The following is a 56,899-nucleotide window of genomic DNA, read 5'->3' on the forward strand; positions in this document are numbered from 1 at the left end:
GAGCAGCTGGCCGTCATGCTCTACCGCTACGCCGGCTCCCCCGCCACGGAGGGCAGCCTGACCGGCTTTGCCGACGCTTCCTCCGTGTCCGCCTGGGCGCAGGACGCTATGGAGTGGGCGGTGGCCGAGGGTATCCTCACCGGCAAGAACGGCTCGGCTCTGGATCCCCAGGGCACTGCCAGCCGCGCCGAGGTAGCCACCATGCTCATGCGCTTTACTCAGAGCGAAAAGAACTAATCTGCATTCTTCCTTTCCTTTTCTTTCTTTTGGGGCAGCCGCTGGAAGTTCCGGCGGCTGCCCCCGTTTTTTGCCTGAAATACATGTGCTCTTGCATTGCAGCGAAAAAATGAATAAAATGAAAGAAAAAGGAGAGGGGGGAAACCATGATCCGTATAACCATGCTGGAGGACGACCCGGTACAGGCGGAGACCCTTTGTCGGTTCCTACACACCTATGAAGCGGACCACGCCGATGTAAATTTCTCCATTCGCCAGTATGAGCGGGGATTTCGGCTACTGGAGGAGTACGACTGTAGCGCGGATATATTGATGCTGGATATCCAGGTGCCCGATATGCTGGGTATGGAAGTAGCCCGACGGGTGCGGCAGATGGATCAGCGGGTGCTTATCGTGTTTGTGACCAGCTTCAGCCGGTATGCCATCGAGGGTTACTCTGTTCATGCCTTTGATTACATGCTCAAGCCCCTCTCCTATGCGCCGTTCTGCGCCAAACTGGATCGGATTGTACGTGTGGTGGCCCACAATGGGACCGGGCCATCCATTCTGCTCAAGACCAAGCAGGGACAGCTGCGCCTGTCCACGGCAGACATTCTCTATGCCGAGGTGGTGGATCACGACGTCTCCATCCATACGGGACGGGACGGAGTGCTCCGGCAATGGGGGTCCCTGGCAAAGCTGGAGGCCCAGTTGGATCCGGAGCAATTTGTGCGCTGTAACTCCTGCTATCTGGTCAATTTGCAGCATGTCACCGAGATCCGGGGAGATCATGCGGTGGTGGAAGGCCAGGAGCTGTCCATCAGCAAGCCCCGGCGGAAAGCCTTTCTGCAGGCCTTTGCCCAGTATAAGGGAGGGAGCCGGTAATGGGATATCTGGTGGTATTGTACTGGTGTGTGCGAACACCAATGCTGTACCTGCAGGCCTATGTTGGCATGTGTGTGTTTGCCGCCGGGGCGCACCGGCGGGCCGGATGGCTCCCCATCCTGCTGCTGGGAGCGGCAGGGTTTCTGCTGACCTGGGGACTGGACAGTTTGATGGGAGTTTACAGGCTCGCTTTGTTGGGGGTCTTCTTGCTGCTGGCGGCGGCGGCCTGGGCGGGCTGGCGGGTATCACTATGGGATGCACTGCTGCTGGCAGGCAACGGATATCTGGCCCAACACATGGGCGGCAGCCTCAAGTCTCTGGTACGGATGATCCCGGCGGTGGATGCCTGGACCTGGGACAATCTGGGGCTGGTGGTAGTGGATGTGGCGTGCTACGGCGGGATGTATCTGGTGCTTTACCTCCTCTTCCGGCCGGACACCGGCCGCGCAGCTCAGCTGGATGACCGCGACAAGGTGTCCTTCTTCCTGCTGACGATTCTGCTTTGCCTGGGCATGTCCCAACTGACCAAAAGTGGGGGAGCGGCGGCCCGCTTTTCCGACGATCTATATGCCATCGGCAGCGGTTCTCTGCTGCTGTTTCTCCAATTTGGTTTGGCCAAGCGCAATGTATTGGCCCATGATGTGGAGGCCATGCGGGAAATTGTGCACCAGCAGCGGGTGCAATATGAGAGCAGCCGGGATAACATTGCGCTGGTCAACGAGAAGTACCATGACCTAAAGCAGATGCTGCGTGCGTTACAGGGCGGCGCGGTGAGCCAGCAGGCTTTGGAAGACCTGGACCGAAGGATCTCCGATTATGACGCGCCGGTACGCACCGGAAACGACATTCTGGATGTGCTGCTCACCGAAAAGCGTATGTTGTGCAAGAAGCAGGGCATCCGCATTACGACCCTGGCTCACGGGGCGGACCTGGCCTTTGTAGAGGATATGGATCTCTATGCGCTGCTCAGCAACGCCCTTACCAACGCCATCGAGGCGGTGAGCCAGCTTCCCCAGGGGGAGGAGCGTTTTATCCACCTGAACTTGACCCGCGAGGGAAATTCGGCGGTCATCCACATCGAAAATCCCTTTTCCGGTTCGCTGGAATGGCGAGACGGTTTGCCCCAGACCCATAAGGACCGTCGTTACCATGGCTTTGGCATGCGCAGCATGGAGCGCATCGCCGAGCAGTATGACGGGGCCCTTTCCGTGACCCAGCGGAACGGATGCTTTTTACTGGACATTTTGTTGTGTGCTCCTGTATCTGGAAGAATTCGATGCCAAACCGGCAATTTGCGCGGTCCCGATTGAAACGGGACCGCGCTTTTTGTTATCTTTGTATACAACAGCGGCGATTACCGCCGTGCAATACAAGAAAAGGGGGAACACCAATGAAAGGACTTGGAAAGAAGCTGGTTGCGTTGGTTTGCACCTGCAGCCTGCTGAGCTCCATTGCCCTTGCCGCAGCTCCGCAGACTGACAGCGACGCTGCTCAGGACCAGGCTTCGGCCGTGAGTGTCTCTGTTGCGCAGGAGACCGGCAGCGTTATGGAGAAGATCAATGACGACTGGAAGTACGCAGAAGATGTAGAGGATGCCTCTGCAGAGGAGTACGACGACGCGTCCTGGCAGGACGTCCAGCTGCCCCACACCTGGAACGCCGAGGACGGCGCTGACGGCGGCAGCTATCGCCGGGGTACCAGCTGGTACCGCAAGAGCCTGGAGTGGAAAGAGGAGTATGCCGGCAAGCAGCTGTTTTTGAGCTTCCTCGGCTCTTCCATGGAGACCGATGTGTATGTCAACGGCGTCCACGCCGGTAACCACAAGGGCGGTTATACCGCGTTCCGTTTTGACATCACTGATCTGGTGGAGGAGGGCGAGCCCATCCAGATCGCGGTGAAGGTCAACAACGAGCGTCAGGATGACATCCTGCCCCTGGGCGGCGACTTCACCGTGTTCGGCGGTATCTACCGGGATGTGTATCTCATCGCCTGTGAGCCGGTGCATCTGGACATGATGGACTACGGTTCCAGCGGCGTTTACCTCACTCCTACGGTGGAGGAGGACGGCACCGGCACCCTGTCCATCCGGGCCAAGCTGGTCAATGAGGAGGACAGCCAGAAGGACGTCACGGTCAGCGTGACCCTGAGCGAGCCCGACGGCTTTACCGGGATTGATGCCATTGAGACCACTCGTTTTGATCCCGAGGAAATGGGCGACGGCTCTGAGGTGGGTACCACTTCTTCTCAGATCACCCTCTCCCCCAACGGTTCCGGCGAGTGGACTGGCTCCATCAAGGTGGAAGATCTGCACCTGTGGAACGGTGTGGAGGACCCCTTCCGCTATGTGGCCGAGCTGACCGTGCAGGTGGATGGCCAGACCATGGATACCTGCACCCAGTACATCGGCTTCCGCACCTTCGAGGTGGACCCGGATAAGGGCTTTATCCTCAACGGCGAGCCCTATGCTCTGCGGGGCGTCAGCCGCCACCAGGATGGCTACGATGTGACCGGCGAGACCTATCTGGGCAGCGCCCTCACCCCCGCCGAGCACGAGCGGGACATGGGCCTGATCTACGAGATGGGTGCCAACTACATCCGCCTGGCCCACTATCCTCAGGATCCCTATTTCTATGAGCTGTGCGACCGCTACGGCATGGTTGTCTGGGCTGAGATTCCCATGGTGGGCGGCGTCACCGAGAGTGAGGCCTTCCAGGAGAATGCCGAGCAGCAGCTCATTGAGCTGATCCGTCAGCAGTACAACCACCCCTCCATCTGCTTCTGGGGCGTGGCCAACGAGATCAGCAGCACCGACTTCGTGGTGGATATGATCAGCGATCTCAATGACCTGGCGCATCAGGAAGACCCCACCCGCCTGACCACCTATGCCGCCGAGCGTAACGGTGTAGGTACCTGGGATACCGACCTGATCTGCTGGAACATCTATCCTGACTGGTACTATGAGGGTACCGTGGAAGGCATGATGAGCGAGCGCCGTGGTGAACTCTCCGGAAACAAGCCGGTGGGTATCTCCGAGTACGGCGCCGGCGCTAACATTAACCAGCATGAGGATCCCCCGCAGTTTTCCATCGGTCAGTCCCGTGGTCAGTGGCACCCCGAGGAATACCAGAGCGTCTGGCATGAGGATGCCCTGCGCGAGATCAAGCAGCTGGATTACCTCTGGGCCACCGCTGTGTGGAACATGTTTGACTTCGGTTCCGACGGCCGTGATGAGGGCGGCCAGAAGGGCGTCAACGACAAGGGCCTGGTGACCATTGACCGCCAGACCAAAAAGGATGCTTTCTACCTCTATAAAGCCAACTGGAACAACTGGGATCCCTTTGTGCACATCAATGCCAGCCGCCTCAACCCCCGTGAGGATGCGGTCATCACTGTCCGTGCTTACTCCAACTGCGACGAGGTCAGCCTGGAGGTCAACGGCCAGTCCTATGGCACCGTTAAGAACGACGGGCTGGGCGTGTTTGAGTGGCCTGATGTGCCCCTGCAGCTGGGCGAGAACACGGTAAAGACCGTGGGCTACAAAGATGGGGATCCGGTGAGCGAGGATACCGTCACCTGGACCCGTCAGGAGGGCTCCACCGCCCGTCTGGCCAGCTCCTCCGACCAGGTCGTAGTGGATAACCCCAACTACACCATCACCCTGCTGGATACCGTGACTGCCGACGAGCTGAACACCATCCTCAGCGGTGTCAACGGCACCACCTGGGGCCTGTATGAGGCCAATCAGACCACCCCTGTGACCGGTTCTACCGAAGTGACCATGGATATGGTCATCAAGGCGGTCTCCCAGAACGGCGAAGACAACCAGGTTTATCGCTTTGCTTCTTCCAACCTGGCAGCCTATAAGGATGTGACAGCCTCCACGCAGCTGGCCGACTACCCCGCCTCCAACGCGGTGGATCTGGACGGCACTACCTTCTGGTCTGCTGACCGCGGCACCAAAGCGGAGTTTGTGGTGGATCTGGGCGAGGTTTACCATCTGAACAACATCACCGTGGAGTGGTACAACACCGGCTCCAATGCCCGTACCTATCGTTACACCGTGGAGGTCAGCGATAACGGAGAGGACTACACCGTAGTGGTTGACCGCAGCAAGAATGACCAGGTGGTGGATACCGACAGCCGTCGCCTGCGCATCAAGGACGAGATGGACCAGGTCACCGGCCGGTATGTGAAGATCAACATCTCCGGCGGTCCCAGCTGGAGCGAGTGCGCCGAGATCAGCGAGATCGTGCTCAATGGCTGGCGCATGAGCTCGGATACCTACCAGATCAATGAGCAGGACCACACCATCCTGGTGCCCCGTCCCCAGCCCGGCGTGGAGCTCACCTGGACCGAGTTTGCCCAGAACCTGAAGGTAGAGGGCACCCACCGCAGCGCAGTGGAGCACAACACCTCGGCCTATTTCGTACTGGACGGCGACCAGTGGATGGTCACCGATTCCGATGGCAACGAGACGCTGTACACCGTCCGCTTTACCGATGAAGTTTTCCAGCCTGCTACTGGAGTAAAGCTGGATGAAGAAAGCGTCTATCTGTACAACAACTACGGACCTTCCAGCGTACAGCTCACCGCCACCGTGGAGCCTGCCGAGGCCAGCCAGCATGTTACCTGGACCAGCTCCGATCCCAGTGTAGCCACGGTCAGCGACACCGGCCTGGTCACTGTGGTGGGCGAGGGCATGACCACCATCACCGCCACCACTGCCGATGGCAACTTCACTGCTGACTGCCTGGTGCAGGTGGGTGTCTACAACACCGGCGACAACTCCGGCGAGAGCGGCAGCTCTACCGGCGGAAGTACCACCGAGCCCGAGCAGCCCGGCGAGACCACTGAGCCTGAGCAGCCCGGTGAGACCACCGAGCCCGAGACGCCCGCCTTCTCCGACGTGCCCGCCACCCACTGGGCCAGCGAGGCTGTGGACTACGTGGTGAGCGAGGGCCTGTTCAACGGCACCTCCGACACCACCTTCTCCCCCGACGCCTCCATGACCCGCGCCATGTTCTTCACCGTCCTGGCCCGCCTGGACGGGGTGGATACCACCGGCGGGGCCACCTGGTATGAGAAGGCCATGACCTGGGCGGTGGCCGAGGGCATCACCGACGGCACCAACCCCGAGGCCACCATCACCCGGGAGCAGCTGGCCGTCATGCTCTACCGCTACGCCGGCTCCCCCGCTACTGAGGGCAGCCTGACCGGCTTTGCCGATGCCTCCTCCGTGTCCGCCTGGGCGCAGGACGCCATGGAGTGGGCGGTGGCCGAGGGCATCCTCACCGGCAAGGACGGCTCCGCTCTGGATCCCCAGGGCACCGCCAGCCGCGCCGAGGTAGCCACCATGCTCATGCGCTTTGTGCAGAGCGCAGAATAATTAATTGTGCGTTTCTTTCCTTCCTTTTCCTTTTTTCCAAAGCGGTCGCCGGAATCTCCGGCGGCCGCTTCTTTTGTCCTTTGAGAGAAGGTTTTGAAAACGCGCCGAGTCCATGGTATACTGTGAACAATGCGGTCGGACAAGGAGGAAACGAGCATGGACGTAAAGCAGGAGGAAGCTCTGCGCTGGCTGAATGAGAACCTTAATTATATTGACTCAGTCACCATCGTGGACAACACTGGGCGTATCATCGCCAAGCAGCGCTTCAATCCGCGCTATACAGATGAAGAGAACCGGGCCCACAACCAGTGGGCGCTGGGGAAAAACCTGCTGGAGCTCTTTCCTTCCCTTCGTCCGGAGGATAGTACACTGCTGCGGGTGTTGAACACCGGGCGGATCGTCTATCTGGAGAACCAGGAGGCATGGAACCTGCAGGGACGGAAAACGGTGTGCAACAATCTGAACTTCCCCATTATTTTTCGAGGACAGATTGTGGGAGCGGTAGAGATCTCCCGGGATATTACCCACATTGAAAACCGCGTGCGCCCTGTACCGGCGGTAAACACGGATCCGCGGCCTAAAAATCAGGCGGCCCGCTATACTCTGGAGGATATCGTTACACAGAATCAGGAAATGCTCCGGCTAAAGCAGACGGTGGGCATGGTAGCCAACAGCTCATCCTCTGTGTTGGTGTGCGGAGAGACGGGGACGGGCAAAGAGCTGGTGGTCTCCGCTCTGCACAATGCCGGCTGGCGCAAGAGCAAACCCTTTGTAGCGGTCAACTGTGCAGCGCTGCCGGAAAGCATTTTGGAGGGCCTGCTCTTTGGCTCCCGTAAAGGTGCGTTTACCGGAGCGGAGAACCGCAAGGGACTGTTTCAGGAGGCGGACGGCGGTACGCTCTATCTGGATGAGATCAACTCCATGCCGCTCAATCTGCAGGCCAAGCTGCTGCGGGTGCTTCAGGAAAAGCAGGTGATGCCCCTGGGCAGCGCCCAGCCTATCGCGGTGGATGTACGGATTGTGGCTTCCTCCAACCGCACGGTAGAGGCACTGCTGGAGCGGGAGGAGCTGCGGCCCGATCTGCTGTACCGGCTCAATACCGTGACGTTGAATGTTCCACCCCTCAACCGCCGCCCGGACGATATTCCGCTGTTGATCGATTATTTCCTGCAAAAATACAGCCGTATTTTGGGACGCCCCGTTCCATGCATGGAAAACAATGCTTTGCTCTTTCTGAGCAATTGCCGCTGGCAGGGCAACGTACGGGAGCTGGAACACGCGATTGAGGCGGCTCTGAATGTCCTGGGAGAGGATGACACAATCTCGTTGGAACATCTGCCTGCCTATCTTACGATGCGGGAACCGCCTGAAGTCCACCGCAGCGAACAGCCGACCGGGTTGTCTTTGACGGAGTCTCTGGAACGATATGAGAAAAAACTCATCGTCCAGGCGATGACCACATGTCATGGACGGATTGTGGATGCTGCCGCCCTGCTGAAGATTCCCCGGACGACCCTGCAGTATAAGCTGGAAAAGTATCACATATCCAAGAAATAACGAATATCCGTCTTTATAGACGGATATTCGTCTTTTTTTGCCAATATGCAACGAAAAATCGTCTTTTTTACCCAAAGGAAACAGTAACCATTCTTCTCCTGAGGGACTTTTTTGATTTAGTATCCCAAATTATCTGCAAAAAACAGATAAATATAAATAAAATGGAGGCAAAAATTTGGCATGCGGTTTGCAAATAATGAGAGATGTCACGGACCTGTTGTGCGAAGAGAGGAAGGTGGTAGCAAGAGCGGGGAGGAACCCATGTCACAGATTTACGGAGAATGGAGAGTGTGAAGGAGGATTCTCATGGAAGAAATCGTAAACTATGGTTGGCTGTCACTGATCCCGGCTATTGTAGCCGTGGTGCTGGCATTTGCTACCCGCAACGTAGTGATGTCGCTGGCCATCAGCCTGTTCCTGGGTATTATGATCCAGGTAGGCGGCAATCCCTGGCTGTCCCTGCAGGACCTGTTCAGTGAGTATTTGTTTGTGGATCTGGCCACGGACAACAATCCTCAGACCATTGTAATGATGATTTCGGTGGGCGGCTTTGTGGCGCTGATTGAAAAATCGGGCGGCGCACGGGCGTTTGCAAAGGCAGTAGCCAACAGCGTCAATAGCAAAGTCAAGGCTCAGTTGGCTGCCTGGGTAGGCGGTCTGGTCATCTTTTTCTCCGATTCGGGCAACAGCCTCATTCTGGGGCCCATGTTCCGCCCCATTTTTGACCGGCTGAAGGTTTCCAGAGCCAAACTCTCTTACATCCTGGACTCCACCTCTTCCCCGGTGTGTATCCTTATTCCTATTACCGGGTGGGGCGTCTATGTTATGAGTATTATCGCCACAGAATATGAGGCGCTGGGCATCAACGGTTCGGACATGGAGACCTTTATGGCCGCCATTCCGTATCAGTTCTATGCGATTCTGGCCCTCTGCCTCATCCCCATTGTGGCGTTTGGAAAGCACGACTTTGCGTTTATGGCCAAGGCTGAAGAGCAGGCTCGGCTGGGCCTGCCTCAAAAGGTGGCCGGCGAGGAGACCATCCTGGTTTCCGAGGACCGGAACGTCTCTCCCTGGAACATGATCCTCCCCCTCATCGTGCTGCTTGGTACCATCCTGATCATGTTCCTGAGCTGGGGCTTCCCCTTCCAGAACATCCCCGGTTCCAAGATCCGTATCGCCCTTACCTCCGGCTACCTGCTGGCCTCCATCGTATGCATGATCATGATCGTAGCCCAGAAGCTCATGAGCTTCAAGGAGACCTTTGATGTATTCATCGGCGGCATGCAGAAGATGACCTCTGTGCTGGTGGTAGTAGTTCTGGCCTGGGGCGTTGGCTCTGTGTGCAAGGATCTGGGTACGTCTCAGTTTATCGTAGATTCCACTCTGGGCGTCATCACCCCCCATGTGGTTCCCGCGCTGCTGTTTGCGGTAGGCGTGGTCATTTCCTTTGCTACCGGTACGTCCTGGGGGTCCATGGCCATTCTGCTGCCCATCGGTATCAATATGGCGGTAGGCTTTGAGGTCTCCATCCCCATGACGGTAGGTGCGATCCTGTCCGGCTGCCTGTTCGGCGACCACTGTTCCCCCATTTCGGACACCACGGTCATGTCTGCCATGGCGGCGGGCAGCGACCTGTTGGAGCACACCCGTACCCAGCTGCCCTATGCCGGCATTGCCGCACTGGCCAGCCTTGTGGGCTATCTGATCCTGGGCTTTACCGGCGCCAATATCTGGATTATGCTGCCTGTGGCCCTGGTGCTGTTGGTGGTGTTCTATCTGCTGTCCTGCAAGTTCTGGGGCGTAAAAAGCACGGAAGCAGAACAGTGACTGGTATGAGATACATCTGAAAAAGAGGAGCGCGATGAAGCTATGACGGAATTGGAACGGGATGCGTACGCCGGTCGGGATATGGTGATACTGGACCGCCACACGGCGGATACCATTGCGGAAGATGAGTTGTCTTTTCCCATGCAGTTGGAGAACCACCGGGCGCACGTGATCATGCTGGCCGAGCAGGGTATCCTGACCCGGGCCGAGGCAGGAAAATTGCTGGCAGCTCTGAAAAAACTTCAGGAGGCTGGACCGGAAACGGTAGGCCGGAGGCCGGGACTGACCGACCTGTTTTCCAACCTGGAGGAGTGGATCATTGAAGAGATCGGGCTGGAAGTGGGAGGCAAGCTTCACACCGGCCGCTCCCGCAATGATATGAACCTGACCATTGAGCGCATGTATACCCGCAAGACGCTGCTGGATATGTGCGAGGCGGTGAGCTTCCTGATGGATACGCTGCTCCGGCAGGCCAGGCTCCACAAGCAGACCGTCATTCCGGGGTATACCCATCACTCCCAGCATGCCCAGCCGGTTACCCTGGGGCACTTCTATCTGTGCGCCTTTGAAAATTTTGAACGGGATATGGAGCGGCTGTTGGCCGCTTATGATCACACCAATCTCAGCCCCATGGGAGGCGCAGCCATTGCCACCACCGGTTTTCCCATCAACCGGGAGCGGGTGGCCCGCCTGCTGGGCTTTGATGGACTGCTGGTCAACTCCATGAACGCTACCTCCAGCCTGGATTTTGCGTATGAGTCGGCTTGTGCCATGTGTATCTTCATCCAAAACGTAGGACGTATGGCGGAGAGCTTGCTGCTGTGGAACATGGGAGAGGTGGGTATTTCCCGACTGGACCTGAAGTATTGTTCCTACAGCACCATCATGCCTCAAAAGCGCAATCCGGTGGCACTGGAGACGCTGCGCTATTCCGGTGAGTGGAGCTATGGGGCGTTGAGCACGATGTTTAATACGATGAAGGCCTATACACCCGGCAATGGACGGGAACCGGGCTTTGTGGTCAGCCTTTATATGGAGATTGCCCAGCGGGTCATTGACAGCGCTTATCTGCTGGAAGGCATCGTGCGCACCCTGGAGGTGGACCAGCAGCGGGCGCTGGAGGTCACCCGGGCGGGCTTCTCCACTATGACTGAGCTGGCCGATGAAATGGTGCGCAGTCTGGGACTGTCCTTCTCGGCGGCCAAGAAATGTGTGGGCAAGCTGGTACAGATTGCCCACGACGAGCACATCCCCTGCCAGGCCATTGACAGCGCATTGGTGCGCCGCGCGGGGCAGGAAGTGCTGGGCATGGATCTGGAAATGCCCGAAGAGCTCATCCGCGGAGCGCTGGATCCGGTGGAAAATGTCAAACGGCGCAACATCGTGGGTGGTCCCAGCCCCGACCGGGTGGAAGAGATGATTACCCGAGGCGAAGCCCGGCTGGAGGAACTTTCCTCCCGTTGGAAGGAACGCCGGGATGCGCTGGAAGCAGCCTCCGCCTTGCTGGACGGTTTGGCCGGCCAGTATGTGGAGGAGGAGTGAGACATGGCAATGATCGAAGGACTGGCACAGTTTATCCAGCACCCTGCCAGCATGGATCGGAAGGTGCGGGAATTATGCATCCGCTCCATTCTGGACACAATGGGAGCCATGGTGTTGGGAAGCCGCACTCCGGTGGTGAACCGGGCACTGAAACTGATGCCATTATCAGGACGGGCCACTGTGGCAGGCGTGGGCCAGGGCTTTGGCGCACGGGACGCAGCCTTTCTCAACGGGGTGAGCGGGCATGAATTGGAGCTGGATGACACCTCCAGTTCCAATCTGGGCCATCCGACGGTGGCTGTACTGCCGACGTTGCTGGCGCTGGGCGAGGAACAGGATTGTTCCGGGGCGGATTTGCTTCAGGCCTTTGCTGTGGCCACGGAAGTAGAATGCAAACTGGGACGGGTGTGTGCCCGTGCTCTGCACGAGCGGGGCTGGCATGCCAGCAGCGTCACCGGCGTGGTTGGTGCGGCGGCAGGCGCGGCCTATCTGTTGGGACTCAACCGAGAGCAGATCGAGAATTGTTTGGGACTGGCGGCCTCTATGGCCAGCGGCGTACGGGAGAATTTCGGTACCGATGCCAAGTCGGTCCATATCGGTAAGGCTGCCGCAGACGGTGTACTGGCTGCCCTGCTGGCACGGGAGGGATATACCGCTTCTCACACCGCGCTGGATGGAAAAGAGGGCTATCTCTACGAGTATACCGGCCAGCGTTTTGCACCTCTGCCGGGAGAGTGGTATCGCGGCTTGGGACAGCCCTATGATATCGCTTCCCCAGGCTTTGCGATCAAGCAGTATCCCTCCTGCAGCAGTACCCACCGGGCAGTGGATGCCTTTGTAGATCTGGACCGGGCCCATCATCTGCAGGCGGAAGACATTGCGGAGATCCGAGTGGAGCTGAGCGCTGCGGCGCTGCGGGAGCTGGTCACGCCCGATCCCAAGACGGGGGATGAGGCCAAGTTCAGCGTAGGGTTCCAAATTGCCCTCTACCTGACCGGGCGGGACAACATGCCAGCCAATTATGCGCCGGCCATCATTTTCCGGCCGGAGATTCAGCACATTATTGGTGTTACCCGGCTGTATCACGCAGAACGCTATGATGGACTGCCTGTCGATATGGGCGTGGGACCGGCCTTTGTATCGGTGACGCTGCGGGATGGCCGTGAGTATCATACCGAGCGGATTTACCCCGTAGGGCACCTGACCGACCCGATTTCCGACCGGGCCCTGGAGGAGAAGTTCCTGCGCTGCACCGCTCCGGTACTGGGAGAAGCCCGTGGCCAGGATCTGTACCGAATGCTGCGGGATCTGGAGTGTACATCCGTGGCCGCGTTGATGCGGCAAACCCTCCCCATTTGATAGAACAAGCCCTGGCTGTATTTTCAGCCAGGGCTTGTTCTATGTAAAGAGATCGTTTATGCCAAGCCGCATTTGCGTGTCCAGCGGCCCCGCCGCCAGCGCAGAGTACACAGAAGCCCCCGCAGGATAAGATCTGCGTCCATAGCCAACCAGACGCCGGCCAGGCCAATGTGCAGCCCGTATACCAGGACCAGGGCCAGGATTACTCGCACACCCCACATGCACACCAGTCCCACTACCATGGGGATGCGCACGTCCAATGCACCACGCAGAGTGCCGGAGAAAATGATGGACAGGGCAAAGAAGGGCTCACAGAAAGCCACGATGCGCAGCATCAGGGCTGCTTGAGCCACTACTTGGGGATCGGAATTAAACAGTCCAGCCAGGACGGGCGCCAGCAGGAACAGGGCCGAGGCGGTACCCACCGAGATGCCAAAGCCCAATTTTCCGGCCAGCGTGCCATAGGCGGCAGCATCCTCGCGTTTTCCTGCGCCCACGGACTGTCCCACGAGCGCGATACCGGCGTAAGAGATGCCGTAGGCGGGCAGATAACACAGCCCTTCCGCTGTAGTGGCGATCTGGTTGGCCGCCAGAGCCACCGTTCCCAGGGAGGCTACCACGGCTGTCATAGCGATCTGGCCCAGATTGATGGTGGCCCGCTCCACGGCTGAGGGCACACCCAGCCGTACTGCCTGGAGGATGATGGAGCGGTCTGGGCGAAAACACTCCCGAAAGTGTACGCGGAAACGCTCCCCCTGACGCATACCGACCAATAACAGTGCGATACCCGAGAAAACCAGAGCGATAGACGAGGCCACAGCGGCTCCTGCCGCCCCCAGGCCGGCTCCGGGGAGCGTCAAGGTGGCCCCCAGCAGATGGGTGGTCCGGGTCGGATAAATCAAAAAGAAATTAAGTATGACGTTGATCAGGTTAGCTCCGGTATTGAAATAGAGCGGGGCCCTGGTGTTGCCCATGCAGCGCAGTATGGCGGAAAAAACATAGCCGCAGGCAGTGAAAGGCATGGCCATGGTGTAGCAGCGCAGATAGGCTGTGGCCTGGGGCAGGACGTCTGGCTCCGCTCCCAGCCAGCCCGGCAGCACTCCGGCCAATAGCTGATAGATCACCAGACCAACGATCCCTACCACAAACGCGGCCAATACCCCCTGGCGGATGACCTGGCGAGCTCTGGTCTCATCCCCTGCGCCGATTGCGTTGGATACCTGTACGGAGTAGCCGATGCCGACCCCGGTCATCAGGCCGTTGCCCAACCAGATGGGAGCCGCATTTACCGAGACGGCAGCGGTACCCGCCGCGCCCAGTACACCCACCATGGCAGTATCGGCGTAGCTGACCATAGTGACCAGTACTTGCTCGATGATGGCGGGCCAGGATAGGTGCCACAGGGTTTTCAGCCGGGTCTGGGAGGCATATGAAGTGTCCATCACACTTCCCTCCTTATTTTATTGAACACTGCCCTCATTATGGCATAGTGGGCTCCGACTGTCAAATCTGAGATAAAAACAACCGGACGTCTCCAACGGGAAGAACGTCCGGTTGCAGGTTATGCGATCTTTTCCAACGCGGTCAGGGTGGCGGTGATGGAGCCATCCTCTGCACTCAACGTACCGGTATAACTGGCTTTCACATGATCGCCGGGGACCAGATCGTCGGTGGAGACGCCGTTGAGGTTAAAGCGGTAAAAGTTTCCGTCATCGTCCACCAGGACCAGGTAGTCCAGGCCGGTATCCACCAGGTTCAGTACTCCTTCAAAGGTGCGGACCGTTTCCTCGGGGCTCTCCACGGGTGCAGAGGGCGAGGAGGCCGGGACGGGTACATTGGGTTTACAGGCGGCCAACGCCAGCATCAGAAATCCAGCCAGCAGAAGCGCTTTTGGTGCGTGTCGGTTCATAGGAAATGCCCCCTTGTCAAAATGTGCAGTCATAATAGCACGGGGCGGAGGGAGAGACAAGCTTTCCATACAGAGCTTTAGGCAATCGTAAGAAAGCCTTAAAAAACAAAAAGAAAAGCAAAAAGGACATCCGTCTGGATGTCCTTTTTGCTTGGTGGAGACGACAGAACTCGAATCTGTGACCCCTTGCGTGTGAAGCAAGTGCTCTACCGGCTGAGCTACGCCTCCATGGTGGTGACCCGTACGGGACTCGAACCCGTGTTACCGCCGTGAAAGGGCGGTGTCTTAACCACTTGACCAACGGGCCAGGTTGCCCAAGCAGGCCTAGAAAAGCGAAAGAGGTTTCCCAAAAGACGGCAAGTGCCGTCTTTTGGGCTGGTAGCGGCACCTGGATTTGAACCGGGGACACTGCGGGTATGAACCGCATGCTCTAGCCAACTGAGCTATGCCGCCAAATCAGCGCCCTCACGAACAGGGCGATATTTAGTATAGCGTAGCCTTCCCCATTTGTCAACCGTTTTTTTCAAAAAATTTTATTTAATCAATTTTATATCCCACGCCCCAGACGGTTTTGATGAAACGGGGATTGCGAGAAGGCTCCCCCATCTTTTCCCGCAGGCGGCGGATGTGAACCATGACCGTGTTATTCCGGTCCAAATATTTTTCGCCCCACACACTCTCGAAAAGACGTTCCGCGGAAATGACCTGGCCACGGTTTTCACAAAGCATCCACAGAATATCAAACTCAATGGGCGTGAGATTCAGCGGTTTATCATACAACCAGCACTCATGGGTAGCGCGGTTGATCACCAGTCCGTTGAAGTCTAGGATATCCCGGCTGTCGGCAGGCTTGTTGGGCTCGTTGTAGCGGGTGTAGCGCCGGAGATGGGCCTTTACCCGGGCGGTGAGTTCGAGAGGATTGAAGGGTTTGGTGATGTAGTCATCCGCACCAATGGTCAGGCCGGTGATTTTATCCATATCATCGACTTTGGCGGTCAGCATGAGTACGGGGAAATGATATTCCTTCCGGATCTCGCTGCACAAGGTAAAGCCGCTGATGTCAGGGAGCATAACGTCCAAAATGGCCAGATCCAGATGTTGACTGTGCACACAGGCTAAGGCCTGCGTACCGGTACTAAACTTAAATACAGTAAAGCCTTCGCTCTTCAGATAGACCTCCACCAGATCAGCAATCTCGGGCTCATCATCTACAATCAGAATATTTGCGTCCATAACGGCTCCCCTTTCAAGGGCATTATAGCCAAATAGGGTCAGATAAGTCAAGGAGTGACCCAAAACGTAAGAAAAAGATAAGAACCTGCCGGATGGAAGGGACATCCGGCAGGTGTTTAAACGCTTAGACGGTGCGATTGAGTTTCTGAATGGACAAGGTAGCTTCCAAGTTGGTCCCGGTTACATCGCTGTTATAGTTAAGGGCGAAGACAGCCGGGGCAGCCGTATACAGCTGAAAGGAGCTGCTGCCATTGGCGGAGGAATTGCTGCTCCCGGTACGGTAGTAAATGCCCAATTGCAGTTGAGGGGAACCACCCAGGGAGGGCGTGATCTGGAGATAGCCGGGAGAGGCCAGAATTACAGATACACTGAAGGAAATTTGATAGTAGCCCGGTTGAAGCAGAATCTTCTGTGGATCGGAGAGCGTGATGTTGTCTGTAGGATCGGTGAGGATTGGGAAAAACGGAAGAGAAGAGTTATTGGGTACGGAACGCTCAGTAGAGAAGAAAGAAGCAAATATGTCGTCTGGGATAGGCCCGGTAGGTCCAGTGGGCCCGGTAGCTCCAGTAGGTCCGGTAGGCCCAGTAGGTCCGGTAGGCCCAGTAGGTCCGGTAGGCCCAGTAGGTCCGGTAGGCCCAGTAGGTCCGGTAGGTCCGGCAGGTCCGGTAGGCCCGGCAGGTCCGGTGGGCCCGGCAGGTCCAGTAGGTCCAGTAGGTCCAGTAGGCCCGGTAGCTCCGGCAGGTCCGGTAGGCCCGGCAGGCCCGGTAGGTCCGGCAGGCCCGGTAGGCCCGGTAGGTCCGGCAGGTCCGGTAGGTCCGGTAGCTCCGGGAGACCCGGTGGGTCCAGTAGGTCCGGTAGCTCCGGTAGCTCCGGCAGGTCCGGTAGGCCCAGTAGGTCCGGTAGCTCCGGTAGCTCCGGTAGCTCCGGCAGGTCCGGTAGGCCCAGTAGGTCCGGTGGGCCCGGCAGGTCCGGCAGGCCCAGTAGGTCCGGTGGGTCCAGTAGGCCCAGTAGGTCCGGTGGGTCCAGTAGGCCCAGTAGGTCCGGTGGGTCCAGTAGGCCCGGTAGGTCCAGTGGGCCCGGTTGGGCCGGGTGGCCACGGAGAGCAGGGGGGCACACAGCCGCAGGGATAGCGGGTATAATGCATGACGGATCACCTCATGGGTCATTCTATGTGAGGGACCATGGGACGGCTAGTGACTTTTGGGAAAAAGGATGCTACAATAGAGCGGATCAGACGTACCGGGGGGAGACGGCATGGAAGGATGGGATATTCTGCTGGCACGGGTGGTGGAGCAGGCACGAGCGCTGGGGATTCCCGTGTCAGGGCGTATGGAGCCCCATGTGTCGGTAAACCGCCGGGCAGTGGGCCGGTTTGGCTGCTGCATCCAGGAGGGAGAGCGATACCGCATTGAGCTGTCTCAGCGGCTGCTGGGGGCGGAAGAGTGGGCGTGCATGCAGGTCTTGGCCCACGAAGTGCTGCACACCTGTCCCGGTTGCCGGAATCACGGCGTGGTATGGAAGGGCTACGCCGCACGGATGAACGCCGCCTACGGCTATACCATTTCCCGCACTTCCACCTGTCGGGAACTGGGAGTGACAGAGCCGGAGGAAACGGGGCGATATCTGGTGAAATGCATCCAATGTGGTGCGGAATTTCCCCGTCGCCGGTGTTCGGCCCTGGTCCGCCGCCCAGAGCATTACCGTTGCCGGTGCGGCGGTAGGCTGCGGAGGATCTACTGAGAGACAGCGGGGTGGTAGCAACGAAACAACACAGCGCCAAGGAGCGCTTTAACCGTATCTTCTCCATCGTGGGTCTTACCATTGGTGGGATTATTCTGGTGGGACTGATGCTCTATGTTCAGCGCACCATGGATCTGAAAACGGTGCTGGAGGGCATCCGTCCGCTGTGGCTGGCGGGGGCAGCGCTCTGCATTCCGGTGAGCGAGAGTATCGATGGACTGATTTTTTACGGCATGGGGGCGGCAGCGGGCTGTCCCGTCCGGCTGAGCGGCTGTCTGGATGCGGCCTATATCGGAGAATTTTACTATAAGCTGGGGCCGGCCGGAGCGCCCATCCAGCTCAAGCTTATGTATGATGCGGGCATGAGTGCCACCTATACCGCCTCCATCTATACCTGGAAGCTGGTGGCAAATACCCTGGTGTATACCGGTTACGCTGTGGCGGCTTTGCTCTATGAAGTGTTCTGGCGGCAGGAGGGACTGGGCCCGGCCGTAGCGGGGGCGGGTATACTGATCGTCCTGTATGTGGCCCTGTGTGCCCTGGCTTTGTTTACAGCGGCCAAGCCGGATCCCATCCGGCGGCTTGTCCGGCGCATTCTCACCTGGCTGTCCCGGCACTGGAAGGTGATGGCCCGGGAGGGAATGGTGGAGAAAGCCATGGGTAAGGTGGATGAATTTTGTGAACAGCTGGGGGTCCTGCGGGGGAAAAAGCGGATGCTGGCAGGGCTGTTTGCCGGAATGTTTCTGGAATTGACCGCCCTGTTTTCCATTCCCTATTTTCTGTATCGAGGCCTGGGGCTCACAGGCTGTTCCTTCTGGGAACTGGTGCTGGTGCAGTGCCTGGTGATGGTGCTTTCCCGTATTATCATGCTGCCCGGGAATGCGGGGGGAGCGGAAGGAAGCTTTTTCCTGTTCATGGGCCCGGTGTTTGGCGGACATACGGCGGTGGCGCTGGTACTGTGGCGGTTTGCCGGCTTCCTGGAGGTATTGCTGCTGGGGGGCGGTTGGTCGGTGATCCGTTTTGCCCGCCGGGCGGTGGGACGCGGACATTAGGAGGATGGATATGGAGGGAAAGTATACCCGCCTGAAGCGAAAGATGCTGCTGCTGGTGGTGCTGGGCACCATTGTCGCCGGCGGGGTGGGGCTGTTTGTGCTGGAAGTGGTCATTGACGGAGCGCTGCAGGACCCCTTTGCACGGTTTTTCCTCTGGGCGGCCACCAGCTTGTTTGGCCAGACCACGGAACAGGCGCAGATGCTCTATCAACACTATATCCGCAACAATAAGCAGGAGATCCTGACCCTGTGCACCATAGTGCTCATGCTGATTGCCTTTTATCTGGCCATGGGGCGGTTTACCCGCTGGCTGGATCAGATCAGCGCCGCCACACAGCGCATGGTGGAAGATCCGGCTGAACCGGTCGCTCTGCCTCGTGAGCTGGCCCCCATCCAGGCTGACCTGAACGCGATTCAGCGGCAGCTGGAAGCCAAAGCGGTGGCTGCCCGGGAGAATGAGCAGCGCAAGGGGGATCTGGTTGCCTTTCTGGCCCACGATTTGAAGACGCCGCTGACCTCGGTGGTGGGCTACCTGACCCTGCTGCGGGATGGGCCGGATCTGGACGAGGAGCAGCGGGCTAAATTTACCGGTATCGCGCTGGACAAGGCCCTGCGGCTGGAGGAACTGCTGGGGGAGTTCTTCGACATCACCCGTATGGACCTGGACAGCGGGGAGGAGGAACGGCATCCCATCCAGCTGTCTATGCTGCTGGAGCAGCTTTCTGACGAGTTCTACCCGATTTTTGCCGAGAAGCAGCTGCGCTGCAGTGTGGAGATCCAGCACCACCTGGTGGTGCTCGGAGACCCGGACAAACTTGCCCGGGTCTTTGATAATGTGTTGCGCAACGCGGTCAATTACAGCGTGCCCGGCGGTCAGGTGGACATCCGGGCCAAAAGCGTGGGCAGGCAGGCTGAGATCACCATCCGCAACGAGGGACTGGAGATCCCGGAGGGGGAGCTGGCCAACATCTTCCAGAAGTTTTATCGATTGGATGCCGCCCGCTCTACCCGTACCGGTGGAGCGGGGCTGGGGCTGGCCATTGCCAAGGAGATTGTGGAATCCCATGGCGGAAGCATTCGCTGTGAAAGCAACGGGCGTTTTACCAGCTTTATCATCACCCTGCCTCTGCACAAACAGGCCCGGCATACGGCGCGTCGGGGACGCGCGGGTGCTGGAAGTACATAGCAAAAGGCCCGGTCCTGCTGGACCGGGCCTTTTGCTATGCGTTCACTGGCCGCGCCGTGCTGCAGCGTCCATTTCCTCCTCTGCCCGCTTCACCATGCGGATACCGGCAATGAGGGTTACGGCAGAAACGATGGCTGCGCCCAGGATAAATCCATCCTGGAGGGTATAGAGGAACCGGTCGGCCAGGATGACCGTGATGATCAAAATACTGCCGAAAGCCTCCAGCTGAAGGCCGCGCTGCCTGGATCGCATAGAAATCTTCCTTCCTTTCCGAGTTGCGTTACTGTACGCCCATGGCTGCCAGGATGACACGCATAATGACCAGACTGATGGCTGCGTCCAGCAGGCAGACGCCGATGAGCAGGGGGTGCCACTTCTTGTTGGAGCCGGTGACCAGTACGATACGGGCGTAGTGGCCGATGAGGGTGCCCATCAGGATGCAGGCGGGCAGCATCATGGAGGCCTGGCCCAGGGTCAGAGTGCCCGCCTGATACATGGATACAGCGGTGGCACAGCCGGACGCTTTGGCAAAGAAAGCGGAGATGAGTACGGCAAAGGCCTCGCCGGGCAGGCCAAACAGGCCCATGACGGGAGACATGATCACGCCCAGCAGGTCCATCAGGCCGGTCTCCTGCAAAATGTAAACCAGCACGTAGCCCAGGATCATGGCGGGGGTGATGTTCTCAATGCCCACCTTAAAGCCTTTGGCGCAGCCCTTCAGAAACGTATCGACGATGGAGGGCTTCTTCTCTTTCGCCGGAGCGGCCGGAGCGGCCGCCGGAGTTTTCACTTCAGCGCTCATAGTGTGTTCTCCTCCTTAAGCCTTTTTTCTCCGCAAGCGCAGAATGATGCGCACCACATTGGCGCCGATGAGCTTGCAGAGTACCATAATCAGGATGCAGGGACCCAGTGCCACCGGACAGATGGCAACCAGGGGCGCACCGCCGGTGATGGTGTTGTTGATACAGGCCGAGCCGGCGTACTGATAGGCGACGAAGATGGTCCGTTCGTCGTCGGTGATGTCGCCGCTCTCATAGAGCTCGCGGGTCATGACGGCCGCTACGTCCGAGCCGGTGAAGCTGGAGATGAAGGCGATGCCGCACTTGCCGGGGATACCCAGCAGGGGGCGAAGCAAGGGGCGGAAGAGAATGTCGGAGGCCTTGAAAGCGCCCAGCTGTTCAAACACGCCCAGCAGTCCGCAGAAGAACATGACAGCGGGGATCAGGTTGAAGCCGGCCATAAAGCCGTCCTTGGCGCCGGTGCCGCCGGAGCCGATGAGGTTGGCACCCGTATCGCCGATCTGACCGAAGGTACCGGACAGATTGGTGAAGTCCAGCACCTTGATGGGGCCATCCGCCGTGCGGAATGCGCCCGAGAGCACCAGGATGAGCACAATCAACGCGATCCACGCGCCGATGCCAACCTTTTCCTTTTGTGTGGATGTTTGCGCTTGTTGCATGGTGTTTTCCTCCTTTTGCCTCTCTCTTATTGATCTGCAAAATCATCCTTCAGGCTGAACGCTGCGCAGGCGGCCAGGATGCAGCGCTGGAACAGAGACTCCACCTCGGCGTACTCATCGGGGGTGTGGTTGCCCTCGCCCCGGGCACCCATGCCGCAGACCGTTGGCACGCCGCAGGCCACTGTGATGCCGGAGTCAGACAGACCGCCTACCTGGAAACAGTCGATCTCGCCAAAACCGCAGGTGGTAGCGGTGCGTTTGAGGTGACCAAACAAGGCCATGACCCCGTCGGTGGTGTCCATGCAGTTCATCAGACGGCTGGTGTCCAGCTCGGCCCAGGTGTCAGGTACGGTGCTGTGAGCTGTGGCCTGTTCCAGGGCCTCCATGATCTCGTTCTTGATCTCGGTGGTGGGGAAACGGATGCCGATGTTGATTGTACACAGGTCGGGAATGGTGTTCTCGCCCATACCGCCGGAGATCTTGCCGCAATTGATGAGCCGGCCGCGGGCAAAGTCGTTGCAGGCCTCCAAAGCCACGATCTTGTGGGCGGCCTCCAGGATAGCGGAGCGGCCCTTCTCCGGGGCAATGCCCGAGTGGGAGGCTGTACCGTGAACCGTCAGCTTGACCGGGCCGCCGCCCTTGCGCCCCACAACGAAGCGGTTGTCCATGTAGCCTGTCTCAAAGTTGAAGGCGGCCAGCGCGCCCACCGCCTCGGCCTGCATGGCCTGCTTGGCGTCAGAGAACATGTGCAGGTTTTCCTCGTCACCGGCGAAGATGCACTTGATGGGCCGGGCGGTAAAGCCCAGTTCAGCAAGAGCCTTGATGGCGTAGACAGCGATAACCAGACCCGCTTTCATATCCAGTACGCCGGGGCCGTGGGCATAACCATTTTCATCGATGCGGAAAGGGTTGTCCCGGGCGGCGCCCTCTTTGAAGACGGTGTCCATGTGGCCGATAAAGAGCAGAGGAGCGTTGGGGCTGTCGGCATTCCACTCGGCTACCAGCACTCCGCCGGCGTTCTCCATAGGAATGACCCGGGTCTTGGCCCCCGCGCCCTCCAGCTCCCGCCGCAGGATGTTGCACACCGCCTCCACGCCCTCCAGCTGGCGGGAGCCGCTTTCGGTATTGACCAGCTCCTCCCACAGCGCCAGCATGGGTTCGCGCTGGCTGTCGATGTAGCGGCGGATGTCTTTAAAAATTTCCTCCATAAAAATCCTCCTTTATCCACTCACAGCAATCGGACGGCTACGCCCGCGATGAGCACCGAGGCGATGGTCACCGTAACAAAGCCGGCAGTGAGCATTTTTGGCAGAAGATAATTAAGAATGGCAGCTTTTTCTGCCTCGTTGCGGCCGAATGCCTCGGCCACTTCCTGGGGAATGAGCATCGTAGTGGGAAAGCCAAAGGTACAGCTGATGCCGAAGGACACCGCCAGACCAAAGGGAAAACGCAGCAGCTTGGCGCAGAGAAATCCCATGACCAGCGTGCCGGCCACGCCGCACACGGCGGAGAGGATCAGGGCCGGCAGAACCGAGAGCACCTGCTGCGGGGTAGTGGTAGCCAGGTTGGAGAAGATCAGGATGGTGACAAAGAAGGTGATCAGACCGCTGGCCTGGGTCTTGGCCAGGATACCCTTTTCCAAAAAGCCCAGGGCAAAGAACACCGCGCCCATGATGAGACAGAGCACAAAATAGTGGATCACGCCGCCGGTGAGCAGAGACAGGAAGTGGGCGGATACCGCCACCAGACCCAGCTTGGCCAGGTAGACGGAGGGACGGGCAAATACAGGGGGCAGTTGGAGCGGGCCATGGGCGGCAGTGGAACCGGCCTGCTGCTGCTGGCTGTATTCGGCCACCAGCTTGGGATCGTCCCGGAACTGCCGGGCGGTGCGCCGCAGCAGCAGGGAGGCGATGGGCACGCCGATGAATTTCTGGGTGACATACAGCACGATGCAGAAGGTGCTGGCCAGGGTCAGGCCCTTTTCCTCCAGGGCGGTGGTCATGATCAGGGTGGCAGCACTGCCACCGGCAAAGATGGGTGCACCCGCCACGGCCATGTCCTGACCGATGATGGGGATACCGATGAGAAGGATGGCGCCCACCGCGCCGCACAGACACACCAGAGAGGTGACCACCACCTTCCACTGCCGGCGCAGCTCGGCAAAGTCAATGGTGGTGCCCAGGGAGACGATGAGCAGTCCGGCAATCACATTGCCGAAGCCCGTGACCTGGGCGTCGTCGATGATGGTGCGGGGGAGCAGGCCGCTCCAGAATCCGGCCAGCAGCATCAGTGCAATTCCCAGCACGGTGGAAAATACGGCCTTGGTTTTCTGCGCAATGAGTTCACCCACTGCATAGATACACAGTAAAATCGTCAGTGCGATAACCGCTGTCATACCCCTCATCCTTTCTTGGCCAAAGCATACCATGCCGTTTTTCAACCTGTCCAAGCCGAAAAAGTTATAACGCAGTTATAAACCGGTCAACTTGGCGAAAACGCATGGAACAAGTGAATGCAATTTGTATAAAAAAACGAAAAGGCCAGCACTGTATACAAATACAGAGCCGACCTTTTTGTCGAACTTTTGGAGAGTGTTCGTCGAATTGAACATCTATCTCCCTGTAGTTATAATCTGGTCATAAATAAATGGAATATCTGGTTATAGCAGCTGATCCATCCCATCTGCCCCCTGAGAAGGGGGATACAGCCCTTCCAGCAGACCGACAAATTCCTGAGCCTCGGGACTGAGCAATTCCCGCTTGCGCTGGAGCCAGCCCACATTGATCTGCACATTGCAGTTGCGGATGGGAATGGAACGTATGCCGTACGCATCAAAGTCCCGGGCGCTGAGTCCCGGACCAAAGCGGATCACATCGGTCTGGCGCAGCAGGGCCAGAATGGCGGCGCTGTCACTGACATATACCACCCGCCGGAAGCGTGCCAGGCGGACCCCGTCGATCTCCAGATAGTGGGTCAGGTTGGAGAAATAGTCATCGGGCAGGCGGACAAAGGGGAAGTCCAGCAGCTGCTCCATGGTCACCTGCTCCCGGTGATAGAGCGGGTTATTGGGCCCCACATTGGCATACCAGGTGTCCAGACCCAGGGGATGAAATTCCAAGTTTTTAAAGTGGAGCATGTGCTTAAGCTCCTTGACCTGCACGTTGTTGCTCATCACGAAGCCGATCTCCGCCCGGGCGCTCTCCACGCTTTCAATGACCTGCTGCATCCGCTGCTCCACCAGTTTGATGCTGATGGAATCCTGCCGGTGGGCGTTGTAGAAGTCGGCCACAAGCCGTCCCATGGTGATGATGGGATAGGAGGCGATGGAAAGCAGGCGGGGCCGTTCCTTCTGAGACAGGTTCTGGATGAGCTCCATCTGGTTGAGAATGGTGCGGGCGTACTGGTAAAGTTTCCGACCATCATCCGTAAGGGCCACGCCTTTGTTGGTCCGGTCAAAGATGCGCACTTTGAGTTCATTTTCCAGATTGGAAATGGCCTTGCTCAGGTTGGGCTGGGTCACGAAGAGCTTTTCCGCAGCCTTGTTGATACTGCCCTGCTCGGCTACGGTCACGAAATACGTCAACTGCTGGATCTGCATGCCTCACCGCCCGCTTTCTGAATAAGATAGGCTTATTTTAGCACAAATCTGCCGGTTTTGGACCTGTTTTTTGAGGCGGCGGCAAGCGTCAGCGCTGATCCAGGGGGACAAAGGGCCGCATGGGGGCCACGGCCTTATAGGCCGGGCGGATGATGCGGTTGCCGGGCTGGTAGACCTCCTCAATGCGGTGGGCGCACCAGCCCACCACCCGGGCCACGGCGAAGAGGGGCGTGTACAGCTCCATGGGGATGCCCATCATCTTGTACACCAGGCCGGAAAACAGGTCCACGTTGGCGCACACCACCTTCTGCTCCCCCTTGACGGTGCGCAGGACCTCGGGGGTCAGCCGTTCCACGGTCTCAAAGAGCTCGAATTCGTCCAGCATGCCCTTGGTCTGGGCCAGGTTTTTGGCAAAGCGCTTGAGAATGACCGCCCGGGGATCGGACAGGGTATAAATGGCGTGGCCCATGCCGTAAATCAGGCCAGAGCGGTCCCCGGCCTCCTTCTTCAGCAGCTTGCCCAGGTAGGCGCGCACCTCGTCGTCATCCTTCCAGTCGCCTACTCCCTGTTCGATGTAGCCGAACATCTCCATAACTTTCTTGTTGGCGCCACCATGGCGGGGGCCTTTCAGCGAACCGATGGCTGCGGCGATGGCCGAGTAGATGTCGGTGCCGGAGGAGGAGAGGACCCGGCAAGTGAAGGCCGAGTTGTTGCCGCCGCCGTGCTCGGCGTGGAGCACCAGGCACAGGTCCAGCAGGCGGGCCTCTTCAGCGGTGAACTGGTTGTCGTGGCGCACGGAGTAAAGGAAGTTCTCCGCCACGCCCAGTCCTTCCTGAGGACGGTGGAGGTAGAGAGACTCGTTGTCGTAGTAGTGGCGCTTGGCGGCAAAGGCATGAGCTACGATCACCGGTACCCGGGCCACCAGCTGGATGGCCTGGGAGAGCTGATTGGACAAAGACATGTTGTCCGGGTCGTCGTCATAGGAATAGAGGGCCAGCACCGCCCGGGCCAGCTTGTTCATTACGTCGGGACTGGGTGCCTTGAGGATCATGTCCTCGGTAAACATGGGGGGCAGTGCGCGATGTTCGGCCAGCAGCTGCTGGAACGAGGCCAGCTGCTGACGGGTGGGCAGGGCCCCGAAGAGAAGCAGATAGGCCGTCTCCTCATAGCCAAAGCGACCCTCGCTGACAAAGCCGTTGATGAGCTCCTCCACGTCGATGCCCCGGTAGACCAGCTTGCCCGGGGCGGGGACACGCTCGCCGTCCTGCAGATAGTAGCCCATGACGTTGCCGATCTGGGTGACACCCGCCATCACGCCGGTACCATCGGCGTTGCGCAGGCCGCGCTTGACATTGTAGCGCTCATAAAAAGCAGGGTCGATGTGGTTATGCGCCTGATATTCCCCGCATAGACTTTCCATAAAGCGTGCAGAAGAGTTCCGGTCATCGTTTTGCATGTTCAGCCGCTCCTTTGCCCAAATACTTTTGCACAGTATTGTATCTCTTTTTTGACGTCCAGTCAACAAAAGAAAATGGCCGCTTGGGATGTGAAATAAAATGAAACACAACTTGCAAAAAACAGGAGGGACGACCGGTATGAAGCAGGTGGCGGCCACCGCCCTGGCGCTGTTTCTGGCGCTGTTTCTGCTGCCCCTGCTGCTGCTGGGAGAACCAGACCAGGAGACGGAGCCTCAGGCAACCGGCAGCCTGCCCATCGACCACACGGTGGTCACCCCCGCACTGAGTCAGGACAGTCAGATCACGGTCCGGGTGGCGCTGGGGGACGGGGAGGTGCTGGCTCTGCCGCTGGATAAATATCTGTGGCGGGTAGTGGCCGCCGAGATGCCCGCCTCGTTTGAACCGGAAGCCCTCAAGGCCCAGGCGGTGGCCGCCCGGACCTATACCGTATCCAAGATGGAGCGCACCTCAGAGACCCATCCGGATGCCGATGTGTGTACCGATATCACCTGCTGTCAGGCTTACATAACCCCCGAACAAGCCGCCTCCAACTGGGGAGACAACGCCCAGGCGTACACCGAAAAGATTTCCGCTGCCGTGGCGGACACCGACGGCATGGCGGCCCTCTACCAGGGGCAGCCTATCCAGGCGGTCTTTTTCTCCTCCGCCGCGGGGAAGACCGTGGATGCGGTGGAGGTGTGGGGCAACTCGGTGCCCTATCTCACCAGTGTGGACAGTCCCGAGGGGGAGGAGGTCCCCAATTACCACTCCACCGTCACCGTGCCCCTGGAGGAGTTCAAAAGCAAGCTGCTGGCCCAGTATCCACAGGCCGATCTGTCGGGGGAACCCAACAGCTGGTTCCAGAATACGGTTCCCAACTCGGCTGGCGGAGTGGAGACGGTGGATGTGGGCGGCGTCACGGTCAGCGGCACGGCGCTGCGCACCCTGTTTGCCCTGCGTTCCACCAGCTTTACCGTCTCCGCCGGTGCGGACGGGGTCATCTTCTCGGTTACCGGCTACGGTCATGGGGTGGGTATGAGCCAGTACGGAGCCAATGCCCTGGCCAAAGAGGGCAAAACCTATGAGGAGATCCTCAAATGGTATTACACTGGTATTGAAGTGGCCGCCTATACCCCAAAGTAGCGCAAAGCGGTACACTGGATGCGAATATAAAATCTTTTTGTAACGGACGGGGATCGCCGTTGTCAAAAAAGCGAATTTTTGTTATAATATCAAAGTGGATAGGTGGTATGATACCTGCCAAATATGAAATAAAGTGAGAGATCGCGCATGAACACACGCTATGACGTTGCCATCATCGGCTGCGGTGAGGCCGGCATCTTCGCCGGTTATGAACTTATGCACCGCAACCCGGGCCTCAAGGTGGTCACCCTGGACCAGGGGGCCGACATCTACACCCGCAGCTGCCCCATTGTGGCGGGCAAGGTGAAGGAGTGCATCCACTGCAAGGTGTGCGACACCATGTGCGGCTTCGGTGGGGCTGGGGCCTTCTCCGACGGGAAGTACAACTTTACCACTGCGTTTGGCGGCTGGCTGACCGACTTTATGCCCAGAGAAGAGGTCATGGCCCTCATCGACTACGTGGACTCCATCAATATGAAGCACGGGGCTACCGACCAGGTTTTCTCCACCGAGACCCCGGCAGCCAAGGCGCTGGAGAAGCGGGCGCTGGAGTTTGACCTGCATCTGCTCCAGGCCCGGTGCAAGCATCTGGGTACCGAGAACAACCTGAAGATCCTCCAGAGCATTTATGAGGAGGTCCGCCAGGGGGTGGAATTCCGCTTCCGTACGGCGGTGACCAAGATCGAGAACCTGGGGGCGGAGGGCTACCGCCTGATCACCGACCGTGGAGACGAGGTGGACTGTACCTGGCTCATCGCCGGCCCCGGCCGCTCCGGCGCGGAGTGGTTCTCCAACCAGTGCAAGCAGCTGGGCATTGAGCTGGTCAACAACCAGGTGGACATCGGCGTGCGGGTGGAGCTGCCCGCCAAGGTATTCGAGCATATCACCGATGTGGTGTATGAATCCAAGCTGGTCTATCGTACCAAGCAGTACGGCGACCAGGTGCGTACGTTCTGTATGAACCCCTACGGTCACGTGGTGGCCGAGAATGTGGAGGGCATCAACACCGTCAACGGCCACTCCTACTCCGACCCCAAACTGCGCAGTGAAAACACCAACTTCGCCCTGCTGGTGTCCAATCGTTTCACCCAGCCCTTCAACGAGCCCTACCGCTACGGCAAGCACATTGCCTCCCTGAGCAACATGCTGGCCGGCGGCGTGCTGGTACAGCGCTTCGGGGACTTGGTCAGCGGCATCCGCACCAACGAGCACCGGATGAGCAAGTCCTTTGTCCGGCCCACCCTCACCGCGGCCGTACCCGGAGACCTGTCTCTGGCGCTGCCCAAGCGGCAGTTGGATGATATCATCGAGATGATCTACCAGCTGGACAAGCTGGCCCCCGGTACCGCCAATTACGACACGCTGCTCTATGGCGCGGAAGTGAAGTTCTATTCCGCCCGGCTGGTCCTTTCCAGTGAACTGGAGACCGCGCTGCCCAACTTTTTTGCTGTGGGCGACGGCGCAGGCGTCACCCGCGGCCTGGCCCAGGCAGGGGCATCGGGCGTAAAGGTAGCCCAGGTAATTTCCCGGCGGCTGCAGGAGCGATAAAACGCAAAATCAGGGCGTATGGCCATCGGCCATACGCCCTGATTGCTTGTTTTACACCGTGTGAGAAACCGGTTGAGCGGCCCGGGATTCCAGCAGAGGAGAGAGGCGGCGGCAGAAAAAACGGGAGATGCCGCCCACAGTGAGCGCACATACCAGCGTGCCCTCCCGCAGACCCTGGATTCCGCCCAGACAGACCAGAGAGACCAGCACGGCAGCGGCCAGCATGGACAGGTCAAAGCCGGTTTTGGTCTTGCCAAAGTCCCAGCCGAAGACCTGGCTGGCGGTGCGCACAAAGCCCTCGCAGGGAAGAATCAGTACATTGGGCGTTACCTGCAACGCCACACCGAGCCCCAGGGTGGCGCAACCCAGCAGCAGCACGCACCAGCGCCCGGCGTATGCCTGAGGGATCAGCGATTCCAGCAGGGCCATCCACAGATCGATACAGAAGGAGAACAGGAAGGTGGCCGGGATCTGGAGCAGCTGAACCCGGGGCAGCCGGCCCCGCAGCAGCAAAATCTGCCCGGCTAGCATGGTGAGGTTGACCAGGAAGGAAAATGTGCCCAGGGAAAAGCGCGGAAAGACAAAATGGAGCACATAGGCCAGGCTGGATACGGCAGAGGTCCCCATACCGGCCAGGGTGATCAGCGCGATCCCCAGGGCGGTGACGGCCACACCACAGAAAAACATCCCGTAGCGGCGCAGAGCAGGCGGGGGCATGTAAATCGCCTCCATAAAAAATATTTTTTAGCACTAACAATAGTTTAGCATCCTTGATAAAGGAAAACAATGGGCACCTTATCCAAAAAGCAGGGTCTCTTTTTGACAAGGGCCGAAATCAGTCTTTAAGGGCTTTGACAGGGACTATGCATTGGAATATACACAGTTGTTACATTGTAAATATATGGATAATATAGACGGTGCACGGGTTTTCCACATTGTCCACAGGGTTTTCCACACTTGTCCACACAGGGGTGGAAAACTAAAATATGCAAAAACTGTTAACATAGGTGAAGTCAAGTAAAAATGCTACGGCGGAATTGACAAAAAAATTTTTATTCCCAGAAGACAGGAGTGTGTTACAATAAGACCCATCAATGCAGTATGAGGTGAGAGCATGTCCGATACGATTGCCGCCATTGCCACTCCGCCCGTCCCCAGCGCCATCGGCATCCTGCGTCTGAGCGGGCCGGAGGCCATCGCCGCAGCGGGCGCGGTGTTTCGTGCCGCCTCCGGACGGCCGCTGGAGGAGTACCCCAGCCGCCGTCTGGTATATGGAACACTGCTGGGGCCGGATGGAGCGGCCATTGACCAGGTACTGGCCACGATCTCACGGGGACCGGAAAGCTATACCGGTGAGGATACGGCGGAATTGCAGTGCCATGGTTCTCCCATGGTTCTGGCGCTTGGGCTGGAGGCGCTGTTTGCCCGGGGCGTGCGGCAGGCGGGGCCGGGAGAGTTTACCCGCCGTGCTTTCCTCAACGGCAAGCTGGACCTGGCGCAGGCGGAGGCGGTGGCCGACCTTCTCGATGCGGAGACTCCGGCAGCGGTCCATCAGGCCGCCGGGCAGCTCTCCGGCGCCCTCAGCCGCCGGGTGGGCGCCATCTATGACGTTCTGGTGGACCTGATGGCCCATTTCCATGCGGTGCTGGATTACCCGGATGAGGACATCGACCCCTTCCGGGCAGAGACCATCCGGACAGGCCTGGAACGGGCACAGGAGGGGCTGAACGATCTGCTGCGTACCTATGAGCGGGGACGTTATCTCACCGGCGGGGTACCCTGCGCCCTTATCGGTCGACCCAATGCGGGCAAGTCCTCTCTGCTCAATGCCCTGGTGGGGTATGAGCGGGCCATCGTGACCGATGTGCCCGGCACCACCCGGGACACGGTGGAGGCCCGCTGCCGGCTGGGAAATGTGACGCTGCGGGTCATTGACACCGCCGGGATCCGGGAGACGGCGGACGAGGTGGAGCGCATTGGAGTGGAGCGGAGCCGGGCCGCCCTGGAGCAGGCCGAACTGGTGCTGCTGCTGTGCGACGGTTCGGTGCCCTTTACGGCGGAGGATGCCGCTCTGCTGGAGGAGGCCATGACCCATGCCCCCACTATTTTGGTGTGGACCAAGGGAGACCTGCCTGCCGCTCCCATCCCGGTGCTGGATCTGGATCCCATGCCGCCGGTGGTGGAGGTCAGCGTGAAAACCGGCCAGGGACTGGATGGGCTGGCAAAGGCGGTGGAGGCGCTTTTTCCCGCCACCGGCCAGGGAGCGGCGGGGGAGCTGCTCACCAACGCCCGGCAGGCTCAGGCTGCCCAGCGGGCGCTGGAGGCAGTGGAGCGGGCCGGACAGGCCCTGGAGCTGGGGGTGACGCCGGATGCGCTGCTCACCGACGTGGAGCAGGCCATGGCCGCCCTGGGGGAGCTCACCGGGGCCAACCTGAGGGAGGATGTGACCGCCCGTATCTTCCAGCGCTTTTGTGTGGGAAAATAGACCGAACGGAACACGCCCCTGCGGCCAAAGCCGCAGGGGCGTGTTTTTCAGTTTGCGCTGCTATGGGATTGCCAGTGCAGCAGCAGAGAGGAGTTGAGGATCACCAGCACCGAGCCTGCGTTGTGTACCAGGGCCCCCACCACCGGATTGAGAAGCCCGGTCATGGCCAGGAGCACGGCGATCAGGTTGAGGAGCATGGAACCGGCCAGGTTGCGGCGAATGGTCTGCATCATTCGTCGGGAGAGAGCCAGCAGGTGGGGCAGTTGGCGGATGTCGTCGTTGACCAGTACGATGTCGGCTGCATCCGCGGCGATGTCGCTGCCTGTACCTCCCATGGCGATGCCCACAAAGGCCTTTTTCAGGGCCGGGGCATCGTTGATGCCGTCCCCCAGCATACACACCGGGTGGCCGTTTTGCTGAGTGTGGTCGATCCAGGCCAACTTGTCCTCGGGCAGACAGTCCGCCTGGTACATGGAGATACCCAGCAGCGAAGCGATGTGCCCGGCGGCCTGGGCGTGGTCTCCGGTGAGCAGCACCGGTGTCACACCTGCCTGCTTCAGGTCGGCCACAGTGGAGGCAGCCCGTTCCCGGGGCGCATCGGCCAGGGCCAGAAAACCGACCGCCGTTCCATCCACGGCTAAATAGATGAGCGTGCATCCCTGATCCAGACAGGCTGCGGCCTGCGGCGGGGGAGAGAAGGTCAGACCTGCCTCGTTCAGCAGAGCCAGGTTGCCTGCCAGCACCTCCCGGCCATCCATCACGGCCCGCAACCCACGGCCGGGAACAGCCTCATAGGATTCTGGCGGTGTGGGGGCAATTCCCCAATGTTTCTGATACCCTTCTGCAACCGCGCGGCCCAGAGGGTGCTCGGAACAGCATTCCACCCGAGCCAGACAGGTATAGACTGCCTGCTGTGTCCAGTCTGGAGAGAGGGAATACACCCCCGTGACCTCCGGCACGCCGCAGGTCAGCGTCCCGGTCTTGTCAAAGGCCACATGGCTCACCTGGGCCAGACGCTCCAGCGCGTCCCCTTCCCGTACCAAAAAGTTGTGGCGGGTGGCGTTGCCAATGGCAGCCATAATGGCTGTGGGGGTGGCCAGTACCAGCGCACAGGGGCAGAAGACCACCAGAATGGTCACCGCCCGGATGACCTGGCCGCTTATCAGCCAGGTGAGTGCGGCGGCAGTGAGTGCAGCCACCACGATCCAGGTGGCCCAACGGTCGGCCAGTCCCACAATGCGGGCCTTGCCCGCGTCAGCCGATTGCACCAGGCGGATCATCCGCTGGATGGAGCTGTCCGCACCTACCCGGGTGGCCTCCATTTCAAACGCGCCGAACTGGTTGACTGTGCCGCTGAAGACCTCGTCTCCCGGCTGTTTGTCCACCGGCAGGGATTCACCGGTCATGATCGCCTGGTTGATGGCGGTCTGACCCATACGGATCACCCCGTCCACCGGAACAGACTCCCCGGGGAGTACCCGCAGCCGGTCGCCTACCTGTACTGCTTCCGCCGCAATCAGCTCCTCGCCCCTGTCGGTGAGCCGCCGGGCGGTCTGGGGGGTCAGGCAGACCAGCTTCTCAATGCCTGCCCGGGCCCGGGCCACCGTCCGCTCCTCCAGCAGAGCGCCCAGCTGCATGATAAAGGCGATCTCCCCCGCCGCAAAACATTCCCCAATGGCCACCGAGGCGATGAGAGCCAGGGAGACCAGCAGGTCGGCCTTGATGTCAAAGCGGGTAAACAGACCCACCGCCGCTTCTTTCAGGATGGGGAGACCGCAGAGAACCACGGCGATCCAGGCCGGGTCCGCCGGCAGCTGCGGGCCGGCCAGAATGCTGACCAGCAGTCCGGCGCCCCCCAAGACCAGAGACAGAATGTGACGTACCTCCTCAGTGGCAAGGCGGGCACGCAAGGTTGACAACATGATAATCCCTCCCTATATACCAATACCCCTATGGGTATAATATACCCTGGGGGGTATAGGAAGTCAAGAAAAAAGCGGCCGGGAATCCGGCCGCAGCGACAAAAGAAATCAACTCATGCGTGAAAAATGTTCAATGGCCCGGGCAAACTCGGCAATGGTCCGGTCGGCGTCCCCGTGTTCGATGCCATCCCGGACGCAGTGATTGAGATGCCCTTCCAGTACCACCTGGCCCACTTTATGCAGGGCGCTTTTGGCGGCGTTGATCTGCATGAGCATATCTTCACAGGGAACATCCTCGTCCACCATTTTATCAATGGCGTTGAGCTGTCCAATGATTTTTTTCAGGCGGCGGTGGAGGTTGGCCGCATCCATACACTGTTTCATACCAGCACCTGCTTTTTTGCAAGATAAAGACCGGCGCGTCCCGGGCGGACGCGCCGGCAGGAGGCGGAATGCTCAGCTCCGCTGCTCAAAACTGGCGCCGCAGTTGCGGCAGCTGACGGTAATGCGCCCCTTGCCGCGGGGGACCCGAAGATACTGGCCGCAATTGGGGCATTTGAAATAACGGTGATCCTTGTCCCGGTGGATGGTGCGCCGCATCCGAAACCAGCGGATGGCCGGACCGGCCAGCTCCAGAAACCGGGCATTCTCCGCCCGGCGGCGGTCAATACGGCGGGAAAACATACGGTAAAGGTCCCACAAAAGGACTGCCAAAGCGACCCAGGAGAGCACCTCCATGTGGGGCAGGCCGGAAAGAAGGATCAAAAGGACATACAGGAGCAGCAGAAAAAAGGAGAGCTGATCGCTGCCATACCGTCCGTACATCAATTTTCGCAAGAAATTCATTACCATGAAATACGGTCGTCCCCTTCGAAGCTAAATTCTGAATATTTTCTGAATTTATGATAGCGCTTGCACGTTTCCCCGTCAAGGACGGAAACGTAAACAATATGTGAATTGTCTTTGTCGGGTGGAAAGTTCAGGGTTGCGGGACGGAGAAAAAACCGTTATACTGGGAAAAAACAGACGGAGGAATGGGAATGGGACGGGTCGACAAGGAAAATTACTATTTGGATATCGCCGAGACGGTGGCCGAGCGCTCCACCTGCCTGCGCCGCTGTTACGGCGCTATTCTGGTCAAGTGCGACGAGATCATCGCTACCGGCTACAACGGCGCGCCCCGGGGGCGGCGCAACTGCGCGGACCTCAACTACTGTACCCGGGAGGCGATGAACATCCCTTCGGGGGAGCGGTATGAGCTGTGCCGTTCGGTCCACGCGGAGGCCAATGCCATCATCTCCGCTGCCCGGAGCGAGACGCTGGGTGCCACGCTCTACATGGCGTGTGTGGACCCGGCCACCGGGGCACTGATCCCCGGCTCCACCTCCTGCTCCATGTGCCGTCGGCTGATCATCAACGCCGGTATCCAGCGGGTGGTCATCCGCAACACCAAGAGCGAGTATTCCGTGGTCCATGTAGAGGACTGGATCCGGGAGGACGATTCCCTGCCGCAGCAAAATTGACCGACAGCCCGTCCGCAGATGCTGCGGGCGGGCTGTTTCCACGTTGCGGACACGAATTTTCTTGACAGAAAAGCGCGGCAGACTTAAAATAGATTAGGTGTAGTATTTTGAAGAACGAGGGGCAAGTTCTTCAAATTTTGTGCGGGTTGGCCAAAACAACGGGCCCGCATGCATCCGATTTATGAAAGAACTTTGAAAATCTAAGAATATGGAGGTGTGTTCCCAAACCATGCTGCCAATTATCCTGACAGGCGTGATTTGTTTTGTAATTGCGGCTGTGTTGTTTTTTACAGTGGGCTATCAATACCGCAGGAAGGTCGCTGAGAAGGAGATCTCCAGCGCGGAAGAAGAGGCCAAGCGTATCATCAATGAGTCCATTAAAAGCGCTGAGAGCAAAAAGCGCGAGGCGCTGGTAGAGGCCAAAGAGGAGATCCTTCAGGCCCGCAATGAGCATGAGCGGGAGGTAAAGGAGCGCCGGGCCGATCTGCAGAAGCAGGAGCGGCGACTCCAGCAGAAGGAAGAGAACCTGGACCGCAAGACGGAGAACATGGAGAAGAAGGAGGAAGCCCTGCAGCGCAAGCTCAGCGAGGTGGACGAGACCCGGGAAGAGGTCGCTTCTCTCAAGAAAACCCAGATGGAAGTGTTGGAGCGGATCTCCGGTTTTACCGCGGAAGAGGCCAAGCATTATCTCATCAACCAGTTGGCGGAAGAGGTCACCCATGAGTCCGCCATGAAAGTCCGGGAGATTGAAGCTCAGTTTAAGGAAGAGGCTGACCAGAAGGCCAAGGAGATCCTGTCCCTGGCCATTCAGCGCTGTGCGGCCGACCATGTGGCCGAAGCCACCGTCTCTGTGGTTCCCCTGCCCAATGACGAGATGAAGGGCCGCATCATTGGCCGTGAGGGCCGTAATATCCGCACGCTGGAGACCATGACCGGCGTGGATCTCATCATCGACGACACGCCGGAGGCCATTACGGTCTCCTGCTTCGACCCGGTCCGCCGGGAGATCGCCCGCATCGCCCTGGAGAAGCTGATTCAGGACGGGCGGATCCATCCCACCCGTATCGAAGAGATGGTGGAAAAGGCCAAGCGCGAGGTGGACGCCACCATCAAGGCAGAGGGTGAACGCGCCGTATTTGAGACCAACGTCCACGGCCTGCACCCCGAGCTCATCAAGCTGCTGGGCCGCATGCGCTACCGTACCAGCTACGGACAGAACGTGCTCAACCACTCCATCGAGGTATCCCACCTGGCAGGGCTCATCGCCGGGGAGATCGGCGTGGATGTGACCCAGGCCAAGCGGGCTGGTCTGCTCCACGATCTGGGCAAGTCGATCGACCATGAGGTGGAAGGCTCCCACGTGCAGATTGGTGTGGAGCTGGCCCGTAAGTATAAGGAAAACGAGGATATCATCCACGCCATCGAGGCCCACCACAACGATGTGGAGCCCCGCACCGTGGTGGCCTGCATCGTACAGGCGGCCGACGCCATCTCCGCCGCCCGCCCCGGCGCCCGGCGGGAGAACCTGGAGAACTATATCAAGCGTCTGGAGAAACTGGAGGAGGTCACCTCTTCCTTCCCTGGTGTGGAGAAGTCCTACGCCATCCAGGCCGGCCGCGAGGTGCGCATCATGGTGGCTCCCGACAAGGTCAGCGAGGACCAGATGGTATTGCTGGCCCGGGACATCGCCAAAAAGATCGAGGAAGAGCTGGAATATCCCGGTCAGATCAAGGTAAACATGATCCGGGAAACCAAAGTGGTGGAATACGCAAAATGATATGCGCGGGCGCCCCGACTGCGGTCGGGGCGCCCGCTGCCGTAAAGGAGGTACACGACTGTGGCCGAAGAAAAGAGGTCTGGACGCGGTGCAGTGGAGGCCTATGAATGGCTCAAGGTGTTGGTTGTGGCGCTGATAGCCGTCATTCTGATCTTTACCTTTGTGGGGCGCATCACTCCGGTGGTGGGGGACTCCATGTATCCAACGCTGCACTCCGGGGATGTGATGCTGGTACGGGATTTGGGCTATACCGATCCACAACCGGGGGACATCGTGGTACTCACCAAGGAATTTGACGCCGCGGAGGGCCCTATCGTTAAGCGTGTCATCGCCGTGGGGGGACAGACGGTGGAGATCGACTACGATGCCGGCACGGTTACGGTGGACGGGCAGGTACTGGATGAGCCCTATATCAATGAGGTCATGGCCACCCCGTGGTATGGGGGGCTGACCTCAGTCACCGTACCGGAGGGCTCCATCTTCGTCATGGGAGACAACCGCAACCACTCCAACGACAGCCGGGATGTGACCCTGGGTACGGTGGACGTGCGCTACCTGCTGGGAAAAGCGGAGTTGATCTGTTTCCCCTTCCAACACATGGGACGCATCGGATGAGAAAAGCAAACAGCACGCACCGGCATGGTGCGTGCTGTTTTTTTATCCGCGGCCCAAAAGTCGCTCCCAGAAGGGACGTTTGCGCGGTTTGCGGTCCTCCTGCTCCAGCTTGGCCAGGATCTCGCCGGCCTCGGAAAAACCCAGGTCGGCGGCCTGACGGTAACAGTCCATGGCCTTCTTCCGATCCTTGGGAACGCCGGTACCATCCAGCAGACAGTCTCCCAGCAGACACAGTGCCCGGGCCGAGCCCTGGTCGGCGGCTGCCCGGAACCAACGGACGGCCTGCTCCGGCTCCCGGGATACGCCGATACCCTCCAGCAGACAGAAGCCCAGATTGCACTGGCCTACCCGGCTGCCGCCCTCTGCAGCCTTTCGGTAGAGTTCTACAGCATGGCTCTGATCCTGAGCCACGCCGCTGCCCGTCTCATAGCACACGCCAAGGTTGCACATGGCCCGCAGATAGCCCTGTCCGGCTGACTTCTGATACCATTCCACCGCCTGTACCGGGTCCCGGCTGATCCCGATGCCCTGCTCATAGCAATAGGCCAGGTTGCACTGTCCGGCGGGGTCGCCTCGCTGGGCAGCCTTGGTGTACCACTCCACGGCCCGGGCCGGGTCGGCAGACACGCCAAGGCCCTGTTCATAGCAGTAGCCCAGACTGCACATGGCGGGGGGATAGTCCAGTCCGGCAGCCCGGGTGTAGAGCTCCACCGCCCGGGCCGGGTCGGCGGGCACACCGTCGCCGTAGCAAAGCAAATCGCCCAGAATATTCAGCGCCCTGGGATATTCCTGCCGGGCGGCCTGCTCCAGCCAGCGGACGGCCTGCTGCGTATCCCGCTCCGCCCCACGGGCATTGAGCAGGCAGACGGCCAGGTTACACATGGCGGGCGTATAGCCGGCTTCCGCCGAGCGCCGGTACCACTCCACCGCACGGGACAAGTCCTCTGCGGTACCTTCGCCCAATTCAAATGCCAGTCCCAGACTGCACATGGCCGGTGGGTACGCTTCCTCGGCGGCTTGGGTATAGAGCTCCACCGCCCGGGCCGGGTCGGCGGGCAGGCCCTCCCCGTCCCGGCAGCAGTTGCCCAACAGACTTAAGGCCCGGGGTTGGCCCTGGGCTGCGGCCCGCTCCAGCCAGAGCACCGCCTGCGCCGCATCCGCCGGAACGCCGATGCCGTTGAGCAGACAGTAAGCCAGGTTGGTCTGCCCAGGTGCATAGCCCAGCTCGGCTGCCTTGGTGTACCACTCCACCGCGGCAGCCTCGTCCTGCTCCACGCCGTCCCCGTTTTCATAACACAGCCCCAGACTGCACATGGCCGGGGAATAGCCTGCCTGCGCCCCTTGCCGGTAGAGCTCCACGGCCCGGGTGGGATCTTTCTCCACGCCGGTGCCCTCCAGAGTCAGGTCTCCCAGGATACTGATTGCACGGATGGACCCGGCGCCGGCGGCACGCTGGAACCATTCCACCGCCGCGGCCTGATCCGGCTGGGTGCCGATGCCGTTGAGCAGGCAGACGGCCAGGTTGCACATAGCGGGGGCATAGTCCAGCTTGGCCGCTTCGCGGTAACACTCCAGCGCTTTTTCCTGGTTGACGGGGGTGCCGTTGCCGTTTTCATGGCACAGGCCCAGATCACACAGGGCGGGGGGATAACCGGCCTGGGCAGATTTGGTGTACCATTCTACAGCCTGCTCCGGATCGGCCGGCGTCCCCTTGCCTTCCAGCAGGCAGTCGGCCAGCAGATCCTGGGCCCGGGGGAAACCGGCCTCTGCCGCTATCCGGAACCAGTCCACCGCCCCGACGGGATCGGCGGGGGTGCCGATCCCGTGGAGCAGCAGTACGGCCAGATTGCACATGGCGGGGACATAGCCGGCCTCCGCCGAGCGGCGGTAGCACTCCACCGCCTTTTCTTTGTCCTCAGCCATACCATCGCCGTGTTCATAGCACAGACCCAGGTTGCATACAGCGGGGGGATAGTCCAGAGCAGCGGCCTGCCGATAATAGCCAGCGGCCCGGTCCCGGTCCCGTTCGGTGCCATCTCCCTCCCAACAGCAGTCCCCCAGGATATTCAGGGCCCGGGGGTGCTGCTGCTCGGCGGCCTGCTCCAGCCACTGTACAGCGGCAGCGGAGTCCTGTGCCGCGCCAATGCCGTTGAGCAGGCAGACGGCCAGGTTGCACTGGGCAGGGGCGTAGCCCTGCTCGGCAGCCTGCTGGTAGAGCTCGACCGCCCGGACCTTATCTTCTTCCACCCCGGACCCATTTTCATAGCACAGGCCCAGGTCGCACAGGGCGGGGGCATAGTCCTGCTCGGCGGCCTGATGAAACAGTTCCACCGCACGCGCCGGGTCGGCCGTCACGCCGCTGCCGCTCTGGTAGCAGCGGCCCAGCAGGTCGCCGGCCCGCACGTCCCCTTCCTCCCAGGCCAGGGCAAACCAGTGGGCTGCCTGGACCGGGTCTTTCTCCACGCCTTCCCCCCCGGCATAACGGGCGGCCACCTCGTAGTAGGCCGCGCTGTCGCCCTGCTCAGCCTGTTCCAGCAGAGTGCGGAACTCCGAGCGGGTCCGCTGGAGGCCCGCCACCGCACGCTGGATCAGAGGGGCGTCCACAAAAATAACCTGCTGGTCGCCCTGGGCTTCCGGGTTGCAATTGGGGTTAACATCCATGGTACTGACCTCGTTTTATGTAGTATGGGGCTATTATACGCTCCTCGCCCCCCTTTGTCTACGGGATTGCAATCCGGGGAAGATGGTGTTATGCTGGAGAACAATGGCGGAAAGGAGGCAGGCGCAGTGAGGCAGCAGGACGGCAAGATTGTGATGCGGGGCGAGTTGGCCCTGCTGATCGTGGTGTTTATCAACAGTATGGGTGTGGTGCTGATGCTGCACTCCGGCTCCGGCCTTTCGGCCATATCCAGCGTGCCCTATGCCTTTTCCCTGGTGCTGCCGGGGCTCTCCTTGGGGACCTGGACCTATCTCTTTCAGGGATTGCTGGTGCTTACGCTGATGCTGCTGCGGCGGAAGGTGGTGTTCTCCTATCTGTTCAGCTTTGTGGTGGGCTTTGTGTTCGGCAATCTGGTGGATCTGCATGAACTGTGGATTGCACGTCTGCCCCAGACGCTACCGGTACACGTGCTGTGCTATTTGGCGGGCTATCTGCTGATCGGTGTGGGGGTGGCTCTGTCCAACCGCTGCAAGCTGCCCATTATCCCAACCGACCTGTTCCCGCGGGAACTCTCCTTCCTTCTGGGCGGACACTATGCGGTGGTGAAAATCAGCTTCGATGTGCTCTGCCTGGCGGTGACCGCCCTGATGACCGGACTGTTTCTGGGACGGGTGACCGGCCTGGGGGTAGGTACCATAATCGCGGCGCTGACCATGGGAAAGGCCATCGGCTGGATCGGAGCGCGGCTGGACCGGCGGCTGTGCTTTGTCTCGGTGCTGGAGCCTGAAATTTAAAAAATATACGCGCCCGCATCCACTCCGGATGCGGGCGCGTTTTTGCTTCAGCTGAGGGTGAGGTCTCCCTCTTTGATCCAGCCAATCCGGCGGAAGAACAGGCCGAAGAGCCAGGCGAGCACGGCGGGGAGCACGAAGCAGATGAGGATCAGGCCCAACCAGTCGAAGGGGGTGATGGCGGCCTTGACCCCAGTGGCCACGTCGTTGACCCAGCCGGTGTACACCCCGATGGGGCCCACCATGCCGCAGGTACCCATGCCGGAGGCCACGGCGGAGGCCGGGTCGTTCATCTCCAGGTGAAACACGCAGGTGGCCAGAGGCCCGGTGACGGCGGAGGCCAGAATGGCGGGCAGCCAGATCCGGGGATTTTTCACGATGTTGCCCATCTGGAGCATGGAGGTGCCCAGCCCCTGGCTCACCAGGCCGCCCCAGCGATTTTCCCGGAAGGAGAGTACGGCGAAGCCCACCATGTTGGCGCAGCAGCCGGCGACCGCCGCACCGCCGGCCAGGCCGGTCAGGCCGATGGCGGCGCAGATGGCGGCTGAGGAAATGGGCAGCGTGAGGGCGATGCCGATGACCACCGATACCAGGATGCCCATCCAGAAGGGCTGGAGCACGGTGGCCCACTTGACAAAGTCCCCAACAGAGGAGGCGGCCGTGCCAATGGCGGGGGCCCACAGGGCGGACAGGCCCACGCCGGCCAGAATGGTCACCAGGGGGGTGACCAGAATGTCGATCTTGGTCTCCTTGCTCACCGCCTTGCCCAGCTCGGCGGCGATGACGGCGATGAAGAGCACCGCCAGCGGGCCGCCTGCCCCGCTCTTGCCGTCCAGCGTGGTGCTGCCCAGGGAATTGGCGGCATAGCCCACCGTGGCCAGAGAGAACAGCACCAGCGGCGGGGCTTTCAGAGCGTAGCCGATGGCCACCGCCATGGCCGCCCCGCTCATGGCCGAGGCAAAGCCGCCCACCGTCACCAGAAATTCTATTCCCAGCTGCTGGCCCAGGGTATTGAGGATCGTGCCGATGAGCAGGGAGCAGAACAGACCCTGGGCCATAGCGCCCAGAGCGTCCACACCATACCGCCGGCCTGAGATGACGATATCCTTTCGTTTCAAAAATGCCCGAACGCCTTCCATAGTTTCCCCTCTCAATCGAAAAAATAAGACAATGCATGTGTCATGACACATGCATTGTCTTATTATACCGGAGCGGGGAGATTTGTCAATCCCCTTTTCGACCCTTTCGGTAGAGCACCACTGCCAGAAGCACGCCGGCGATCAGGATCACTGCGCCCACCACCAGGATGGCGGTGGCGATGGTGAGGAACACCTCGCCCATGGCAGAAACCCCCATGGACATTTCCATGCTCTGCTGGGGAAACAGAGTACTGTCCCACCCGACGGAGCCCAGATAGTCCTCCACCGTGACCTGGAACATGCGGCCGAAGGCAAAGCGGGCCAGCGCGCCCACCAGGGTGATTCCCGCGCCGCCAAGGGCGAGGTATATCCCAGCCAGCCAGCCGTAGCGGCGGATAAGCCGCTCCAGACTGCCGGGACGGTGGGGAGCGGAGGAGCGCGGCGGCACAGGGTCGGGCTGAGATGTTTTGGCGGTGGGTTCCTGGGAGCTGAGCAGCTCGTCGGTGGTCACCCCAAAGGCGCGGGCCAGTGCCACCAGCTTGTCCACATCGGGGGTAGCGTCTCCCAGTTCCCATTTGCTGACCGCCTGGCGGGAGACGCCTACCTGTCCGGCCAGTTCCTCCTGAGAGAGTTTGGCCTGCTTGCGATAATAGAGGATCTTTTCATTGAGGGTCATATACCATCTCACCTCACAGCAGATTTGGAGCGCTTCCATGGCCTTATCCTACCAAACGGAGCGGTTGCGCGCCACCAGCGCGGGCTGGAAGTTTCCGCAACCGTCGGTTGCGCAGCCTTTATACATAGCCCAACAGGCCCCGTACGGACACCTCTCCGGAACAGATGTGCTCCCGGGTGCCGTCGGGACGGCGCACCACCAGGGCAAAGTCATCGTCTACCGCCTCGGCAAAAGCCTCCTCCTCGCCGCTTGCCCGGAGCAGGCGAACCTGCCGTCCCACAGTGAGGCAGTCGGAGCGGTAGCGCTCCAGCCAGTGCTGCCAGGCGCCGGGAAAGTCGGCATACAGCCGGTCCAGCGCGTCCAGCAGTGCCGAGGCCATCTCGGCCCGTCTTGGGGCCCGCCCCAGCGCCTGTGCCAGGGAGATGGCCACAGGGGCCACCTCGGGGCCAAAGTCGGCGGCCTCCTGGCTCAGATTGATCCCGATACCCACCACCACGTAGCGCAGGGCGGCGGTCTCTGCCTCCAGCTCCAGTTCGGTGAGGATACCGCACAGCTTCCGTCCGTCCAGGATCACGTCGTTGGGCCACTTGATGCCCGGGCGCACCCCGCACAGCTGCTCCACTGCGTCGCACACCGCTACCGCCGACCAGGCGGTAAGGGCGGAGACCGTCTCCAGCGTACCCTCCGGCCGCAGCAGCACCGAGAGGTAGAGCCCTTTGCCTTCCGGGGAGACGAAGCTGCGTCCCCGGCGGCCGCGTCCGCCGGTCTGAGCTCCGGCCACCACCGCCAGCCCGTCGGGGATCTGGTCCACGGCCCGGCGCTTGACCTCATTGTTGGTGGAGTCCACGGTGTCCAGACACACCAGCTCCCGGCCTACCCGGCGGCCCGGCCGGGCCAGTTCCCCGGGAGAGAGCCGATCGGGGGAAGCCTCCAGCCAGTAGCCCCGCCGGGGGGCGGAGGAGATGGTATACCCCTCCTGCCGCAGTGTCTCCATGGCTTTCCATATGGCGGCCCGGCTCACGCCAAGGGTGCGGCTCAGGGCCTCTCCCGACACAGGCGCGCTGCCCTGGGCCTTCAGCAGCGCCAATACCTCATCCCGCAGCATATCTGCATCACTCCTTTGGGAGTATTGTAGCTGAGGAAGCAAAAACTGTCAACCAAAGCGACGGAGCGGTTGACAATATGCAGAATGTAAACTAAAATATAAAATTAGTTTACATTTGGAGGTGTACCGTGAACGTACGAGATTTAACCCGGGTGGCCCTCCTGGCCGCCCTGATCGCCCTGTGTGCCTGGCTGACCATCCCGGCACCGGTGCCGTTTACCATGCAGACCTTTGCCATTTTCCTGGCCGTGGGAGTCGCTGGAGGCCGCCGGGGAAGCATGGCCGTGGGGCTTTACCTGCTGCTGGGGGCGGTGGGACTGCCGGTGTTTGCTGGATTTCAGGGAGGCATAGGGAGCCTGGTGGGCACCACGGGGGGGTACCTGGTTGGCTTTTTGCTGATGGCCCTGGTCATGTGGCTGGGCCAGCGGCTGTGGGGAGAGGGGCCGGCGGCCTTTTTCCTCACGGGACTGGTGGGGCTGGCTGTGTGTTATCTGTTCGGTACCGTGTGGTTTCTGCTGCTTTATACCAGAACGGTGGGGCCGGTGAGCCTGTTTGGCGTACTGGGCAGCTGTGTGTTTCCCTTCCTGGGGCCGGATGTGCTGAAGTTGATTCTGGCCCTGACACTGCGGCCCCGCCTGCGGCGGGCCCTGCGGCTCTGAGGGCATATCCCGCCGGGACGGCCCATATACATAGACAAGACTATGTGGGAAAGGCGGGGTGCAGTATGCCCTACGAGGATAGCCGGGGCCGGCCGGAGGCGGCCCATCATGTGATCCTGGAGGAGCGGGAACAGCTTTCGGTCTCCGGTGTGGAAGAGGTGGAGAGCTTTGATGAAAACACCATCATCATGGTCACCGCCCGGGGAAATCTGATCGTGCGGGGAGAAAACCTGCACATCGAGAAGCTGAGCCTGGACGGAGGAGATCTGCGGGTGGAGGGAAACATTGACTCTCTGACCTATGAGGACAGCGGGCGGGACCGGGCTGGCGGGTTCTTTGCCCGGCTGTTTGGCTGAGATGGAAATCTCCATCACCGCTCAGGCGTTCTCGTTTGCCGGAGCGCTGCTGCTGGGGGCAGCGGTGGGCGTGCTGTATGATGTGCTGCGCATCCTGCGGGTGCGCATCCGGCTGCGTCTGGTGTCCGGCGCGCTGGATCTGCTTTTTTGGCTGGTCGTAACGGTGGCTCTGTTTGTCTATACGCTGGCGGTAGGCAATGGAGAGATGCGCATCTACACGGTACTGGGCGTATTTGGCGGGGCGTGGGTATACTTTCTGCTGTTGAGCCGCTGGGTACTGAAGGTAGGCTATTTTCTGGCGGATGCAGCGGCACTGCTGGGCCGACTGTTGTTGCTACCACTGACTGCTGCGGTATGGGTCAGTAAAAAAATTGCGAAAACCGCAAAAAAAACCTTCCATTATCGGCGAAAGTGGTATAAAATAAAGCTGTTATCCAGGGAAATGGAAATGGTCTGCCAGGCGGACCGTGGTCCGGAGAAGGAAGGAGCCGCCCATGCACATCAAAAAAGCGTCGCTGCTGACCAAACTGGTCGTGCTGCTGCTGCTCGTCGGAGCCGCCACCGGACTGCTCAACCTGCGCAAGCAGATCCTCAGCGCCCAGACCGAGCTGGCCCAGGCTCAGAGTCAGGTTGCAGCTCAGAAGCAGACGAACGCCGATCTGGCCGACGCCGTGGAAAACAGCGGCGATCCTGACCGCCAGGCCGACATCGCCCGCAGTAAGCTGGGGCTGGTGGAGCCGGGGGAGTACGTATTCCGTTTCACCGATTGAAAAATTTTTAGAGAGGATTAGTCTGTCAGTATGGAGTTTGGTGTTGGTTCGATTCTGGAAGGAAAGGTTACGGGCATCACAAAGTTCGGCGCGTTTGTCGCCTTGCCGGAAGGCAAGTCGGGGCTGGTGCATATCTCTGAGATCGCCTATTCCTATGTCAACGATGTGAAGGATCATCTGAAGGAAGGGCAGGAGGTCAAGGTAAAGGTCATCGGCATTGACGAGAACGGCCGCATCAACCTCTCCATCAAGAAGGCGATGGATCCCCCTCCCCGTCCGGCGGGACAGGGCCGGCCCTCCGGCCGCTCCGGCGGTTTTCAGGGCGGTTTCCGTGGTAAGCCTGCTCCGGCGGAACCCACCAGCTTTGAAGACCGGCTGAAGCAGTTTATGGCTGCCTCGGACAGCAAGCTGTCCGAGCTGCGCCAGTCCGAGCGCCGCAGTTCCCGCCGCGGCGGCCGGAAATAAAGAGAAAAGACGAGGTCCTGGCATATGCCAGGACCTCATTTTTTGTTACAGCAGTTCTTTGTACAGCGCCGGAGCATCCGCCTTGCCCACATGCTCGGCTACAGAGAGCACCTCTACCTTGACGGTGCGCTCGCCGAAGCGTATCTCCAGCACGTCGCCCTCTTTTACGTCGTAGCTGGCCTTTACCGGCCGGCCGTTGGCAGTGACCCGGGCGTTGTCACAGGCCTCGTTGGCCACGGTGCGGCGCTTGATGAGTCGCGAGACCTTCAGCCATTTGTCCAATCGCATAAATTCCTCCGTAAAAAAGGGACCGCCGCAGAATTGCGGCGGCCTCCCGTATATGATACTTATTTCGCCACAATGTCCTTCAGAGCCTTGCCGGGCTTGAACACGGGCACCTTGGAGGCGGGGATCTTGATGCTCTCCTTCGTCTTGGGGTTGCGGCCGATGCGCTCAGCACGGCTCTTCACCTCAAAGGCGCCAAAGCCCACCAGCTGGACCTTATCGCCCTCGGCCAGGCACTCGGAGATCACCTCGATGGCGGCGTTGATGGCAGTTTCGGTATCCTTCTTGGACAGGCCGGCCTTTTCGGCGGCCGCATTGATCAGTTCAGCCTTATTCATGTCGATCATTCCTCCTGTGTTTTCTGGGGCGATGCCCCCCGTTCTCATATACTTAAAGCACTTGGCTGTTAAGCCTGCTTGGCCTGCTCCCATAGCTTGTCCAGTTCTGCCAGAGTCATATCCTCCATGGCGGTGCCGGAGCGCACGGCCTGTGCCTCCACTTTCTGGAAACGGGAAATAAACTTGTCTGTGGCTTTCCCCAGCGCTTCTTCCGGGTCCAGCTTCAGAAACCGGGCAACGTTGACCGCTGAGAAGAGCAGATCGCCCAGCTCTTCCTCCACATTGGTGCCGTCGGCCGCAGCGGTCTTCAGCTCCGCCAGCTCCTCGGACAGCTTGTCCAGCGCGCCGGAGATGTCCGGCCAGTCGAAACCGGCTTTTTTCGCCTTCTTCTGCACCTTTTCTGCCCGCCACAGAGCCGGCAGAGAGCGGGCCACCGCCTCCAGCGCATCGGTGTTGGTAGCCTGGCCCTTTTCCTGGCGCTTGAGGGCCTCCCAGTTGCTCAGCACCTCACCGGTACCCGAGACGTTCACGTCCCCGAATACGTGGGGGTGGCGGAAGATGAGCTTCTTGCACACCCCGTCGGCCACGTCATTCAGGTCGAAGCGGCCGTCCTCCTGCTCCATCCGGGCGTGGAATACCACCTGGAGCAGCACATCCCCCAGCTCTTCCTTCAGATGCTCGGGATTGCCCTCATCAATGGCCTCCACCGCCTCATAGGCCTCTTCCAGGAAGTTGCGACGGATGGATGCATGGGTTTGCTCTGCATCCCAAGGACAGCCGCCGGGGGCGCGGAGAATACGGACAATCTCCTCCAGGTCCCGGACATCATATGATTCCTTATACTGAAAATCTACCATATTTCAAGGCCTCCTGCAACCTCTTTTTCCAAAAAAGTCAACGAATATGCAAAAGCTTGGCAATCTTATCCCCTTTGGGCATCATCTCCAGGTCTTCGCGGGAGAGCACACGCAGAGCGAGCACCAGGACGGCATAGACCAATACGCCCACCAGAATGGCCAGAGCGGTAGCTACCGTATTGAGCAGGAAACTGCCGGTAAATACCTGACTGAGCAGGCCATGGACAGCCCACACGGCCGCCCCCATCAAGGCGGAGGCGATCAGGGGTTTAAAGAATACGATGAAATAACGGGGAGGATTGGGTACCATGCGCTTGATGATGAGAAGATTGAGTACCGCAACGATGACAAAGCACGTCAGCGTGCCCACCGGGGCGCCGAAGATCATGATCTTGGGATTCCCAACCAGAGTATAGTTGACGATGATCTTAGCGATGCCGCCGATGACGACCGTGATGATGGGCAGGTTCACGATGCCGTTGGCCTGAAGAATAGCAGTACATACCAACTGGATGCAAACAAAAATGGAGGCAAGGCCCAGAATGGACAGCAGCGGACCGGCAATCGAGGTGTCCACGTTGCCCAACGTCAGCAGGTGGATAATGGGGCCGCCGAGAGCGAACAATCCGAAGCCGCAGGGCAGGGCGATGAGAGCGGAAATGCGCATGGCCGACTCGGTAGTGCGCTGGGCGCCCAGGCCGTCCCGCCGGGCGATGCAGGCGGACACGCCGGGAACGATGCAGGCCGTCAGCGGGATCATGAGGTTAAAGGGCAGGTTGTAGACGCTCATGGTCTTTTGATAGGCGCCAAACAGGGAGCGGGCCGAATCCAGGACCGGCACGATGCCCGAGGTGGGATCTTTGGCCAGGGCGGCCACGTTCTCCTGGTAGATAGCCACGGACTTGGGGAAGATGTCCAAAAAGCTGTTGCTTACATCGGTCAGCCCATCTGCGATAGCGGCAAAGACATTCTGCAGCTGGCCGTTGACCAGGCTGGTGTCGATCAGGGTGACGATGGCCGTGGTGCAGGAGCTGAGGGTGATAGGAATGGCCAGCTTGAGCAGACGGGAGAGAATGTCCCGGCTGCGGTCGGGCCGGTCCGTGGCCGGAGTCTTTACCTGCCGGCGGGTGCGGATGTGATTGATGGCCAGGTAGGTCACCGACAGAATGGAGCCAATGGATACGCCCGCCAGCGCGCCCACGGCGGACAGCCGCTCCCGCAGGTCGTCGGGCTGAATGGCGGAGTGGAGAATGAGCAGGGTCAGTCCCAGACCAAGGAAGAGCTTGCACAGCGACTCCATGATCTGAGATACGCCGGTGGGCACCATGTTTAGATGTCCCTGGGCGTAGCCACGGAAGGCCGAGCAGCAGCAGGTGCACAGTACCGCCGGAGACAGGGCCAGCACGGCGTAGACCGCCTTTTCGTTCTGCAGCACGTGGGTGGCCACCAGTTGGCTGAACACCGACATACAGATGAAGCTCAAAATGCCCATGGTGAGGAAAGCGGTGAAGGCGACCCGGAATACCCGGTCCTTCTGGTTCTGCCGCCCCAGGGCATTGCACTCACTCACCGTCTTGGACAGAGCTACGGGCAGTCCGGCGGTGGAGATGGTGAGAAAGAAGTTATAGATGTTATAGGCTGCGCCGAAGTCGCCATAGGCCTCATCGGACAGCAGGGCGGTCAGCGGGATCTTGTAGATGGCGCCGATGACTTTGACCAGAATGGTGGTCAGGGTGAGAAAGGCGGCCGCCCCGTAAAAGGTATTTTTTTTCTGCTGGCTAGACAACGAAAATCCCCCTTATTTGGTCTGGAAGAGCAGGGGCAGGGCGTACTGCGCCACTTCCCGCTTGACCCGGTCGATGTCAATGGTGCGGAAGGTCCCATCCTTGTATATGACCTTGCCCCGGGCCATATTCATGCACACATCGCTGCCGTGGGCGGCGTAGGCCAGGTTGGAGAGCACGCTGTGGCAGGGGGTCAGGTTCAGGTGGGAGAAATCCACCAGGATAAGGTCGGCGTCATAGCCCGCCTGGATCATGCCGGTCTTGCGGCCCAGAGCTTTTCCGCCATTGGCAGTGGCCATGCGCAGTGCGTCCAGGGGCAACAGGGCCAGCGGATCGCAGTTGGCGCCATTGTGGAGGATGGCGGCCAGCTTCAGATCACCGAAGAAGTCGGTGCAGTTGTTGGAGGATACTCCATCGGTCCCCAGACAAACGTTGACCCCAGCTTTCTGCATGGCGGGTACCGGGGCGATACCGCTGCCCAGCTTCAGGTTGGACATGGGATTGTGGATGGCCGAGATCCCCTTCTCGGCCATGATGGCCCAGTCCTCCGGCGTGGTCCAGACGCAGTGGGCCGCAATGGCCCGGACATCCCACACGCCGTAGTCGTTGAGGATCTGGATGGGGGTCTTGCCGTGGCGGGTCAGGCTGGCTTCATGCTCCGCCTTCGTCTCGGAGATGTGCACGTGCATGCCAAGACCGTGGTCATGGGCGTAACCCGCCATCCACTGCCACAGGGGGGCGCTGGAGGTATACTCACCGTGGATGGAGGCATCCACCTGGATCTGGCCGTCGTTATAGTTGTGCCATTTCTCGGTGAGTTCCCGCTGAGCCACGCAGTCGTGGTTGGTATCCGGATCAAAGCTCTCATCAAAGAACACGCCACCCACGCTCAGGTTGGCGCTGATGCCGGCGGAGGCCACCTCCTGTGCGATGACGTCGGTGTGCATATACATATCGGCGATGGTGGTCACGCCGGAGGCGATCATTTCCGCCAGACCCAGATTGGTGCAGCAGCGGATGGCTCGGTCGTCCCAGCGGGCCTCCACGGGGAAGATATAGTTGTGCAGCCAGTCCTGCAGATTGTTTCCGTCCCCATACCCCCGCATGGCGGTCATGGGCACGTGGGTGTGGGCATTGACAAAGCCGGGCATGAGCACGTTGCCCTGTCCGTCGATCTCCTCGGTGAATACGCCCTCGGGACGCGCGGTCCCCACGCTGCGGATCTGGCTGCCCTCCACCGCCACATAGGCGCCGGGGAGGACGGTGCCCGCCTCGTCCATCAGGACGGCGGTGCAGTTGTGGATCAGAATTGCCATGATACTCTCCTTTTAGTCGATCTTGCCCAGACAGGCCAGCACCAGCCGGGAGAACTTGTCCCGGCAAGCGGCGGCGGCATCCAGCACCTCCTGCTCGCTGAGGGGTTGGTCCAGAATGCCAGCGGCCATGTTGCTCAGCAGGGTAAAGCCCAGCACTTGCATGCCGCAGTGGCCGGCCACAATGACCTCGGGCACGGTGGACATGCCTACCGCGTCAGCCCCCAGAATGCGGGCCGCCCGCACCTCGGCCGGCGTCTCATACTGGGGCCCGGGGAAGTACATATACACGCCCTCCCGCAGGGGAATGTCCAGCTCGCCGGCGGTCTGCCGGGCCAGCTGCTGCAGCGCGGGGGTGTAGAGGTGGGAGGCGTCGGGGAAGCGCACGCCGAACTGAGGCAGGTTTTCCCCGCGCAGGGGGGACTCCAGGAAGAACTTGATGTGGTCGGTGATGAGCATCAGCTCCCCGGCCTTCCAGCCGGTGTTGACGCAGCCGGCGGCGTTGGTGACAATAAGGGTGTCGCACCCCAGCAGCCGCAGCACCCGCACCGCGTAGGATACCTCCTCATAGGAGTAGCCCTCGTAGTGGTGCATCCGGCCCTGCATCACCGCCACCGGGCGGCCCGCAAGGGTGCCGAATACCAGCTGCCCCTTGTGGCCGGGGGCAGTGGAGGCCTTGAAGTGGGGAATGTCCTGGTATGGGACCACAATGGGGTCCTCGACGATATCCCCCATATAGCCCAGGCCGGAGCCCAGGATCATGGCCACCTTGGGAGCAAAGGTGCCGATTTGGCTGCGGATATAGTCCGCACTCTGCTGGTAGTGGTCAAAGGTATAGTTCATATGGTTTTCCCTCCTGCTCAAGGAAATGTCTCATCATAGGCAAGGCCATGGGCCGGTGCATGCTGCGGAAAACGAAAGAAAAAGAACCGCATTTTTCTCAGCCGCAGCAAGGAATACATGGTATTTTACACCCCATGCGGAAAAAAAGCAATTTATTCTATCTATGCGACGGGAAAAAGGAGACACAGGCAGGCAAAAAGAATGAAAACTGACAAAATATGACTGTTATAAAAAAAGGCCGCCCAATGGGCGGCCTTCAGAGGATATCCAGTCTATCTCTGTCTCCGTTATGTATAAACCTCAAGCAGTCAAACAATATAACTGGTCAGATTGAATTTGTTTTGTCTAAGATTGGGGCGTTGTTCTTTTAAGCGCTCCACAATTGCCGCGCTCACTTTTTTGTAGTAAATACAGTTACTCTCCTTTAATCGATGAACCGCAGAAGTCACATTCGCCAACAGAGCCTTTCCTAATTTCATTGATACCACCGCAGCTCTTACATTTAACGGTTATCATCTCTGCTGTTTGAGAAACCGATGGAGTAGATTGAGTAGAATTTGTATTTGGTGTGTTTGCCCGAGAAGGCTGGGTGGGATTCTGAGCTGTGGCTTCACGGTTTATAACAACAATACGATTTGTATTATAATCAATATATGCGTTGGAAAAATATTTCTTCTTCATCATTCGTTCAAGATTAGCCTTGACGATATGTTCAGGAGTACCCAAAGATGCTGCTATGTCGGAAATATAACCATTAGAGTGAGCAGAGATAACCGTAACATATCGTTTAAACTCTTTTATCAGATGGGCTCTTTTTATGGAGCAGCGGATAAGCCAAATAAAAAAGGCCTCCGCAATTACACAAAAAATTAAAAAGCCAACACCCGTACTGCTTGAAAGCTCTTCGTCTGTGAGATACATAATAATGATAAAACCAAATGAAAATACATAAAGTAAGCCGATCACCATTTCTATGATGCTAATGACTCTGCTTACCACAATTGCTACCTTGGATTTAGTCATCTTCCTCTTCCCTCCGTTATTTACGTAAATCAAATTCTGCCCTTTTTGATTGCACCTGTGGAAACTTTCCTTTGGTTAATCAATGAATTCAGGCGAACCAAGGTGGATTTCACAGTTTCGCCAGTATTTTCGTTTAAGTGTCCAAGTTCAATCTCGATAACAGAAATGGCATCGAGAATCTCTGCATCCTCTGGAGCGTTGGTTGAAAGATCTGTAAAACGCAAATCTTCACTTAATTTTTTAAGAGTAGAAGAAAAATGGTCATACTCAGGGTTTAAGGCCAATTCGTTTAAGCGATCCACCATTGCTTGCACACCAGCGACAGTTTGGTTTGTTTGTGCATTTGCTTTATAAATGCTTCTGCTGGCTGTAAGGAAAATAAGAATAGCGATTGCGACAACAGCAAACAGTACAATCTGAAAAACCAAAAAGGAAGTAAAAGATTGTTTGAAAAATGTAATATACACAATGGAAACCAAAATGTTAATAACAGCGTAGGCAGAAAGCAGAAAATAAACAGATGAACGGGTAATGACTTGTTCTGTTTTTTGGGCGACCCGTTCAACAAATAGCAGCCCACCAAAGAATGCGATTTCGGACCATAATATTGTGCTGGATGCCAATTTTGTCAAGCCAGACCAGTCATTGATGCACAGCAATAAGAGAGCCGCTGTTGCAATAAGGAGAATAACACCACTTAATAATATTGCTTTACTCCGCCTGTTCATGCTTTTGCCCCCTTACAGTTTTTCTCCACATTCAGGACAGAATTTCTCGTCACCGTCGATTTGAAAATTACACTTTGGGCAAAACTTGGTCAAAACATGACCGCACTCAGGACAGAATTTTGATGCTGCAGAAATCGTAGCGCCACAACCTGGACACTGCTGCGGTTTAGCATAACCACAGCTGTCGCATTTTGGTGCATCGTCAGCCATATCATTTCCGCAGTTTGGGCAGTGGTTCAGTTTTCTTCCGCACTCAGGGCAGAATTTTGTGTCCTCTGTAACGATACCTCCACAAGCTGAGCAAGTAAGAGAAGGTTCCGCTTGTTTGGTATCAGCCCCACAATTACCACAGAACCTTTGCGCCTGAGGAACGCGAGTGTGGCATTTAGGACATTCTTTTGTTGCGTCATTTGGCGTGTTTATTTGGATTTCCTGTGCCATATTTCCGAAAGTTGTTCCGACCCCTTGACCCATGCCCAACCCCATAGATAATCCCATACCGGCCCCCAGAAGGGGGGCTGCCGTAGATCCTGTATTCTTTGCGGCACCTTCAAGTGTATCAAAAGAACGTTCCTGTTGATAGTTATATCCGATGATGTTCATTTCAGCGCGTTTTGACAGCGCGTCTTTCAGTTGTTTGACTGCCGTATCATCTTCAGGAACGCTAATCTCATTTACGTAGAACGATACAAGTTCAATGCCGTATTCGGCCATTACGGGTTGTATTTTTTCTTTTAAATATTCCGACAATTCATCAATGTATGCGTTGATTTCCAGCATACTAATTTGATCATGTATCAAATAGGTGGAGATGGCATCCTTTATTTTTGTAATATAAAGACTTCTGAAATACTTTGTAACAGTCGTCGTATCAAAAGCGGACATCGTTGTTACAAGCTTGACTAAAAACTTTTTCCCATCCGTTACATGGATACCAAATACACCATTGGAGCGAACAGGAATAAAGATGCCATACTTAGGATCTTGAATCTGAATAGGGGTAGGTGTTCCCCATTTAATATCAAGATTATATCCCTTGTTGATGTACCATACTTCTGCGGTAAAAGGACTTCTTCCTCCAAAAGGAAGGTTAACAATGTTGTTTAGAATGGGAATGTTTGCAGTATCAAGAGTATGGCGCCCACTACCAAACACATCAAGAACTTTACCGCTCTTTACAAGAATTGCTTCTTGTGATTCGTTTACAATCAATTGAGTCCATGTTCCTAATTCCTCATTGGGATATTTCCATGCAAGCACGTCTGGTTTCCCATTATACTTGACGACGTCTACTATGGCCATTGTTTATGTCCTCCCAACTATCGTTTGCTGAGTCTCAGCAAAGTTTTGAAAAAATCATCTCTACTATGGCTGGGGTACTATAATCTCTAAAAATATTTATTGGTTTAGCGTCTAAACAATATATGTCTTACTGTATTTATTATCCAATTAGAATGCGATTTTTACTTTTGTTATAGACACATACAATTATTATGCTGAAGCAAAGAGATACAAGAGAATTGCTGTAAATATTCTACATCTTATTGCATAGAAGAGCAATGAGTTTTAATAAAATCCATTGTGGTGCAGTTGAAAAGATTCTAGGCATTCTTGTCTGGAGAAGAGGGCTGCTTTACTTATTTTATATTACATAAAAAGAAAAACCCCGAAACCATAGTGGCTCCGGGGCTTTTGAAGTATTTTGATAAAGTTTAGCGCTTGCTGAACTGGGGAGCGCGGCGGGCGGCCTTCAGGCCGTATTTCTTGCGCTCCTTCATGCGAGGATCGCGGGTGAGGAAACCGGCAGCCTTCAGGGCGGCACGGAACTCGGGGTTCACCAGCAGCAGGGCGCGGGCGATGCCGTGACGGATGGCGCCGGCCTGGCCGGTCACGCCGCCGCCGGTAACGGTGGCAACGATGTCCACCTTGCCCAGGGTGTCGGTGGTGGCCAGAGGCTGACGAACGATCAGCTTCAGGGTCTCCAGACCAAAGTAGTCGTCGATGTCACGACCGTTGATGGTGATGGAGCCGGTGCCGTTGGGGAAGAGATGCACACGGGCCACGGAGGACTTGCGGCGGCCGGTGCCATACAGATAAGGCTTCTTGCTCTTATACATTCGATTGTACCTCCTGCTTAGTTGGCAGCCCAGGCTTCGGGCTTCTGGGCGGTGTGAGGATGCTCGGCGCCGCGATAGATGTGCAGGCGGGACAGAGAATCCTTGGTGATGATGTTCCGGGGCAGCATGCCGCGGATGGCCACCTGCATGGCCAGCTCAGGCTTCTGCTGCATCAGCAGGCGGTACTTGGTCTCCTTGAGGCCGCCCACCCAACCGGAGTGGGTGCGGTAGTACTTCTGATCCAGCTTCTTGCCGGTCAGAACGGCCTTCTCGGCGTTGACGATCACGACGAAATCGCCGCAGTCGGCGTGGGGGGTGTACTCGGGCTTGTGCTTGCCGCGCAGCAGGGTGGCCGCAGCAGCGGCGGTCTTGCCCAGGGGCTTACCAGCCGCATCGAGGATATACCACTTGCGGACGATGTTCCCCTTGTTGGCCATAAAAGTGGACATGGTGAAACCTCCAATTTTTGCGTTCTATCATCAAAAATAGTCTAAACACAAGATGCGCCCCAATCTGGACGATTGGAGCGTTTTGTATTATAATACGGGGGTTCCGGGGTGTCAACACGTTTTTTGCGTTTTTTTGATTTACAAATATGTATCCTCGCTCAAGCTCGTTTATTCGCGCGAATGCTCGCTCATGCTCTGTTTCAATTTTTAAATTTCCGAGGTGCCTATGAACAAGATTTTAAGCTATGTCCGCCGCTGTGTGGAGGATTATGACATGATCCAGGCCGGAGACCGGGTGGCCGTAGGGGTGTCGGGGGGAAAGGACTCCCTGGTGCTGCTGGTGGCCCTGGCCAAACTGCGGCAGTTCTACCCCAAGCCCTTTACGGTGGAGGCCTTTACCCTGGACATGGGCCATGTGGACGGGGGAGAGGGGATGGACTTTACGGGTGTGGCGGCCCTGTGTCAGGAACTGGAGGTCCCGTTCACCCTGCTCCACAGCGAGATCCACCACATTATTTTCGACCTGCGCAAGGAGAAAAATCCCTGTTCCATGTGCGCCAAAATGCGCCGGGGGGCCCTGCACAACGCGCTGAAGGAGCACGGCGTCACCAAGATCGCCCTGGGCCACCATTTTGACGACGCGGTGGAGACCTTTTTCCTCTCCCTGTTTTACGAGGGACGGCTGAGCTGCTTCCAGCCGGTGACCTATCTGGACCGCACCGGCATCACCCAGATCCGCCCGCTGCTCTACTGCGGGGAGGGGATGATCCGCAATGCCGCCGCCCGCAACCACCTGCCGGTGGTCTTCAACCCCTGCCCTGCCGACGGCAACACCAAGCGCCAGGAGATCAAGGAGCTCATCCATACCCTGGACAAGCAGTATCCCGGCCTGAAGAGCCGGGTGTTCGGGGCCATGCAGGGCCTGCCTCTGCCTGCCTGGGGCCCGGTGGAGCACCGGCGGGTGCCCCTGCCCGAGGAGAAAGGAGACGCTTGACAAACCGGGCAGGGCATGGTATAAAGGGAGCATCATATGACTGACGGATAATGTGGAGCCTACCACATGGAGTATGATGAAACAAAGCCGACCGTCTGGGCGAGAAAAGCCCGGACTGTCGGCTTTTCTG

Annotated in this window: 53 protein-coding genes, 3 tRNA genes, 1 pseudogene and 1 riboswitch; of the genes and pseudogenes, 24 read left to right on the top strand and 33 right to left on the bottom strand. The window is 58.8% G+C overall.

What is annotated here, in order from left to right; translation table 11 throughout:
- From WMO45_RS10665 to WMO45_RS10700, 8 genes are all read left to right on the top strand, one after another.
- Positions 1-237: S-layer homology domain-containing protein (locus WMO45_RS10665; RefSeq protein ID WP_349140747.1), on the top strand; the 237-nt coding region annotated here is incomplete at its 5' end.
- A gap of 146 nt (positions 238-383) precedes the next feature.
- A complete protein-coding gene (locus tag WMO45_RS10670; protein ID WP_349140748.1) occupies positions 384-1,100 on the top strand; it encodes a LytR/AlgR family response regulator transcription factor in 717 nt (238 codons plus the stop codon).
- Positions 1,100-2,410: a GHKL domain-containing protein gene (locus WMO45_RS10675; RefSeq protein WP_349140749.1), complete on the top strand. Its 1,311-nt coding sequence runs from the start codon at positions 1,100-1,102 to the stop codon at positions 2,408-2,410. Before WMO45_RS10670 ends, WMO45_RS10675 begins: the two co-directional genes overlap by 1 nt.
- An 80-nt stretch (positions 2,411-2,490) precedes the next feature.
- The gene (locus WMO45_RS10680; protein WP_349140750.1) at positions 2,491-6,486 is read left to right on the top strand and encodes a glycoside hydrolase family 2 TIM barrel-domain containing protein; all 3,996 of its coding nucleotides are present in this window, start codon (positions 2,491-2,493) and stop codon (positions 6,484-6,486) included.
- A 156-nt stretch (positions 6,487-6,642) separates the two neighbouring features.
- Positions 6,643-8,043 (top strand): sigma-54 interaction domain-containing protein, encoded by a 1,401-nt coding sequence (locus WMO45_RS10685; protein ID WP_349140751.1) that lies wholly within the window; start codon positions 6,643-6,645, stop codon positions 8,041-8,043.
- 306 nt (positions 8,044-8,349) lie between these two features.
- Positions 8,350-9,870: a Na+/H+ antiporter NhaC family protein gene (locus WMO45_RS10690; protein WP_349140752.1), complete on the top strand. Its 1,521-nt coding sequence runs from the start codon at positions 8,350-8,352 to the stop codon at positions 9,868-9,870.
- Between the two features lie 42 nt (positions 9,871-9,912).
- Complete coding sequence (gene argH, locus WMO45_RS10695) at positions 9,913-11,412, top strand: argininosuccinate lyase (protein WP_349140753.1); 1,500 nt, start codon at positions 9,913-9,915, stop codon at positions 11,410-11,412.
- Between the two features lie 3 nt (positions 11,413-11,415).
- Positions 11,416-12,771, top strand: a complete 1,356-nt coding sequence (locus WMO45_RS10700) for an MmgE/PrpD family protein (RefSeq protein ID WP_349140754.1) — start codon at positions 11,416-11,418, stop codon at positions 12,769-12,771.
- A 56-nt stretch (positions 12,772-12,827) separates the two neighbouring features.
- Here the strand turns inward: WMO45_RS10700 and WMO45_RS10705 are convergent, their stop codons facing one another.
- From WMO45_RS10705 to WMO45_RS10735, 7 genes are all read right to left on the bottom strand, one after another.
- On the bottom strand, positions 12,828-14,213 hold the full coding sequence (locus WMO45_RS10705) for an MATE family efflux transporter (RefSeq protein ID WP_349140755.1): 1,386 nt from the start codon (positions 14,211-14,213) through the stop codon (positions 12,828-12,830).
- A gap of 119 nt (positions 14,214-14,332) precedes the next feature.
- Positions 14,333-14,680 (bottom strand): hypothetical protein, encoded by a 348-nt coding sequence (locus WMO45_RS10710; RefSeq protein WP_349140757.1) that lies wholly within the window; start codon positions 14,678-14,680, stop codon positions 14,333-14,335.
- Between the two features lie 152 nt (positions 14,681-14,832).
- Positions 14,833-14,908: transfer RNA gene (locus WMO45_RS10715), tRNA-Val, on the bottom strand.
- Positions 14,909-14,912: 4 nt separating this feature from the next.
- Positions 14,913-14,987 (bottom strand) — tRNA-Glu (locus WMO45_RS10720).
- A gap of 69 nt (positions 14,988-15,056) precedes the next feature.
- Positions 15,057-15,133 (bottom strand) — tRNA-Met (locus WMO45_RS10725).
- A gap of 84 nt (positions 15,134-15,217) precedes the next feature.
- Positions 15,218-15,913, bottom strand: a complete 696-nt coding sequence (gene vanR, locus WMO45_RS10730; protein ID WP_349140758.1) for a VanR-ABDEGLN family response regulator transcription factor — start codon at positions 15,911-15,913, stop codon at positions 15,218-15,220.
- 494 nt (positions 15,914-16,407) lie between these two features.
- A complete protein-coding gene (locus WMO45_RS10735) occupies positions 16,408-17,067 on the bottom strand; it encodes a hypothetical protein (protein ID WP_349140759.1) in 660 nt (219 codons plus the stop codon).
- A gap of 100 nt (positions 17,068-17,167) precedes the next feature.
- Here WMO45_RS10735 and WMO45_RS10740 point away from each other — a divergent pair, with 100 nt between their 5' ends.
- Genes WMO45_RS10740 through WMO45_RS10750 form a run of 3 tightly spaced genes read left to right on the top strand, consistent with a single transcriptional unit; the run spans position 17,168 to position 19,891 of the window.
- Positions 17,168-17,653 (top strand): SprT-like domain-containing protein, encoded by a 486-nt coding sequence (locus tag WMO45_RS10740; RefSeq protein WP_349140760.1) that lies wholly within the window; start codon positions 17,168-17,170, stop codon positions 17,651-17,653.
- Between the two features lie 11 nt (positions 17,654-17,664).
- Positions 17,665-18,705: a lysylphosphatidylglycerol synthase transmembrane domain-containing protein gene (locus WMO45_RS10745; RefSeq protein WP_349140761.1), complete on the top strand. Its 1,041-nt coding sequence runs from the start codon at positions 17,665-17,667 to the stop codon at positions 18,703-18,705.
- Positions 18,706-18,715: 10 nt separating this feature from the next.
- The gene (locus WMO45_RS10750) at positions 18,716-19,891 is read left to right on the top strand and encodes a sensor histidine kinase (protein ID WP_349140762.1); all 1,176 of its coding nucleotides are present in this window, start codon (positions 18,716-18,718) and stop codon (positions 19,889-19,891) included.
- A 42-nt stretch (positions 19,892-19,933) separates the two neighbouring features.
- Here the strand turns inward: WMO45_RS10750 and WMO45_RS10755 are convergent, their stop codons facing one another.
- The 7 genes from WMO45_RS10755 to WMO45_RS10785 all read right to left on the bottom strand — a co-directional run bounded on the left by WMO45_RS10755 (position 19,934) and on the right by WMO45_RS10785 (position 26,404).
- Positions 19,934-20,143 carry a hypothetical protein gene (locus WMO45_RS10755; protein ID WP_349140763.1) on the bottom strand — a complete coding sequence of 70 codons (210 nt, stop codon included), beginning with the start codon at positions 20,141-20,143 and terminating at the stop codon, positions 19,934-19,936.
- A gap of 28 nt (positions 20,144-20,171) precedes the next feature.
- Positions 20,172-20,693: a nucleoside recognition domain-containing protein gene (locus WMO45_RS10760; RefSeq protein ID WP_349140764.1), complete on the bottom strand. Its 522-nt coding sequence runs from the start codon at positions 20,691-20,693 to the stop codon at positions 20,172-20,174.
- A gap of 15 nt (positions 20,694-20,708) precedes the next feature.
- On the bottom strand, positions 20,709-21,350 hold the full coding sequence (locus WMO45_RS10765) for a nucleoside recognition domain-containing protein (protein ID WP_349140765.1): 642 nt from the start codon (positions 21,348-21,350) through the stop codon (positions 20,709-20,711).
- 26 nt (positions 21,351-21,376) lie between these two features.
- The gene (locus WMO45_RS10770) at positions 21,377-22,558 is read right to left on the bottom strand and encodes a M20 family metallopeptidase (RefSeq protein WP_349140766.1); all 1,182 of its coding nucleotides are present in this window, start codon (positions 22,556-22,558) and stop codon (positions 21,377-21,379) included.
- Positions 22,559-22,578: 20 nt separating this feature from the next.
- Complete coding sequence (locus WMO45_RS10775) at positions 22,579-23,745, bottom strand: hypothetical protein (protein ID WP_349140767.1); 1,167 nt, start codon at positions 23,743-23,745, stop codon at positions 22,579-22,581.
- 264 nt (positions 23,746-24,009) lie between these two features.
- Positions 24,010-24,948 carry a LysR family transcriptional regulator gene (locus WMO45_RS10780; protein ID WP_349140768.1) on the bottom strand — a complete coding sequence of 313 codons (939 nt, stop codon included), beginning with the start codon at positions 24,946-24,948 and terminating at the stop codon, positions 24,010-24,012.
- Between the two features lie 88 nt (positions 24,949-25,036).
- Positions 25,037-26,404 (bottom strand): citrate/2-methylcitrate synthase, encoded by a 1,368-nt coding sequence (locus WMO45_RS10785; RefSeq protein WP_349140769.1) that lies wholly within the window; start codon positions 26,402-26,404, stop codon positions 25,037-25,039.
- 139 nt (positions 26,405-26,543) lie between these two features.
- Here WMO45_RS10785 and spoIID point away from each other — a divergent pair, with 139 nt between their 5' ends.
- Both spoIID and WMO45_RS10795 read left to right on the top strand, forming a co-directional pair.
- Entirely contained in the window at positions 26,544-27,548 is a 1,005-nt protein-coding gene (gene spoIID, locus WMO45_RS10790) for a stage II sporulation protein D (protein WP_349140770.1), read from the top strand.
- A gap of 147 nt (positions 27,549-27,695) precedes the next feature.
- Positions 27,696-29,096 (top strand): NAD(P)/FAD-dependent oxidoreductase, encoded by a 1,401-nt coding sequence (locus WMO45_RS10795; RefSeq protein WP_349140771.1) that lies wholly within the window; start codon positions 27,696-27,698, stop codon positions 29,094-29,096.
- Between the two features lie 51 nt (positions 29,097-29,147).
- On the opposite strand, the gene WMO45_RS10800 is transcribed toward WMO45_RS10795, so the two are convergent.
- Positions 29,148-29,813 (bottom strand): YczE/YyaS/YitT family protein, encoded by a 666-nt coding sequence (locus WMO45_RS10800; RefSeq protein WP_349140772.1) that lies wholly within the window; start codon positions 29,811-29,813, stop codon positions 29,148-29,150.
- A 397-nt stretch (positions 29,814-30,210) separates the two neighbouring features.
- Between WMO45_RS10800 and mnmE the strand changes: the two genes are divergently transcribed.
- Entirely contained in the window at positions 30,211-31,581 is a 1,371-nt protein-coding gene (gene mnmE, locus WMO45_RS10805) for a tRNA uridine-5-carboxymethylaminomethyl(34) synthesis GTPase MnmE (protein ID WP_349140773.1), read from the top strand.
- Positions 31,582-31,628: 47 nt separating this feature from the next.
- Here mnmE and WMO45_RS10810 read toward each other — a convergent pair whose 3' ends face one another.
- The 3 genes from WMO45_RS10810 to WMO45_RS10820 form a co-directional block, all read right to left on the bottom strand.
- On the bottom strand, positions 31,629-33,503 hold the full coding sequence (locus WMO45_RS10810) for a heavy metal translocating P-type ATPase (RefSeq protein WP_349140774.1): 1,875 nt from the start codon (positions 33,501-33,503) through the stop codon (positions 31,629-31,631).
- 108 nt (positions 33,504-33,611) lie between these two features.
- Positions 33,612-33,887, bottom strand: coding sequence for a metal-sensing transcriptional repressor (locus tag WMO45_RS10815; RefSeq protein WP_349140775.1), 276 nt, complete (start codon positions 33,885-33,887; stop codon positions 33,612-33,614).
- 72 nt (positions 33,888-33,959) lie between these two features.
- On the bottom strand, positions 33,960-34,355 hold the full coding sequence (locus WMO45_RS10820; RefSeq protein ID WP_349140776.1) for a hypothetical protein: 396 nt from the start codon (positions 34,353-34,355) through the stop codon (positions 33,960-33,962).
- A gap of 188 nt (positions 34,356-34,543) precedes the next feature.
- Between WMO45_RS10820 and WMO45_RS10825 the strand changes: the two genes are divergently transcribed.
- From WMO45_RS10825 to lepB, 3 genes are all read left to right on the top strand, one after another.
- Entirely contained in the window at positions 34,544-35,026 is a 483-nt protein-coding gene (locus WMO45_RS10825; RefSeq protein WP_349140777.1) for a deoxycytidylate deaminase, read from the top strand.
- Between the two features lie 229 nt (positions 35,027-35,255).
- Positions 35,256-36,803 (top strand): ribonuclease Y, encoded by a 1,548-nt coding sequence (gene rny / locus WMO45_RS10830; RefSeq protein WP_349140778.1) that lies wholly within the window; start codon positions 35,256-35,258, stop codon positions 36,801-36,803.
- Between the two features lie 60 nt (positions 36,804-36,863).
- Positions 36,864-37,418: a signal peptidase I gene (gene lepB / locus WMO45_RS10835; protein ID WP_349140779.1), complete on the top strand. Its 555-nt coding sequence runs from the start codon at positions 36,864-36,866 to the stop codon at positions 37,416-37,418.
- A 42-nt stretch (positions 37,419-37,460) separates the two neighbouring features.
- Here the strand turns inward: lepB and WMO45_RS10840 are convergent, their stop codons facing one another.
- Positions 37,461-40,079, bottom strand: coding sequence for a tetratricopeptide repeat protein (locus WMO45_RS10840; RefSeq protein ID WP_349140780.1), 2,619 nt, complete (start codon positions 40,077-40,079; stop codon positions 37,461-37,463).
- 90 nt (positions 40,080-40,169) lie between these two features.
- On the opposite strand from WMO45_RS10840, the gene WMO45_RS10845 reads away from it, so the two are divergent.
- Positions 40,170-40,871: a DUF6198 family protein gene (locus WMO45_RS10845; RefSeq protein ID WP_349140781.1), complete on the top strand. Its 702-nt coding sequence runs from the start codon at positions 40,170-40,172 to the stop codon at positions 40,869-40,871.
- A gap of 47 nt (positions 40,872-40,918) precedes the next feature.
- Here the strand turns inward: WMO45_RS10845 and WMO45_RS10850 are convergent, their stop codons facing one another.
- The 3 genes from WMO45_RS10850 to WMO45_RS10860 all read right to left on the bottom strand — a co-directional run bounded on the left by WMO45_RS10850 (position 40,919) and on the right by WMO45_RS10860 (position 43,788).
- A complete protein-coding gene (locus tag WMO45_RS10850; protein ID WP_349140782.1) occupies positions 40,919-42,007 on the bottom strand; it encodes a PTS sugar transporter subunit IIC in 1,089 nt (362 codons plus the stop codon).
- An 85-nt stretch (positions 42,008-42,092) separates the two neighbouring features.
- The gene (locus WMO45_RS10855) at positions 42,093-42,683 is read right to left on the bottom strand and encodes a helix-turn-helix domain-containing protein (protein ID WP_349140783.1); all 591 of its coding nucleotides are present in this window, start codon (positions 42,681-42,683) and stop codon (positions 42,093-42,095) included.
- A 118-nt stretch (positions 42,684-42,801) separates the two neighbouring features.
- On the bottom strand, positions 42,802-43,788 hold the full coding sequence (locus tag WMO45_RS10860) for a biotin--[acetyl-CoA-carboxylase] ligase (protein ID WP_349140784.1): 987 nt from the start codon (positions 43,786-43,788) through the stop codon (positions 42,802-42,804).
- 128 nt (positions 43,789-43,916) lie between these two features.
- On the opposite strand from WMO45_RS10860, the gene WMO45_RS10865 reads away from it, so the two are divergent.
- The 5 genes and pseudogenes from WMO45_RS10865 to WMO45_RS10880 all read left to right on the top strand — a co-directional run bounded on the left by WMO45_RS10865 (position 43,917) and on the right by WMO45_RS10880 (position 46,038).
- The gene (locus tag WMO45_RS10865; protein ID WP_349140785.1) at positions 43,917-44,447 is read left to right on the top strand and encodes a biotin transporter BioY; all 531 of its coding nucleotides are present in this window, start codon (positions 43,917-43,919) and stop codon (positions 44,445-44,447) included.
- A 65-nt stretch (positions 44,448-44,512) separates the two neighbouring features.
- A complete protein-coding gene (gene yabP, locus WMO45_RS10870; protein ID WP_349140786.1) occupies positions 44,513-44,803 on the top strand; it encodes a sporulation protein YabP in 291 nt (96 codons plus the stop codon).
- Position 44,804: 1 nt separating this feature from the next.
- Positions 44,805-45,065 (top strand): annotated as a pseudogene (gene yabQ, locus WMO45_RS13680) (spore cortex biosynthesis protein YabQ); the annotation flags it as partial.
- Positions 45,066-45,297: 232 nt separating this feature from the next.
- A complete protein-coding gene (locus WMO45_RS10875; protein WP_349140787.1) occupies positions 45,298-45,573 on the top strand; it encodes a septum formation initiator family protein in 276 nt (91 codons plus the stop codon).
- 30 nt (positions 45,574-45,603) lie between these two features.
- A complete protein-coding gene (locus tag WMO45_RS10880; RefSeq protein ID WP_349140788.1) occupies positions 45,604-46,038 on the top strand; it encodes a S1 RNA-binding domain-containing protein in 435 nt (144 codons plus the stop codon).
- Between the two features lie 45 nt (positions 46,039-46,083).
- Here WMO45_RS10880 and WMO45_RS10885 read toward each other — a convergent pair whose 3' ends face one another.
- The 11 genes from WMO45_RS10885 to rplM form a co-directional block, all read right to left on the bottom strand.
- Positions 46,084-46,326, bottom strand: coding sequence for an RNA-binding S4 domain-containing protein (locus WMO45_RS10885; protein ID WP_349140789.1), 243 nt, complete (start codon positions 46,324-46,326; stop codon positions 46,084-46,086).
- A 59-nt stretch (positions 46,327-46,385) separates the two neighbouring features.
- Positions 46,386-46,661, bottom strand: coding sequence for an HU family DNA-binding protein (locus tag WMO45_RS10890; protein WP_349140790.1), 276 nt, complete (start codon positions 46,659-46,661; stop codon positions 46,386-46,388).
- Positions 46,662-46,729: 68 nt separating this feature from the next.
- A complete protein-coding gene (gene mazG, locus WMO45_RS10895) occupies positions 46,730-47,518 on the bottom strand; it encodes a nucleoside triphosphate pyrophosphohydrolase (RefSeq protein ID WP_349140791.1) in 789 nt (262 codons plus the stop codon).
- Between the two features lie 37 nt (positions 47,519-47,555).
- The gene (locus tag WMO45_RS10900; protein ID WP_349140792.1) at positions 47,556-49,304 is read right to left on the bottom strand and encodes a putative polysaccharide biosynthesis protein; all 1,749 of its coding nucleotides are present in this window, start codon (positions 49,302-49,304) and stop codon (positions 47,556-47,558) included.
- 12 nt (positions 49,305-49,316) lie between these two features.
- Entirely contained in the window at positions 49,317-50,618 is a 1,302-nt protein-coding gene (locus tag WMO45_RS10905) for an amidohydrolase family protein (protein ID WP_349140793.1), read from the bottom strand.
- A gap of 12 nt (positions 50,619-50,630) precedes the next feature.
- Entirely contained in the window at positions 50,631-51,458 is an 828-nt protein-coding gene (locus WMO45_RS10910; RefSeq protein WP_349140794.1) for a purine-nucleoside phosphorylase, read from the bottom strand.
- A gap of 414 nt (positions 51,459-51,872) precedes the next feature.
- Positions 51,873-52,481: a hypothetical protein gene (locus tag WMO45_RS10915; protein ID WP_349140795.1), complete on the bottom strand. Its 609-nt coding sequence runs from the start codon at positions 52,479-52,481 to the stop codon at positions 51,873-51,875.
- Between the two features lie 29 nt (positions 52,482-52,510).
- The gene (locus WMO45_RS10920; RefSeq protein ID WP_349140796.1) at positions 52,511-53,209 is read right to left on the bottom strand and encodes a hypothetical protein; all 699 of its coding nucleotides are present in this window, start codon (positions 53,207-53,209) and stop codon (positions 52,511-52,513) included.
- A 12-nt stretch (positions 53,210-53,221) separates the two neighbouring features.
- Positions 53,222-54,511 carry an SPFH domain-containing protein gene (locus WMO45_RS10925; RefSeq protein ID WP_349140797.1) on the bottom strand — a complete coding sequence of 430 codons (1,290 nt, stop codon included), beginning with the start codon at positions 54,509-54,511 and terminating at the stop codon, positions 53,222-53,224.
- Positions 54,512-54,921: 410 nt separating this feature from the next.
- A complete protein-coding gene (gene rpsI / locus WMO45_RS10930) occupies positions 54,922-55,326 on the bottom strand; it encodes a 30S ribosomal protein S9 (RefSeq protein WP_349140798.1) in 405 nt (134 codons plus the stop codon).
- A 17-nt stretch (positions 55,327-55,343) separates the two neighbouring features.
- On the bottom strand, positions 55,344-55,775 hold the full coding sequence (rplM, locus tag WMO45_RS10935) for a 50S ribosomal protein L13 (RefSeq protein WP_349140799.1): 432 nt from the start codon (positions 55,773-55,775) through the stop codon (positions 55,344-55,346).
- A 226-nt stretch (positions 55,776-56,001) separates the two neighbouring features.
- On the opposite strand from rplM, the gene WMO45_RS10940 reads away from it, so the two are divergent.
- A complete protein-coding gene (locus tag WMO45_RS10940; RefSeq protein WP_349140800.1) occupies positions 56,002-56,769 on the top strand; it encodes a tRNA 2-thiocytidine biosynthesis TtcA family protein in 768 nt (255 codons plus the stop codon).
- Positions 56,770-56,795: 26 nt separating this feature from the next.
- Positions 56,796-56,877: riboswitch (ZMP/ZTP riboswitch) on the top strand.
- The last annotated feature ends 22 nt before the right edge of the window (positions 56,878-56,899 follow it).

It is taken from the genome of Flavonifractor hominis (assembly GCF_040095835.1).
GTDB classification, from domain to species: Bacteria; Bacillota; Clostridia; order Oscillospirales; family Oscillospiraceae; genus Flavonifractor; species Flavonifractor hominis.

Bases quoted from the DNA above. Each gene is read 5' to 3' on its own strand.
- WMO45_RS10670 (WP_349140748.1), top strand. From the start codon at position 384: ATGATCCGTATAACCATGCTGGAGGACGACCCGGTACAGGCGGAGACC.
- WMO45_RS10675 (WP_349140749.1), top strand. From the start codon at position 1,100: ATGGGATATCTGGTGGTATTGTACTGGTGTGTGCGAACACCAATGCTG.
- WMO45_RS10680 (WP_349140750.1), top strand. From the start codon at position 2,491: ATGAAAGGACTTGGAAAGAAGCTGGTTGCGTTGGTTTGCACCTGCAGC.
- WMO45_RS10685 (WP_349140751.1), top strand. From the start codon at position 6,643: ATGGACGTAAAGCAGGAGGAAGCTCTGCGCTGGCTGAATGAGAACCTT.
- WMO45_RS10690 (WP_349140752.1), top strand. From the start codon at position 8,350: ATGGAAGAAATCGTAAACTATGGTTGGCTGTCACTGATCCCGGCTATT.
- argH (WP_349140753.1), top strand. From the start codon at position 9,913: ATGACGGAATTGGAACGGGATGCGTACGCCGGTCGGGATATGGTGATA.
- WMO45_RS10700 (WP_349140754.1), top strand. From the start codon at position 11,416: ATGGCAATGATCGAAGGACTGGCACAGTTTATCCAGCACCCTGCCAGC.
- WMO45_RS10705 (WP_349140755.1), bottom strand. From the start codon at position 14,213: ATGGACACTTCATATGCCTCCCAGACCCGGCTGAAAACCCTGTGGCAC.
- WMO45_RS10710 (WP_349140757.1), bottom strand. From the start codon at position 14,680: ATGAACCGACACGCACCAAAAGCGCTTCTGCTGGCTGGATTTCTGATG.
- vanR (WP_349140758.1), bottom strand. From the start codon at position 15,913: ATGGACGCAAATATTCTGATTGTAGATGATGAGCCCGAGATTGCTGAT.
- WMO45_RS10740 (WP_349140760.1), top strand. From the start codon at position 17,168: ATGGAAGGATGGGATATTCTGCTGGCACGGGTGGTGGAGCAGGCACGA.
- WMO45_RS10750 (WP_349140762.1), top strand. From the start codon at position 18,716: ATGGAGGGAAAGTATACCCGCCTGAAGCGAAAGATGCTGCTGCTGGTG.
- WMO45_RS10755 (WP_349140763.1), bottom strand. From the start codon at position 20,143: ATGCGATCCAGGCAGCGCGGCCTTCAGCTGGAGGCTTTCGGCAGTATT.
- WMO45_RS10760 (WP_349140764.1), bottom strand. From the start codon at position 20,693: ATGAGCGCTGAAGTGAAAACTCCGGCGGCCGCTCCGGCCGCTCCGGCG.
- WMO45_RS10765 (WP_349140765.1), bottom strand. From the start codon at position 21,350: ATGCAACAAGCGCAAACATCCACACAAAAGGAAAAGGTTGGCATCGGC.
- WMO45_RS10770 (WP_349140766.1), bottom strand. From the start codon at position 22,558: ATGGAGGAAATTTTTAAAGACATCCGCCGCTACATCGACAGCCAGCGC.
- WMO45_RS10775 (WP_349140767.1), bottom strand. From the start codon at position 23,745: ATGACAGCGGTTATCGCACTGACGATTTTACTGTGTATCTATGCAGTG.
- WMO45_RS10780 (WP_349140768.1), bottom strand. From the start codon at position 24,948: ATGCAGATCCAGCAGTTGACGTATTTCGTGACCGTAGCCGAGCAGGGC.
- WMO45_RS10785 (WP_349140769.1), bottom strand. From the start codon at position 26,404: ATGCAAAACGATGACCGGAACTCTTCTGCACGCTTTATGGAAAGTCTA.
- spoIID (WP_349140770.1), top strand. From the start codon at position 26,544: ATGAAGCAGGTGGCGGCCACCGCCCTGGCGCTGTTTCTGGCGCTGTTT.
- WMO45_RS10795 (WP_349140771.1), top strand. From the start codon at position 27,696: ATGAACACACGCTATGACGTTGCCATCATCGGCTGCGGTGAGGCCGGC.
- WMO45_RS10800 (WP_349140772.1), bottom strand. From the start codon at position 29,813: ATGCCCCCGCCTGCTCTGCGCCGCTACGGGATGTTTTTCTGTGGTGTG.
- mnmE (WP_349140773.1), top strand. From the start codon at position 30,211: ATGTCCGATACGATTGCCGCCATTGCCACTCCGCCCGTCCCCAGCGCC.
- WMO45_RS10810 (WP_349140774.1), bottom strand. From the start codon at position 33,503: ATGTTGTCAACCTTGCGTGCCCGCCTTGCCACTGAGGAGGTACGTCAC.
- WMO45_RS10815 (WP_349140775.1), bottom strand. From the start codon at position 33,887: ATGAAACAGTGTATGGATGCGGCCAACCTCCACCGCCGCCTGAAAAAA.
- WMO45_RS10820 (WP_349140776.1), bottom strand. From the start codon at position 34,355: ATGGTAATGAATTTCTTGCGAAAATTGATGTACGGACGGTATGGCAGC.
- WMO45_RS10825 (WP_349140777.1), top strand. From the start codon at position 34,544: ATGGGACGGGTCGACAAGGAAAATTACTATTTGGATATCGCCGAGACG.
- rny (WP_349140778.1), top strand. From the start codon at position 35,256: ATGCTGCCAATTATCCTGACAGGCGTGATTTGTTTTGTAATTGCGGCT.
- WMO45_RS10840 (WP_349140780.1), bottom strand. From the start codon at position 40,079: ATGGATGTTAACCCCAATTGCAACCCGGAAGCCCAGGGCGACCAGCAG.
- WMO45_RS10845 (WP_349140781.1), top strand. From the start codon at position 40,170: ATGCTGGAGAACAATGGCGGAAAGGAGGCAGGCGCAGTGAGGCAGCAG.
- WMO45_RS10850 (WP_349140782.1), bottom strand. From the start codon at position 42,007: ATGGAAGGCGTTCGGGCATTTTTGAAACGAAAGGATATCGTCATCTCA.
- WMO45_RS10855 (WP_349140783.1), bottom strand. From the start codon at position 42,683: ATGACCCTCAATGAAAAGATCCTCTATTATCGCAAGCAGGCCAAACTC.
- WMO45_RS10860 (WP_349140784.1), bottom strand. From the start codon at position 43,788: ATGCTGCGGGATGAGGTATTGGCGCTGCTGAAGGCCCAGGGCAGCGCG.
- yabP (WP_349140786.1), top strand. From the start codon at position 44,513: ATGCCCTACGAGGATAGCCGGGGCCGGCCGGAGGCGGCCCATCATGTG.
- WMO45_RS10875 (WP_349140787.1), top strand. From the start codon at position 45,298: ATGCACATCAAAAAAGCGTCGCTGCTGACCAAACTGGTCGTGCTGCTG.
- WMO45_RS10880 (WP_349140788.1), top strand. From the start codon at position 45,604: ATGGAGTTTGGTGTTGGTTCGATTCTGGAAGGAAAGGTTACGGGCATC.
- WMO45_RS10885 (WP_349140789.1), bottom strand. From the start codon at position 46,326: ATGCGATTGGACAAATGGCTGAAGGTCTCGCGACTCATCAAGCGCCGC.
- WMO45_RS10890 (WP_349140790.1), bottom strand. From the start codon at position 46,661: ATGAATAAGGCTGAACTGATCAATGCGGCCGCCGAAAAGGCCGGCCTG.
- mazG (WP_349140791.1), bottom strand. From the start codon at position 47,518: ATGGTAGATTTTCAGTATAAGGAATCATATGATGTCCGGGACCTGGAG.
- WMO45_RS10905 (WP_349140793.1), bottom strand. From the start codon at position 50,618: ATGGCAATTCTGATCCACAACTGCACCGCCGTCCTGATGGACGAGGCG.
- WMO45_RS10910 (WP_349140794.1), bottom strand. From the start codon at position 51,458: ATGAACTATACCTTTGACCACTACCAGCAGAGTGCGGACTATATCCGC.
- WMO45_RS10915 (WP_349140795.1), bottom strand. From the start codon at position 52,481: ATGACTAAATCCAAGGTAGCAATTGTGGTAAGCAGAGTCATTAGCATC.
- WMO45_RS10920 (WP_349140796.1), bottom strand. From the start codon at position 53,209: ATGAACAGGCGGAGTAAAGCAATATTATTAAGTGGTGTTATTCTCCTT.
- WMO45_RS10925 (WP_349140797.1), bottom strand. From the start codon at position 54,511: ATGGCCATAGTAGACGTCGTCAAGTATAATGGGAAACCAGACGTGCTT.
- rpsI (WP_349140798.1), bottom strand. From the start codon at position 55,326: ATGTATAAGAGCAAGAAGCCTTATCTGTATGGCACCGGCCGCCGCAAG.
- rplM (WP_349140799.1), bottom strand. From the start codon at position 55,775: ATGTCCACTTTTATGGCCAACAAGGGGAACATCGTCCGCAAGTGGTAT.
- WMO45_RS10940 (WP_349140800.1), top strand. From the start codon at position 56,002: ATGAACAAGATTTTAAGCTATGTCCGCCGCTGTGTGGAGGATTATGAC.